Below are 57,436 nucleotides of genomic sequence, written 5' to 3' on the forward strand. Positions count from 1 at the left end.
GGCCTCGTCCGTAAACGCGGCGGTCCGCACCCCACTGGTTTGGCTGGTGAGCGACTCAAACCCCGCGGCGGCGGCGCTCGCGTGGGGCGAGGGAGCGACCAGAAAAGCAACGTACACCACGCTACCTAGCTCGCGGTGCACCCGGGGAAAATACTCCTCCTGCAGCCAGGTCTGCAGGCAGGAAGGGTTGGCGGTGAAGTGCTCGCGGCCGTCCAGCAACCAGTGATTGCACTGGTTTTCCTGGGCGGTGAGCAGCAGCAGCTCGCAGCTTTCGGTGATTTCAGCCGGGCTCAGCGGGCGACGGCGGGCGGCCCGCAGCAGGGGCGGGTCGGACTCAAGCGCAAGTTCGTAGTACTCCAGCATGGGCAGCAGTTATCAGATCAACCAGACCACGAGGAAACAAGTTAACTATTCTTGTGCCAATTTTTTGGAAACACTTAGCGTTAGGCGCCAAGCGCTAAGGAGTTGCGCTTGCTAATCGGCCGGTGGCGCATACCTGAAAGCGAAATTTATCCGCTCGCCAGGGGGCACGAAGCTAGCGCTGCGCATACAGCCAAAACGAAAGTTGGGAGTCACTCGCAGGTTGGTACCCGGCCCTAATTTTAGTGGCTTGGCCGCAGCCCGTGAAATCGCAGCTACCGGGGCAGCAAGCCTGGTCTGCGGCCAACTCAGTTATCGAGGTTTGACTTCCCGGATTCCAGAGTTGCTTGGCTGTTTTCCCGGGGAATAACCGGGGTAAGCACTCCCTCGCGGAAAACGTACAAGCAAAGCAACAGCAAAACGAACAGGCAAAGTAGCGGCATGGCGTCGGCAGTTGGTGGACGGCAAAGATGGACAATTCAAGCCTAAAGCTACGGGCTGCTCACGGGCGTGTTAGGTCACCCTTGAATTGATTATATTTTCATTACCTTCAGAACGGGTCCACCAGCCCGCAGGAAATTGTTAGCTGCGGGGTTCAGCCCGACGGCTTGCAGGCCCCGGGTGCCCGGCTTAAATCCGGTTAAGCACCGCTGAACACCAGCCCCTCAGCGCACGTATTCCCGGTGCCCACCGTGCGGCAGTATTCCACCCGCTTCCCCGTGCTTGCTTATGTCAGCGCCAACCTACCAAGCTTTCGATCCGGGTATCCAGCACCCCTTCAGCCTTCCGCCCTCCACCTTACCCGCCGACGAACAGCAGCGCTGGCTGGCCCGCCTGCAGCAGGCCGAATCCTGGGTTGGCTTTCAACCCGGGGGTGTGCCCACCGGCACGGCGGATACCCTACTGTTGCTGGAGCGTTACGTGCGCGGGGAGCTGACGGCCCAGCAGGTTGCCGCCGTGCAGCAGCACCGCCGGCCGCGGGCCTGAGCTGCTGCAGCCGGATGCAAACGAGCTTTAAAACGCCAAAGCCCCGTCGACCAAGGGTGGACGGGGCATCAGGTGGAGTAGGTGGTGGAGTCAGCTCCGGATGGATGGCGCCAGCCGGGCGGGAGCGGGAGTGCTTCCCTTTCTGCGGAAAGCTGGTCTATGTACGGCCGCCGCTGAGCTTAGGTTACATTTACCAACTCCGGTGCTTAGTACTTGGCCCAGTACACCCGCCCCCGCACCAGACGAAAGCGTTTGCGGCAGCCGGGCACCGAGGGCTGCACTGTCGGCCGGCCCCAGCGATCCCAGCGCAGCCGGAACGAGGCGTAGCGCCGCGCGTGCAGCGGCAGGTGCAGCACCTGCCCGCAGCCGCAGGGGCAGCGCAGCACGGCTTCTTCCTGCTGTCCCTGCGGGCCCAGACGCAGCAGCAAGGCGTTTTCCGGCACGGCGTCCGGACTAAGGGGATTCGCGGCGGCGGGCAGCAGCTGGTAGCGGAACAAGCCCAGCTGCTGCAGCTTGCGGCCGAGAATGCGGGCAAGTGCTTCCATTAAATTAAGGCTGAGGTTAGCGGTTGGGCCGGGGTATTCGGAACAGTATGGGCAACTTACTTCCCCTTTTGGCTTAAGGTTATGCTCCAGCCGGCGCATACCAACCGAGGCCCGCGGAACCAGGGCCAGGCCTACGCGTACCAGGGCTAAATCATTCTTTATGCAACCGCGTCCTCTGCCCGCCCTTCAGCAGCTGCAACAGCTGCACGACCAGCTGCTTGGCCTGTCCGCGTACCTTGCTGCCGACCAGCAGGTGATGCTGCGCCTGTGCCGCGAGGCCCCGGCGGAGCTCACCCGCCTGGCTGGATTAGGCTTAACGGAGGGTTGGCGAAGGCAGGTGCGCGCCAGCCAGGAGCTGCTGGAGCTGGCCTGCCGGGAAGCCGCGCAGCCGCAACCGCAGTGGCAGCTGGTGCTGTCGGCGCTCAAGGGAGCTCTCTACCCCTGGGCCCACCTCCCTCCGCCCAGGCGGGAACCCTTCAACCCCGTGGGACCTCACTTTTAGGTGCGCAGGGGAAAAGCAGCCCGGCACGTTTGTGGAGCGGCAGTTCCAAGCTACCTGTCAAGGTAGACCCACCCGTTGGGCCCGCATTGCCCGGGCTCACCTCGAATCGCTGGCGCTCGCTGCCGACGCCCCGGCAAACCACTCCGGAACGTGGCTCCCCCGGGATGCGGGCAACCCGTATTCGGGTCGACCTGCGCTTGCTGGCTTATAGGATGCAGCCTGGGTTACGGGCTCAGGCTTAATGACTAGGGAATCCCCGGCTTCATGTAAGCCTGGGTGCCGCGCACCAAGGCACCGGTATTTTTTGAAGTTGATGGTATTATCCGGTGGCAATAAAGCTACCTTTGGGCGGGAATTCCCTTTCCCAGCCCATAATATTTTGGTGTGAAAGACCCGGCTGGCCCTGCCTACCGGGTCTTTTTCGTTTCACCGCGCTTACCCTGCTGCTCCAAGCCGACAGCAGGATTCAGGCGTTGGTTAAGCCTAAAGCAAGCTTTCCAAGGAGCCGGGCCTTAACCTGGTCATGCGGCAGTTAGAGAAAAGGCCCAGCGGCATTATGCCCCTGGGCCCGTTTCATGCTAGTATGGTTAACTAGCTCCACCAGCCAGGGCGAATTTGCCGCTCCGCCCTTAGCAGCAGCAATATTAGTAGAATCCTATCAACCTTCACCCTTAAGCGAAAGGTTTGCCTTGGTAATGGTTCAACATTGTCAAAATCATATTGATAAGGCATACCCTAGACTAAAGTTTAAGTAAGTCAAGCTAGCTTGCACATTCCTTCACAGCTGCCCCGCTGATCGTGCCGGACCTTTCGGCTCTTTCTTGCAAAATACCAACCTATTCCACACATCCGCCTCCTTTAGGCTCAGGCACTTAAGCAGATACTTTAGTTATATTAACTACATCTTAAATTATAATTTTGATAACATTATAATATACTTACATAATAACCTATTATCATTTTAAAAAGACTGGATCAATGAACTTGACCCCTGTACTCGTTACCCAGCCCACAAGCCCAGGCGCGGGCATCGATCGGATCGGTAAAAAAGCGAATCTGCAGGCACAAATTCGGACCCAGGGAAGTAAGGCCGGCCATCACGCGTTCCTGAGAGGCGGGACTGACTGCTTCCAAGAGGGCCAGGCGCTTTAACCCTAACTGAATAAGCGACGGCATGAACTGCTCCCCGACGTACCGCACATCGGCAGCACTCAGGGGCCCGAGCAACCGATCATCGGCTACCCAGCCGGCAAAGCGATACTGCTGGGCCAGCGCCAACGCCTCTGCAACCATGGTTTGGAACAAGGTCCCGGAGACGGCGCCATACCACTGCGCTTCCAAAGCCTTATCACCAGCCGCGTGTAGGTAAAGCTTAAGGGCCGGATAGGAGCGGAGCAGTTGCATCGGGGAATGGGTAATCGCAGTAGGCTGGAAAATCCGGACAGGCTAAGCTGGCGAGTAAACCAAATCAGCACCTCAGCCCGGAAATTTATTAATTCCAAATGATCTACTCGAGTCAGAAATGGCAACTTTCTTGGGCTTATAAGTTGCACTTTCCCCGCAACTGCTCTACCCGGCATACTTAACCGCTGCCCGGAATAGTGCTACGATGCGGCTTTACGGGCAGAAAAGAGCACTGGCATGAGGAACGGCCTGCGGTGGTTGACCAATTCTGAAAACTAAGAATTGCATTAACAATCAGGAAAAGCCATCGACAGGGGCAGCCACTGCAGGCTTGCCCACCGCGAAAATACTATCGCCGGGTTGGGTTTGTTTACCCAAAGGCCCGGGCTGCGTAAAGAAGAACAAAGCTGCTGCGCTGCCGCGGGGGTACGACGCAGCACTTCAGTCGGAACTGGGTTTCGGTGCGGCTACCACGGTCCACTAGGCCAGGCTGTTTGCCACCTTACACTTTAACCCCGCCGTTATGCTTTTTACCGGTTATACCTGGAGCCAGTTTGTATTTGGCACCCTCGTGCTGCTCGTCTTGTATTACGCCTACGTGGGCTGGCGCTACTACCGCCCTGAGCTGCGCGCCTGGCTAAGCCGCCGGACCGCCGTGCCTCGCTCCGCAGCGCAGGCTTCGGAGCCGCTCGTGCCACCCAGCCTGGTGTTCGCCCCCGCAGACTCGCCGGCGCCAGCCTTCTCGCCCGGCACTGCGGCAAGCCACGTTTTTTCCGCGCAAGCTGCTGACAACGAAGCAGAAGCCCGACAAAGCGCCGCTGCAAAGACCGCGGAGGCTACCACTGAGGAGAATAGTAGGATCATATCAAATTTTGATTCATTGCATCAAAATGTGATTGATCCCGTTCAAGGCAATCAGACCGACTTACCCCACACCGCCGGTGCGCCGCTTACCCCCGCTAAGCTGCCGCCGCCCGGATCCGACCCTGAAGCCCTGCCCGCGGAGCAGGAGCTGCCGGTGGCGCCCTCCGCACTTGCCCACCCGGCCGAAGCCGACTCGCTGATCGGCGCTGATGATTTAGTTGAGGCCCTGGACTGCCTGGCTGCCGGCCGGGCCCCGGAATCCTTGCACCCCGCCCTGGAGGGTACCGCCCTGGCCGCCCGGTTTGCTGCCAACAAGCGCCGGCGCAGCGCGGAGATTGATGCCCTGTTCGGGGAAGAGGAATAAGCCGGCTCCGGGCCTGTTTATCCCCCAACATCCACCGTCTATGCGCTTACTTTCTTTCCTTGCCCGCCTGGCGGGCCTGGCCCTGCTGTGGCTGCTGCCCGCCGCGCTGCGGGCCCAGGGCAGCGGCGAAGCCGGCATTGAAGCCGCCACCGAGCAGGTGACCCGCTACTTTGAGCCCGGCACCAACCTCATGTACGCTGTGGGCGCCGTACTGGGCCTGATCGGAGCCGTGAAGGTGTACTCCAAGTGGAACTCCGGCGACCAGGATACCCAGAAGGTAGCCGCCTCCTGGTTTGGCTCCTGCATCTTCCTCGTCGTGGTGGCCACCATCCTGCGGGCCTTTTTCCTGTAGGCCGTGCCCTTGCCCATCAACAAGGGCATCGGCAAACCCGTGGAGTTCAAGGGCCTGGTCGGCGTGTACCTGGCTTACCTGGCCGCCGGCCTCGGTGCCGTGTTCCTGCTCGCCCTGACATTGCTGGTGGCGGGCGTGAACTCCTACCTCGTGGTCTTGCTGGCCCTGAGCCTGGGCGGGCTGGTGTTCGCCCGGGTGTTTGCCCTTAACCGCCGCTACGGCGAGTTTGGAGCCTTGAAAGCGCGGGCGCGCCGCCGGCAGCCCCGCCGCATCGTCAGCCGCCGCCCGCGGCTGTTTCTCACCTTAACGTCCGAGCGCACATGAGCCCACCTCTCGTGCTGCCGTCGGCCACGCTCGAGCAGCTGCAGCCCATCTACCGCGTTGAGCGGGGCTGCTTGATCAGCAAGAACGCCGACCTGACCGTAGCCTTCCGCCTCGAGCTACCGGAGCTGTTTACCCTCTCACCGGCCGAGTACCAGTCCCTGCACGCCGCGGTCGTCAAGGCCCTGCGGGTGCTGCCCACCCCGGCGGTGGTCCACAAGCAGGACTGGTTTGTGGAGGAGCGCTACTGCCCCGACTTTAATTCCCCGCGGCTGGAAAGCTCCCTGCTCGGCCGCGCCTACGAGCGCCACTTCTGCGAGCGGCCCTTTCTGCGGCACGTGTGCTACCTGTTCATTTCCCGCACGGCCACCGAGCGGGCCCACTACCGCAGCCCGGCCTCCCTGCTGGGCCGTCGGCACCTGGTGCCGCGCACCCAGCTCGACGCGCAGCAGCAAAGCGCTTTCTTCGACGCGGTCGGGCAGTTCAAGCGACTGGTCGAAGACGGCAGCCCCCTGCGCTTGCAGCAGCTCAGTGAGGACGAGCTCGTGGGCACCGAAACGCAGGCAGGGCTGCTGGAGCAGTACCTCGCCCTGGAGCTCAGCTCCACGGCCCCGCTCGTAGACCTCGACTTTTCCCGGGGCCTGCAGGTGGGCCATAAGCACTGCCAGCTGTTCTCCCTGACGGCGGTAGATGACCTGCCCGCCGAAGTGGACCCAGCCGTGCGCTACGAGCGCCTGTCCACCGACCGCTCTCCGTTGGCCGTCGGCCTGGCCGCCCCGCTGGGCTTGCTGCTCAGCTGCAACCACCTTTACAATCAGTACATCTTCCTCGACGATCCGGCTCAAGCCTTGCGGCGCTTTGAAAAGCGCAAGGACAACCTGAATGCCCTCGCCCTGTATTCCCGCCAGAACGCCATTAACCGGCAGTGGTACGAGCAGTACCTGAACGAGGCGCACGCGGAGCAGAAGCAGCCCGTGCGCGCCCACTTCAACGTGCTGGCTTGGACCGAGCGGGAAAGCGAGCTGCCGGAGCTGCGCAACCAAGTAAGTGCGGCCATCGCCCGGCTTGGCGCCCGTCCCCGGGAAAACACCGTGGATGCGCCCGTTATCTACTGGGCAGGCATTCCGGGCAACGCCGGGGATTTTCCGGCCGAGGACACCTTTCCCACCTTCGCGGCCCAGGCCGCCTGCTTCTGGAACGTGGAAACGAACTACCGCGACGCCGCCTCGCCCTTCGGGCTGAAGCTTTCGGACCGGCTTACCGGCCGCCCGGTGCTGGTAGACCTCTCGGACGAGCCGATGCGGCGGGGCGTGATCACCAACCGCAACAAGTTTATCCTGGGCCCCTCGGGCAGTGGGAAGTCGTTTTTCACCAACGCCATGGTACGCCAGTATTACGAACAGGGCACCCACGTGCTGCTGGTGGACACGGGCAATTCCTACCAGGGTCTATGCGCCTTGCTGGGCGGGGTGTACCTAACCTACGAGGAGCACGACCCCATTGCCTTCAACCCTTTCCTGGTGAGCGGGGGCGGGGCGCCCGACGCGGAGAAAAAGGAAAGCCTGAAGGTGCTGCTGCAGACGCTCTGGAAAAAGGACGACGAGCATGCCACCCGGGCCGAGTACGTAAGCCTGACCAACGCCGTGGAGCTGTACTACGAGCAGCTGGGGCGGGAGCCGGAGCGGCGGCCTTGCTTTAATACCTTTTACGAGTTCGTGCAGGGTCCCTACGCCGCCGTGCTGCGAAAGCAGGGGGTGCGGGAAAAGGACTTTGACCTGCACAACTTCCTCTACGTGCTCAAGCCCTACTACCGCGGCGGCGCCTACGAGTACCTGCTTAACGCCGAGCGGGAGCTCGACCTCGTGGCCGAGCCTTTTATCGTCTTTGAGCTGGACAACATCAAGGATAACCCCATCCTGTTTCCGGTCGTGACGCTCATCATCATGGAAACCTTTATTGCCAAGATGCGGCGGCTGAAGGGCACCCGGAAGATGATTCTGATCGAGGAAGCGTGGAAGGCCATCGCTACCGCCGGGATGGCCGAGTACATCCGTTACCTGTTCAAAACGGTGCGCAAGTTTTTCGGGGAAGCCGTCATCGTGACCCAGGAAGTGGACGACATCGTTGGTAACGCCATCGTGAAGAACACCATCATCAACAACTCGGACTGCAAGATCCTGCTCGACCAGCGCAAGTACGCCCACCGCTTCGAGGAGATTCAGCAACTGCTCTCGCTTTCCGATAAGGAAAAAGCCCAGGCGCTGTCCATCAACCTGGACTTACAGCCCGGCCGTTACTACAAGGAAGTGTTTATCTCCCTGGGCGGGACGGCTTCCAAAGTGTACGCTACGGAAGTCTCCCCCGAGGAGTACGTGACCTACACCACGGAGGAAAAAGAAAAGCTGCGTCTGCAAACGCTGGCGCAGGAACGAGCCGGTGATCTAGCCGGCGCCATTAAAGTTTACGCCCAGGAGCTGCGCGAGCAGCGTGCGTGATGCTGACCACCTCAACCAAACCACTCAACCATGACCAGACCTCTTGTCCTGCTGCTGACTTGCTTGCTTGGCGCCTCCTGCGGTGAGCAAGTAACAACCCAAACTCAGGCGGTAATTAGCACTGCTCAACCCCGCTTGATTGTGGAAGTTAAAGCCAGACTTGATACCCTACCAAAGCAGAACAGGCACCGATATCAGGAGCTGCTTCAAGCGATGGAAAACTGGTACGGCAGTGATTTGAAGATGGACCAGAAGCAAAAGGCAGAACCAATTTTTCTAGGCCACCTGGAAGTAATCGACCAACGTGAAAACAAACTTAATAAACTACTGATATCAAGCAAATTAGACGATAACGAAAAGCAGTTAATAACAAAGCTGTACGATCAGTGCACAATTGAAAGTCTTGCCAATGTGCGTTCTCTCTCCATGCTTGCTAAACATGATGAAAGGATTCTTAAGGGCGAAATTGATCGACTAAGCGCTATTCAAACTAACAAGGTTAGGATAGCTCAAGCCATCATAAAGGAAGGAGCTGAAAAGGATCAGAGAAAGGTAAACAGAGAGCTTAAAAAAAGATTGATGGCAACTTATTAGACGCTTAGTGATGCTCTTAAGATCCCTGATCTTCTTTATATCTATCTGGTTAATAGCTAGCAATAAAGCTGTTGCGCAAGCCATTGTTTCAGCACCAGTCTTGGAGGGCCAAAGCTTCATGCAAACCGGCTTGCAGGCAACCATGAAGGGTCTGGAAGCGAAGGCCAATGTGTTGATTGATAAGGGCGTGGTGGAGCAGACCTTAACCAAGACTTACAGCCAGCAGAACATGCTGCTGCACAAGGAATGGTACGAGGGCCTACTCAGGATCAGTCAGGCAGTGCGCAGCTACCGGCGGGTACAGCACATCTTCGAGCGGCAGGCGGCCATGATCAAGATCTACTCGGACTACATCACACGGTTTACCACCGACAAACACCTGAGTCCCCAGCAGCGCGCGGCTATCGTCAGGGCTTACGCCGGTTTGCTCGAAGAGGGCGCAGGCATGCTGGCTGAACTCAAGGTGGTGGTCAATCCCGTCGGGGCGAAGATGACCGATGCCGAGCGCCTGGAGTTGATCGACGCCTTGGATGAGCGGGTAACCCACCACTACGATCTGCTGGTGTACTTCACCCGACGCAGCCTGGCCCTCTCTCGGCAGCAGGCCGTGCGGGCCGCGGACCGGCGCATGGTGGAAAAGCTCTACGGCCTGGCTGAATAACCCATGAAATACCTGCGGTTAACCTTATTGGGCCTGGCACTGCTGCTCGGCCCCGGGAATGCTGCGGCCCAGCTGATCGTTTCGGCCCCCATTGCCGAGCGCAGCTCCCGCAGGCAGATCAGTCACCAGACGACCATGAGCAAGCTTAAAAGCCGCGCCCGGCAACTCCTGGACCGCGGAGTAAAGGAACAGGCGCTCACCACCAAGCTGGTTGACCAAAACCTGAACCTGCACCGGGAGTGGTACGCTAGCCTGCGGGAAGTAAGTGCCACGGTCCGGCAGTACGAGCGGGTGCGCCGCATCTTTGAAAACCAGGGGCGCATCATTGAGCTCTACGCCCGCAACGTTTCGCGGCTGCACCAGCAACCCGGACTTAGACCGGAGCAGATCCAGGCCACGCAGCGCGCCTACGCCGGGCTAATCGAAGAAAGCGTTGGCATTCTCGATGACCTGCAGGTAGTACTGCAGCCTGGGCACGCGCAAATGACCGACGCGCAACGCCTTAAATACATCAACCGGATTGACGAGCGCATGCAGCACCACCTCGCCCTGGTCATCTACTTCACCCGCCGCAACACAGCCCTGGCAGCTGAACAGGCCCGGCAGGCCGCCGAGCGGCGAAAGATCCACGAACTCTACGGCGCAAGCCCCTAAGCTCATTGCCTATGCTATTGCTTATTCTGCTGCAGGTTACTTCCACCTTTAAGTCGCTGCAGGACCTGCTGGACACGCTCTACCGGGAGATGTACCCGCTGTGCAAGGATTTTATTAACGTAGGTCGGGCGCTGGGTGGGCTGGGTGCCCTAGCCTACGTAAGCGTATCGATCTGGCGCTCGCTGGCAAACGCCGAGCCCATTGACTTTTTCCCCCTGCTGAGACCTTTTGCGATTGGCTTAGCTATCGCACTGTTCCCACTGCTTCTGGATACGCTAAATGGAGTGATGAGCCCTCTTTCAGGAGCAACCAAGGGATTGGTTCAGGCTCAAAATGAAGTGATCATTGATTTACAAGATCGAAAGCAGAAGGTACTCGCTTCCAAAGCCGAAAATCAACCTTTTGAAAATGATGTCGCCTTTGAGCGAGAATTGGAAAAGAAGCCATACTGGGACTTAGAATCTAAGACCGGTCTCTATATGGATCGAATGGCCTACAACGTCCAGAAGAACTTTCGGGAGTGGCTGAAGGAGGCGCTGGAACTGGCTTACAACGCAGCCGCGCTGGTCATCAATACCATTCGCACCTTCTTTCTGATCGTGCTGAGCATTATCGGCCCGATCTCCTTTGGCTTTGCCATCTGGCCGGGCTTTGAAGGCACGCTGAGCGGCTGGTTTGCGCGCTACGTCAACGTCTTCCTGTGGCTGCCCGTCGCCAACATCTACGGGGCCATCATCGCCCGCATCCAGGTGCTGATGCTGCAACAGGACCTGGACAACATCGCCGCCGGCGCGGACGCGAGCACGGCCGATTACGGCTACATGATCTTTCTGCTGATCGCCATCGCCGGCTACTTCACCGTACCCACGGTAGCGGGCTGGATTATCCAAGCCACCGGCATGCAAACGGCCATTGCCCGCCTGCAGGGCGCCTGGAGCGTGACGAACACCGCCGCGGCGGGGGCGGGCGCCCTAACGGGCCGGGTCACGGGCAGCGCCCAGGCCCTGGGCAGTACGCTGCTGCCCAACCTCAACCGGCAGACCTCCGCCGGCTACCGCAACTCCACTAATTCTTAATCTGCCTCCGCCATGCTGCGCAGCCTAAAAAACGTGGACACCGCCTTTCAGCAGGTGAAAACCCTGGCCCTGGTGTTCGGGGTACTCTGCCTGCTGCTGACGGGCTTTACCCTATTCGCCTGCCTGCGGGCGGTCAGCGCCGCCCAGAACCGGGTGTACCTGCTGGCCGACGGGCAGCTGCTCACGGCCGCGGCCCGGGACGTGCGCGACAACCGCCCGGTGGAAGCCCGCGAGCACGTGCGCCGCTTTCACGAGCTGTTCTTTACCCTCGACCCGGACGAGAAAGCCATTGAGGACAACGTGGGGCGGGCCCTGTACCTGGCCGACGCGAGCGCGCGGCGCATGTACGACAACCTGCGCGAGAAGGGCTACTACAACGACCTGATCGCGGCCAACATCAGCCAGAAGCTGCGGGTGGACTCGGTGGTGGTCGACCGCGACGCCCGCACGGCCCGCTGCTACGCCACCCAGCAGATTATCCGCACTTCCTCCGTGACTACCCGCAACCTGGTGTCGGAGTGCACCCTGCGGCCGGTTACCCGCTCGGAAAACAACCCCCACGGCTTTCTGATGGAGCGCTGGCGCGTGCTGCACAACCAGGACCTGCGCACCGAACCCCGCTAAGCTGATTTTCCGATGAGCACCGTAACCCATACCGCCTCTTTTCTGCACGAGCGCCGGCTGGCGGTGGTCTTACCCGGCTTCGTGGTGCCCTGCGCCGCCCTGGTCTTCTGGCTGCTGGGCGGCGGGCGGCCGGCATCAGCCCCGGTAGATCAGTCGGGTCTGGGTGGGCTTAACACCGAGCTGCCCGGCGCCGCCGTCAGCCGGGGCCGCAACCTGGGCAGCAAGCTCAACGCCCGGCTTTCTGCCGACTCCGCCCGCGGCTCCGAGCTCGCCTTCACGCCCCGCCGCCAGCTGGCCGGGCCCGGCCTCAACTACGGCCTGCAGCCCGGAGAAGCGGCACCCGACAGCAGCCGGCCGGATGCCCGAGCCACGGCCGCCGCACGCCAGCTCATGGCCCTGCAGCGGCAGACTTACGCCGAGCCTGCACCCGCTTCAACTTTCCACCCCATCGATAGGGGAGGGGAGGAGCGGCCGCAGCGCAGCGCCGAGCAGGACGAGTTGGATCGCTCCCTGGCCGAGCTGGAGCTGCTGAAGGCGGAGTACGAGCGGCGTTTGCGCTCAAGCCCCGCTGCCAGTGCCCCACCGGCCGCCCGAAGGCGGTTAAAGCCCACAGTGCTGCAGCCGCCCAGTCCCAACGTTGTTTCCTCCCTGGCTGGCAGCCCAAGCCGGGCAAGCCGGTCGGGCTTCCACACCCTGAGCGACGCCGTTCCCGACGAAACCGCCAACGCTTTGCCGGCGGTGGTGCACACCGACCAGGCCGTCGTCAGCGGGGGCACGGTCAAGCTCCGGCTAAGCGAGGAGGCCCGGGTTAATGGGCAGCTACTGCCCCGCCACACCCTGGTGCACGGGCAGTGCCGCCTGACCGGGGAGCGCCTGCGCATTGAAGTGCGGGGCGTGCAGGTAAACAACCGCCTGCTGCCGGTGAGCCTGCGGGCCTACGACCTGGACGGCACCGAAGGCCTGTTCGTGCCTGGGGTGCCCACCGGCGACGCCTTGCGCCAGAGCGTGCAGCCCGGCCTGAACGCCGCGGAGGCGTTAGCCCTTACTTCCCACGCCGGCGCCGCCGCGGCGGGCGTAGCCCTGCAAACCGGCAAAAGCCTGCTCGGGCGCCGGGCCCGGCAGGTGCGCATTACCCTCAAAGCCAACCACCAGATTCTGCTTAAGCCATGACCTACCGTCCGCTACTTTCCCTGCTGCTGTTGCTTGCTGCCCTGGCCCGTCCTGCTTTAAGTCAGCAGCCCGTGCTGAGTTTTGAGTCCCGGCAGGCCGTCGCCGCCTACCGCCTGGGGGTGGGGCAGCAGAAAACCACCCACCTGGTGTTTCCTTACGCCGTCACCTACGTGGATCTGGGCAGCCGCGACATCATCGCCGCCCGGGCGGAAAGCGCCACCAACATCGTAAAAGTGAAAGCCAACCGGGCCGGCTTTCCCGAAACCAACATGACGGTGCTGGCCGCCGACGGTAAGCTGTATTCCTTTCTGGTGCACTACGAGCGCAATCCCCGGCTGCTAACCCTGGATCTCGGAGCCGGCGCCGGGCCGGGTGCCCCGCGGGTGCAGCTGCGCAACCAACCGGCCACCCAGCCCCAGCTGGAGCGGGCCGCCCGTCTTGCCCTGGCCAGAGCGCCGCGGGGCCGGGGTCGCACCCGGCAGGACATCCAGCTGCGGGCCGGGGAGCTGTACACCGACGGGCAGTCCTTTTTCCTGCCCCTGCACGCCCGCAACAACTCGCGCGTTCCCTTCGACGTGGACTTTGTGCGCCTGTACCTGCAGGACCGCCGCCGGGTACGCCGGACGGCCGAGCAGCAGCGCTCCCTGCAGCCCTACTACGTTTACAACGCTAGCCAGATCCAGCTGCCCGGGGGTGGGAAGCTAAGCCAGGTGCATGTGCTGCGCAAGTTTACTTTTCCGCCCAGCCAGCAGTTAATGGTGGAGCTCTTCGAAAAAGGGGGCGGCCGCCACGTGACCCTGCCGCTGTCGCACCGGCGCGTGCTTCGTGCCCGGCCGGTGCCCGCTGAAACCCCGGAGCTGGCCAGCACGGCCGAGGGCCGCTTATAAAACCTTTCCTTTCAGATGAGCCCCTAGGAGCTTCGGGTTGACGCCCGCTTATAAAACCTTTCCTTTGGAGTGTTAGGGTAAGCTGTGCTCCAACCGTGCTGCAGCTTATAAAACCTTTCCTTTAGCGGGTAAGGCAGCGGCCCCGGCGCGTCCGGCTCGTGGCTTATAAAACCTTTCCTTTAAAGCATAATAGTCGTCTGCGCGCTGCAAAGGGCTTATGATTTCTTTCCTTTGGCTGCGGCACGCGCGGGCAGCATGCTCATGTTCCCAACCAGCGGCCTTTCCGGCCAGCCGCCAGCGGGCTTATAAAACCTTTCCTTTCAGTTATCCAGCTGTCGCTGGCACCTCCTGTCGGGCTTGTGCTAGTTGCCGGGCGCTTAGATGGTCGGCCCACGCTTATAAAACCTTTCCTTTTGCCCATATGCCGTTAAGGCGCTTACACAGGCTTATAAAACCTTTCCTTTGGAGGTGCTGGTCTTAAGGCCCAGATGAAAGCTAATGGGGCACTGGTGAGGAGCAGAGGAGCAAATGGCTGCTAATAGGCGCTGTCTTAGGTAACATTGGAGGATGACCACGCTTCGCCTTGGTAGGATCATTAGGTTAAAGGAAAGGGATTATAAGTCAATTATTAAATATATTGAAACATATATTGAAAAAGTGCAATCCCTTAGGTTGGCTGCGCATTTTTGCTGTGTTTTTGTTTTTTTCTTGTTGATCGGCCCTGCTTTGGCTATCCCCCCACCTTAATATACCCTTTTGCTGGAGCTTGACACAATTTGTGAAGTATTTGTATTGTTTGTCTTATTTGCAGGGCTTGTAAGTTATTGATAAATAAGGAGCTGCGGGCGTTTTGGGAAAGCTTTTATAAGCGAAAAGAAAGGGATTATAAGCCCTGCGGAAAGGTTTCATAAGCGAAAGGGAAGGGATCATAAGCGCTTGGGAAAGGTTTCATAAGCGAAAGGAAAGAATATAGGGAAAAACTTTCCTTAGCTCTTTCCGTTTGCTTAGCTTAGCTCGTCTTTTCCCCTCTACTATGAAGCAAAGCGACTCGGCCGCCATTGAGATCCGGCAGCACAACGCCATCACCACGGCCCGTTACGAGATGACGGCCTGCGAGATGGACGTGGTCTTCTATCTGCTTTCCCTGCTGAAAAAAGAAGACCGCACGGGGACGCTTTACAAGGTGCGGGTAAAGGATCTGGAAAGCCTGACCGGCCGGCAGTGGAACTACCAGCAGTTTCTCGAGGCGACATCCTCGCTGCGCACCCGCGAGTACGTGATCGAGGACAAAAAGCGCCTGTTGCAGGTAGGCTTGCTGGCTTCGGCCGAATACCTCAAGGGTGAAGGGGTAATTGAGCTGGAAATTTCGGAAAAGATCCGGCCTTACCTCATCGACCTGAAAAACAACTTTACTTCCTACCGCCTGCAGGCGGCCTTCTCCCTGTCGAGCAAGTACGCCAAGCGCATCTACCAGATTGCCTCGCAGTGGAAGGACGTGGGTGAGAGCAAGACCTTTACTATCTCGGACTTCAAGGTGATGCTGCACCTCAAGGACCCCAAGGGCATCGAGTCGGAGCAGTACACCAAGGTGTCCATGTTCCAGAAGTTCGTGCTCGATGTCGCGGTTAAGCAGATCAACCAGCACACCGACCTGCAGATTCAGTACGAGCTTATCAAGAAGGGCCGCTCGTTTGAAAGCATCCGCTTTTTCATCAAGCAGCAGACCCCGCACCAGCTGCCCCTGCAGTTTGAGCGCCCCGCCGAGGACGGCAAGGTAGAGCTGGCCCGCCAGCACCTCAAAACCCTGGGCATCGTCGATCCCCAGCTGGTTGACCGCATTCTGGGCGAGGACCGGCTGGTCGGCGAAGTCAACGCTTTTGCCTACAAGCTGAAAACCCAGAAGATCAAGGCCGAGAAAAACCCCGCCGGCCTGCTGCTCAAGGTGCTGGGCTTGCGCTAAGCCGCCCTCACCCTAGCGCAGCGGCGCCAGAAAGGCATCTACCCTGGCCGCAAAGTCCGGGTGGGTGTGCACCCCGTGGTGGTCCCGGCCCTCGTAACGAAAGTATTCCACCTCCGTTTCCCGGCCCAGCGAACGCAACGCCTCGTGCAGCCGCTCGCCTTCCGCCGGCGGCACGATGTAATCCCGGCTGCCGAGGTGAAGCTGCACCCGGGGCAACCGCGCGGCAAAGTATAACGGGGAGCTGGCCAGCAGGCGGTGGCGGGCCTGGGCCAGCGTGATGCGCCCCTCCCGGAGCTCCTGCAGAAACTGCAGCTGGTAGGTAGGATCGTTCACGTGAGACCTGGTCAAACCCAGCAGGTCGGTGGGGCCTACCACGTCGATGGCCCGCCGTACCCGGGCGTCGCGCTCCGCCAGCAGCAAAGCCACCGTGCCGCCCCGGCTGCCCCCGCGCAGGGCAATGCGCCCGGTGTCGGCACCCGGTACGGTGGCAAGCACGACGTTCAGCAGGGCCTGCGCATCGTCGGCTGCGCCATCAAACGCTTCGCCGAGCGGGCCCTCCGATACGGGCCGGTCGTAGCTGCGGCCGTCGACGATCACCCGCAGGCCTTGCCCCCGAAAGGCTATCCAAGCCTGGATAAAAGGCGAAGGTGCCGCCGTGGCGCTGCCGGCTGGCCGTAGCTCGATTGCCTGGGACTCGGCTGTAAACCCGCCAAAGTGCAGCTGCACCGGGTGAGGCCCCAACCCGCCCGGCACGAATACGGCCGCCTGGGTGCGGTAAGCTCCGGTTAGAAACGAGATAAAGCGCAGCTCCGCCCCCGCGGAAAGCGGTATGGTCTGCTCCAGCTGGTAACCCTTGGGGGCTAGATTACGGGCTGCCCAGTCGGTTTGCACCGCGGCCAGCTCAGCGGGGGTAGGTGGGGCAAACAAAGCGTTCTTGTCGATGCCCTCCAGGTAGTCGTCTTTTTTACAAGCCACCGCGGCCAGCAGCAGGGCGGCGGAAAGGTAAAGGCGCAGTTGTTTCATTAATCGAGGGAGCCTCGGGTTAAGCCAGGGGTTGCAAAGAACTGTCCCGCGCCCGGGCCAGGTAAACCGAAGCCGGATCACGCTTAACCCGTTAAAATCTTAGCTTGCCGCGCCGCGAGCTTACGAGTTCTCTACCCGCTCGCGAATCTGCGCCAGCCAGATCAAGGCCGAGTCCGGGGTAGCAAACCACTCGGTGCGCACCCCGGGCCGCAGCACATCCAGGGGCTGCACGTAGCCTTGGGCATCGAGGTCCACCTCCTGTCCCGGAGGCAGCAGCATGGCGATGGCCACGATGCCGGGCAGCGTTTCCTCTACCCGTGGAAAGTAATCTTCCCGCATCCAGGTGTGCAAGGCATCCGAATAGCCCTGCAGGGGCAGCTCGCCCGCCAGCAGCCAGTACCGGCAGCCGTGCTGCTGCGCCTGAACCAGCACCAGCTCCACGCTGGCGGTAATCTCCTCTTCCGTGAGCAGGCGCCGGGTCGTGCCCCGCAGCAGGGGCGGGTTTGCGGTGTACTCGACCGTGTAGAAGTCCAGCAGGGTGTAAGCCGATTCCATAATTGGCAAAAGTAAACTCATTCTTGGCCAGGTGCCGATTCTCGGAGCGCGGCCGTAATAAATCGAGACTGATCTTTGGTGAGTTATTGCTGATAATCAATGCGTAGCTGCGGAAATCTTTTCATCTTATAGCTCTAACATGCTGCTAGGGTTATGGTCACGACAACGCAGGTTAAGCTGGAGCTGGAGCAGGAGCTGCGCCTGCGTTCGCGCGGCAGTATGCCAATGCCGGTATTGGACGCTCTGCTCGACCAGCTCCATCCCGCGGTGGAGGCCGTTGCGGGCTACGGACCCCGCGGGCTTAAGCCCGCCGCCGCGCCCTGGCCGGAGCCTGCCCTGGCCTTCGAGGCAACCTGGCCGGATACCCGCACGCTCACCGTGGCATTGCGGCAGTGCCCCCGCCAGGGATCCCAGGCCCAGGTAACTCTATACCAATCGGGCAAGCTGGCCATGGCCCTGGGCTGCCAGCCCGAACAGCTGGCTTCCACGGTGACCCTGTGCCTGAGCAGGCAGTAAGCTTACCCGTTTAGACCGGCCTTTTTAATTAGTTCATGCTCACTACGTGACCCGGCGGGCATTGCCCGCCGGGTCAGTGGCTTGGGGGAGCTTAGGTTGCCTAGCCGGAAAATACGGGTCCGACGGGCGCGACGTCGAAGCGCATTTGCCCCTTGGGCGGCACAATGTCTTAGCCGGGGTTAGCTGCGGGCCGCTTACGGCTGCGGCGGACGGGAACCGGGGTGGGAGGCGTGGCGGGGCCTTCAGCCGCGGAAGCGACCTCCTCCGGAACCAGGGACTGCTCAGCCCGGCTTTTTTCCTGCCGGGCCCGCAGCTTGGCTGCCTTGTCGGCCAGTTCGGCGGCGCTTTGCTGCAGGCGATCGGCCGAGCGATCGTCGGCGGGCGCATCCTCGCCCAGGTAGGTGTTAACTACGCCCAGCAGCTCCTCGGTCAGCCGCTGCCGCGCGGCCTGGGGCCCGGCCTTGGCTTCGCGCCGGGCCAGCTTGGCTTGCTGCAGCTGAATCTGTTCAGCTAATCGGCGAATGGCCTTGGCCACGCCCCGGGGCACGTCCCCGCCGGCGGGGGTTATGGGTTGGATTAGCGGCGACAGGCAACTGAGCAGGTCAGCCAAGAGCTCTTTCTTTTTAGTTGACATAGGTGTGGGGGGTAGCTTGGGCGGTGCGGCATAGCCGACCGCAGGGCAAGATTACGCAATCGCCAAGCCCTTCCGGTTAAGCCAGGATTAAGGGAACCCGGCAATCACCAGACTGCTTAGCAAAATTATTCCGGTTACTAAACCCAACTGTATGACAATCAGGCATATGAATTTATAAGTTGCGCTGTTTTATTAATGGTTTGGTAATGCTGGCGACACGCTCAAGCAACACTGTCCGGGGAATTTTGCGGCATAGTTTCTTGATCATGGTACAGCAATTTTCCCGGGCCACCTTGGCCGCCCTGCTGGTGTCGGGCAGCAGCGTAGCCGCCGTCGCCCAAACCGGAACCATCAAAGGCACCATCCGGGACGAGGCAACTCAGGAGCCGGTTATCGGAGCCAGCATCGGCGTCGCCGGAACCACCATCGGCACCGCTACGGACCTGGATGGTAACTTCACGCTGACCAAGATTCCAGCCGGAACCCACTCGCTGGTAGTGTCCTACATCTCCTACGAAAAGAAAACCCTGCCGGGACTGGTCGTTGAACCGGGCAGGGTGGTGGTGGTCAACACCGGCCTGAAAAGCGCTTCTTCCCAGATCGCGGAAGTTGTCGTCACCGGCCAGCGCCAGACGTACACGGACATCGCCGTAATCAGCGAGGTGCGCAATGCCCAGCTCGTAGCCTCCGGGGTATCCTCCGAGCAGATCGTCAAGTCCCAGGACCGGGACGCCGCCCAGATCGCTCGTCGCGTGCCCGGCGTGTCCATCCAGGACAACCGCTTCGTGCTGGTGCGTGGCCTGACCCAGCGCTACAACGCCGTTATGCTCAACGACGTGCTCACTCCCAGCTCGGAAGTGGACACCCGTGCCTTTGCCTTCGACATGGTGCCCAGCAACGTGATCGACCGCATGCTCATCTTCAAGTCCGGCTCGGCCGAGCTCCCCGGCGACTTTGCCGGCGGGGTAATCAAGCTGTACACCAAGCGGGCCCCGGCGGAGAACTTTGCCAACTTCAGCCTGGCGGGCGGCTACCGCGCCGGCACGAGCCTGCAGACCGTGCAGCAGTACCAGGGGGGCAAGTATGACTGGCTGGGCGTAGACTCGGGCAAGCGCACCATTCCCGATAACTGGCCCGACCGCCTAAGCGACGAGTACTCCGCCCCGCTGCGCGCCGCCTTCGGGCGGCAGCTGCCCAACCGCTGGCAGGTGCGCTCCCGCACCGCCGCCCCGGATTTGCGCTTAAGCTTTAACCTGGGCCGCCGTTTTGACCTCGGTCCCCTCGAGGCCGGTACGCTGACCAGCCTGAACTACGGCAACTACCACGTGGCCAACACGGCGCGGCTTAAGTTTTTCGAAAACGGCCAGGACCGCAACCAGCTGGCTTCCTACTACGATGACCACGTCTACAACAACGAAGTGCGGCTGGGGCTGGTGCAGAACTTCTGGCTGCGTCTGAACCCGCGCCACACCTTCGAGTTCAAGAACCTGTTCAACCAGCTGGGCGCGGCCGAAACGGTAGTGCGGGAAGGCCAGGACATCACCCAGACCAGCAACGACGTGCGCGCTTACTCCCAGCGCTTTGAAAGCCGGAGCATCTACTCCGGCCAGCTGCTGGGCACCCACGAGCTGGGCAACGACAAAACCTCGGTTAACTGGGCGGCGGGCTTTGCCTACACCCACCGCACCGAGCCAGACTGGCGCCGGGTGCGCTACATCCGCCCCATCGGCGGCATCAACGGCGACGGCAGCCCGGCCCCCTACGGCGTTTCCACCCCGGCCGACCCCAGCCTGACCGAATCAGGGCGCTACTTCTCCAAGCTCAACGAGCGGGTCAGCACCCTGGCCGTGAACCTGGTGCACGCATTCACCGGCGACAGCACCCGGGAGGAAGGCGGCATCAAGCTGAAAGCCGGCCTCTACGCCGAGCGCAAGGACCGCGACTTCAACGCCCGCTTTTTCGGCTACACCAGCGTCGGCAACACCAGCGTCATCCGCACGCTGCCGGTCGGGGAGGTGTTCGCCCCGGAAAACCTGACCGGGCAGCCGGGCTTCTTTACCCTGGAGGAAGGAACCGACCCAAACGACTCCTACTCGGCTCTTAACAACCAGCTCGCCGGCTACGCGAGCCTGACGGTACCGGTGGGCAAGTTTACCGGCACGGCCGGCCTGCGCGCCGAGCTCAACGACCAGCAGGTAAGCAGCGCCCTGCGGGGTGGGGGCCTCACCAACGGCGGCCGCCGCGTGCTCTCGCCGCTGCCCTCGCTGAACGTGGCCTACAACCTCAGCGACCGCGCCCTGGTGCGGGCGGCCTACGCGGCGACCATCAACCGCCCGGAGTTCCGCGAGCTGGCGCCCTTCCGCTTCTACGACTTCAACCTCAACGCCGACATTCAAGGCAACTACGACCTGAGAACGGCCCGGGTCCAGAACCTGGATCTGCGCTGGGAGCTCTACCCCAGCACCGGGGAATCTGTTTCAATCGGGGCCTTCTACAAGCGCTTCCGCAACCCGATTGAAAACTACCTGCTCACCACCGCTACCGGCGCAAACTCCCTGAGCTACGCTTTCGTGAACACGCAGTCCGCCCAGAACTACGGGGTGGAGGTAGAAGTGCGCAAGTCGCTGAGCACGCTGACCAGCCTGCCCTGGCTGCAGCGCTTCTCGCTCGTGGGCAACGCCTCCTACATCTTCAGCCGCATCGATTTGGGCGAAGTGGTTAACGTACCGGACGCGAGCGGCCGGGTGACCCCGCAAAACGTAAGCGACACGCAGACCCGGCGCCGTCCTCTGCAAAACCAGTCGCCCTACCTGATCAACCTCGGCGCCTACTACGCCAACGAGGAGCGCGGCACCCAGGTCTCGCTGCTTTACAACGTAGCCGGCCCGCGCATCTACGCCGTGGGCACGGTGGTCAACCCCACCGTTTTCGAAGCCTCGCGCAACGTGCTGGACCTGGTCGCTACCAAGCGCCTGGCCAAGCACTGGGAGCTGCGCGCCGCCTGGCAGGACATCTTCAACCAGCCCGTGCGCCTGGCCCAGGACAGCAACCGCGACGGCAAGTTCACCAGTGGGGACCAGACCGTGCGCACTTTCCGCCGGGGCTCCAACACCACCCTGGGCTTGACCTTCAGCTGGTAAGCGCCCCGGCTTTCCCCCGTCATCCATCTACCCTTTTCGCTTATGCAACGTTTCCCTAAGCTGCTGCTGCTGGCTATGCTGGCGGCAGCAACCGGCACCTCATTGACCAGCTGCGAGGACAACAACGACAACGCCCCGGGCGTCGAGCAGCCCAGCGGCCCGACCGACTCAGCGGGCCGGGTAATCCTAAGCGGAGAGATCACCGCCAGCCGAACCCTGAAGGCAAGCGAAAAGTACCTGCTGCAGGGCTTCGTGTACGTCCGCAGCGGCGCCACCCTGACCATTGAGCCCGGCACGAAGATCTTCGGCGACCAGGCCAGCAAGGGCACGCTCATCATCGACAAGGGGGCCAGGATCCAAGCGGTGGGCACCGCCGCCAACCCCATCGTGTTCACCTCGGCCAAAGCCCCGGGCACGCGCAACTACGGCGACTGGGGCGGGGTGGTGCTGATCGGCTCCGCGCCAATCAACCAATCCCTGAGCACCCAGCCCGAGGGCGGCATCGGCGGCACTTTCGGCGGCACCAACCCGACCGATAATTCCGGCACGCTCAAGTACGTGCGCATCGAGTTCGCCGGCATTCCCCTCTCGTCCGGCGCCAACAGCGAAATCAACGGCCTGACCCTCTACGGAGTGGGCTCGGGCACGCAGATTGACTACGTGCAGGTGTCTTACTCCGGTGACGACTCCTTTGAGTGGTTTGGCGGCACGGCCAACGCCAAGCACCTGGTGGCCTTCCGCGGCTTCGACGATGACTTCGACACCGACTTTGGCTTCACGGGCAAGGTGCAGTACGCCCTGTCCCTGCGCGACCCGCAGTACGCCGACCAATCGGGTTCGAACGGCTTTGAGTCGGACAACTTCAACCCCGGCACCCCGGCCACCGGCGACAACGCCGGCCTGCCCCTGACGGCGCCGGTGTTCAGCAACGTAAGCGTGTTTGTAACCGGCGGTACGCCGCCGGCCAGCCAGCAGTCCGGCAGCGGGGTCTACCAATCGGCCCTGCACCTGCGCCGCAACACGGCCATCAGCATCTTCAACGCCGTATTCGTCGGCTACCCCGAGGGCCTGCGCCTCGACGGCACCCCAACCTGGGCCAACCTGCGCGGCGGGGAGCTGGACCTGCGCGGCGTCACCCTGGCTAACGTGACCCGGCCGCTGCGCGCGGCCAACAATACTACCGGTGATGCCTTCACCGACAGCGACGTGGAAAACTGGTTTAACGGTGCCGGCAAAAACAACGCCGTGGTCAGCGCCGCCAACCTCGGTACCCTGGGCCTGAATGCCGCTCAGTTCACCCTGAACGCGCCGGGTTTGCTGCTGCAGGGCAGCTCCCCGCTGCTCACCGGGGCGGTGTTCACGGGCAAGGCCAGCGACGCCTTCTTTGACAAGGTTAGCTACCGCGGTGCCTTCGGCGCCAGCGACAACTGGGCCCAGGGCTGGACCAACTTCGATCCGCAGAATACCGTCTACTAACCCGCGCCATCGGCCGCAAAGAAAAAACCGGGGCTGCTGTTCAGCCCCGGTTTTTTTGGCCCGTCTGCTTACGTTTCACCTTTATGCTGCGACTGCTGGTGTTGGTGGCCGCCGATCAGCCCCCGGCCTACCTGGCAACCTATTTCCGTTGGCTTACTGCTCCCGCGGGCGGGCGGGCGGTTGTGCTGCCGCTGCCAACCGATCTGGAGCCGCTAAGTAACCCGCTGCGCGCTTCCGCGGCTTTGAAAGAGGCTTTTGCCGGGGAGCCGGCCGGGACGGCGCAGGTGGCAGACTGGCCGGCGGGACTGCCGTTCATGACCGCGCTGCAGTACTTGCTTGAGCAGCACCGGGCCAGTGCAATCGTGCTGGGCAGCCCCTTCACCGGCCAGACGATGGCGGCGAAAGTAGAGCTTACGCCGACGCTGAGCATACTGGTGCGCCCGCCTTGTCCCGTCCTGGTCATGCCGCTCGGAAAGAGCTTTGCCGGGCAGCCGTCGCGAGCCGTGCTGGCCGTTAGCAACGGCCGGGCACTGGTGCACCCATGGATTGGGGCCACCGCCCGGGATCTGCTGCGGGGCTGGAGCCCCGGCATTCGCCTGCTGCAGCTCAGTACCCTGCGTTGCCGCGCGGCCGTCGGCGAGCCCGCCTGCGTGTGGAAAACCGTGCTGCCGGAAAAGTCGGGCTTGCCCCCCCTGGAGGCGCAGGCCGCCCAGCCCGGCAAGCGGGTGGAGGGCCTGCTTGCCACGGCGGAGCACCAGCAGGCCGGCCTGCTGGTGCTGCTGCTCCGCGCGCGGGACCAGACGCACCTGCCGCTTACCCGGCGCGATACCATCCACGTTGCCCTCCAGGCCCCGGTACCAACCCTGCTGCTGCCCACGCTGCCATAAAACGGTCCATTCCTCGCTGCCCAGTGAAATGACGACTAAGCACGGTCAAAAGTAACGCACGTATAATGTCGCATTAAAGCCCAGCACCCAGCTGCGCCGGAATTTTGCCGGTAGTGAAGTGAATGCCCGTAGGTGCTTGCGCGACGCTTTTGCCCGGACCTTTCTGCCTTACCTCCGCAGCGCAGACGCGCCGCGGCAGCTTTCCGAAAGTGCGCAGCGTCAGATACTGTGTTCGAAAGCAAATAAAAAACCTAGCCCTTCGGCTAGGTTAGTGTAAAGTGAGTGACGGCTAATGGGTGAAGAATAGCTGGTACTGGCCGCCTCGATTCGGTCCGTTTTTTTCAGTGTTCGAGTTAAATATTTGGTCCGAACTTTTACCCAGCCTCCCCCTTCCACCCTGAATTAGTCAGCATGCGCGAGTCCGGTCGATAGCTCACTAAAAGCCGTGGCGTCGGCGATGAGTTGCCGTCCTTTGGCGGTAATGCCCTCGACCGCATCTGTGCCGGCGACCCAGCGCTTGGGCGGTTGCTCCATATCCACGACCGTGACGAACACCGCCGCCAGCTTCTTCCGGTCGCCCGGCTCGTTCCCGTTGAACGCCTTTACGCTGGCAGTACTTTGTTCGGTGGCTTCCGCGTAGTCCTCGATGGCAATATCGGGGAAGACCGTGCGGCCGCGGTCTTTCGGGGGCTTGGTACGGAAGGCCCCCGGCTCGACAATGGTGGTAGTGATACCAAAGGGCGCTACTTCAGGTGCCAAGGATTCCATCCACCCTTCCAGCGCAAACTTCGAGGCCGAGAAGATGGAAACGAAGGGCGCGCCCACGATGCCCAGCAGGGCACTGACGGTGACGACATGCCCGCTACGCTGCGCCCGCATCACCGGCAGGACTGCCCGGGTGATGTTAAGCGTCCCGAAGAAGTTGACTTCCATCTGGGCTCGCACCTGCTCCGGGGACAGCGTCTCGAAAAAGCCGGTGTAGAACCGGCCGGCGTTGTTAATCAGCACGTCGATGCGCCCAAAACGGTCCAGGGCCTGGCCAACGGCGGCATCGACTGCCGCCAGGTCGGTAACGTCTAGAGGAAGCGGGAGCAACCGCTCGTGCTCCCCGACCTCATCCGTCACCGCGGCGGCGTCACGGGCAGTGGCCACGACGTAGTGCCCCGCTTCCAGCGCGGCCGTGACCAAGTCGCTGCCGATGCCGCGCCCTGCGCCGGTGACAAACCAGACCTTCTGACCCGGCAGGGCCTCTTTTTCCTGTGTGCTCATGATGTTGTCCTTTTTTTATCTACGTGTTACGTTCAACGTCCGCTCTGGTGCTGCTGGGCGTTCTGCAGGACCGAGCGCTCGATGGCCACGATGGCTTTGTGCGTCCGTTCAACCTCGGGTAGCCGAAAAATCTCCGTGAAAACCCGCTCGCGCTCCTGGGCCATCACGTCTGGGTTGGCCAGGGCCAGCGCTTTCACCAGCTCCGGAGCCGTGAGTTCGGTGCAATAGGCGGGCGTGCCGGGCTGCTGTCGCCAGGAGTCGGCCAGGCTGCCGGCGTCCACCGCGTCAAAACCAATGTCGTTGCTCAGCGTCGTGAGCACCTGCTTGGCCCGCTGGTCGTCGCCGGCCAGGGCTAGGGCCAGGCGGCCGGGCGTGCCAGGGGGCGTGCCGCCGGTGGCAATCGTCTCGGCCAGCAGGTTATTGAGGAACTTGGTAACGGGGCGGCCCAATTGCTCCGCCACCCACAGGCCCTCCACCTGGCCCTGCTCCAGCGCCTCGATGCGGCCGTCGCGGAAGGGGATGTAGTTGCCGGTGTCCGCCACAATGACGTCGGCGGGCAAGGACCGGAACAGGTCTTGCAGGTCTTGGGGCAGGGCCGCCAGCACGTTGAAGTTCAAGCTGGAAACCAACACATCGACGCCTTGTCCGACTTCTTGTAGGGTGGCGGGGGCAGCGCCCAGCGCCTGCGCCATGCGGGCCAATTCCTCCGGCGGGCGAGTATTGGTCACTTTTACCTGGTGGCCGGCGGCAACTAAGTGCTTGGCTAGGGGAGCACCGACGAAACCGATGCCAATGATGCCGATTTTCATGGGAGTAAGAAGTAAGTGAAACAGTTAGTGAGTGGGTGCAACGGCTGCCGTCGTGGTCACGAATGAGGCTTTAGCCCTTGTAGAAAGCTTTCCAGTTCTTGCAGCTTGATAGGATTGATGACCAGGTATACACAGCGCCCTTCCTTGCGCGACTCGACCAGGCCCGACTCGACCAGGGCTTTGACGTGCTGCGACATGGAGGGCTGGCTGATGGGCACCAGCTCGAAGAGCTGAGCGCAGCCTACTTGCTGGCTGCTCTGGGCGATGCCTTGCAGCAGGTGCAGGCGGTTGGGGTCGCTCAGGGACTTGGCGAGCTTAACTAAGGACGTGGTATTCACAAGAAAGGGGTGGGAAGATAGCGAGAGGGGTACGCAGCGGCAGCGGGGCCACGCCCTGGGCGTTAGCTGTGAAAAACGACCGAGTTGGTCAGCGGGTCGCGGCGCGACTCGCGGTAGTAGTGCAAGGCAGTAGGGTCGACGTAGCCAAACGAGATGCCGAACAGGAGCTTCAGTTCGGCCGGTACGTGCAGTACTTCCCGGATGGTAGCGGCGAAGTAGCCCAGCGCCGTTTGCGGCACGCCCCCTAGCCCGTGGTCGGTCAGCGACAGCAAAAACGTTTGGCCATACATGCCGACGTCGCCTGCCACGCGCACATTATCCCCGACCGAGGGCATGAACAAAAACGCCGCCTGGGGTGCCCCGAAAAACGTGTAGTTCAGCTCAGCGGCGGCCCGGCGCCCGGCCTCGTCTTCGCGCGCCACGCCCAGGCTGCCATAATAGTGCTTGCCCTCCTCCTGCGCCCGCTCCTGAAAACGGCCGCGAAAATCGCTCATAGCAAAGGAAAAATCGGGCGTGTGGTGGCCGGCAGCATTGGCCGCTAGAATGGCGGCTGACAGCTCCTGTAGTTTAGCGCCCGTCACGATGTGCGTCACCCAGGGCTGGGTGTTGGAGTTGGAGGGAGCCTGCTGGGCATCGTCCAGCACCGCGTTGATGACATCAGCCGGTACCGGCTTGGGCAAAAACTTTCGGTACGAGGTGCGCAGGCGCACGACCTCCTGAAAGGAGTGGCCGGCGCGTTCGGACGGGCGGGCGTTTTCGGCTAGCATGGGAGTTTCCATAAAGTAGGTTCAATGAGTTCCGGTAAGAAAAGGAGAACTGGCGGGTGGCTGGTTCAACCTACTGCCAGCCGCCCCCCACGGCCCGGTACAGCTCCACGTTGGCTTCGAGCTGGGTGCGCTTGAGCGAGGCCAACTCCAGCTCGCTTTGCAGGGCGTTGCTTTGGGCCGTGATGACTTCGAGGTAGCTCGCCAGGCCGCTGCCGAACAGCAGGTTGGCGTTCTTGGTGGCCTCACGCAGCGTCCACACGCGGTCGGTGGCCAGGACCTGTTGGGTCTGGGTGCGCTCGACCTGCCCGAGGGCATCCGACACCTCGCTCACGGCCACCAGCACCTGCTGCCGGAACTGGATGACGGTCCGCTCCCGCTCAATCTGGGCCTGCTGGTACTGGGTGCGCAAGGCCCCACGCTGAAACAGCGGCTGCGTGAGTCCCCCGAAGGCGGTACCGAACAGGGAAGCCGGCAAACTAAACCAGTTGCTGGCCTGAAAAGCGTTTAGGCCGCCTTGGGCCGTGATGGTCAGCGCGGGGTAGAGCTGGGCCTTGGTGTAGCCCACCGTGGCATTGGCGCGGTCCAAGGCCAGCTCGGCGCTGCGCACATCGGGCCGCCGGGCCAGGAGCGCGGCTGGCACCCCGGCCGCGGCCACCACGGGCACCTGCAGAGCCAGCAGGTTGCCGGTGCGGCGGATGTCGCCAGGCAGGCGCCCGGCCAGGATGCTCAGGGCGTCTTCCTGCACCGTGATGGCCTGCTCCAGTTGCGGCACAAGCCCGGCCGCCGTCAGGCGCTGCGCTTCCACCTGCTGCACGGCCAGAACCGTGACCTGACCCGCCGTGAATTGAAGCCGAGTGAAGCGCAAGGTGCTGTCAGTGAGGGCCACGTTGCGCCGGGCTACTTCCAATTGGGTATCCAGCATCAGCAGGTTGTAGTAGCCCTGGGCCACTTGCGCCACCACCTGGGTTTGCACGGCCTTGCGGGCTTCCTGACTTTGCAGGTAGGCCGCCAGGGCTTCCTGCTTGCGGCTGCGGATTTTGCCCCAGATGTCGGCTTCCCAGCTTAGGGCCGCCGCCAAGTTGTAGTCCTCGATGTGCTTGGCCCCGAGAAACTGGGTGAGGGAAATGCCGTTCAAGCTGTTGCCCGAAGGCCGGTTGGTGGTCACGCCCGCTTGTAGCGTGGCGGCCGGCAGGTAGGCCAGGCGAGCCTGCCGGAGGGTGGCCTGGGCCGAGGCGATGTTCTGGATGGCCAGCTGCAAGTCGTTGTTGCGCACAGTGGCGCTGTCGAGTAACTGCTGCAAGGCCGGCTCGGTGAAGAAGCTCCGCCACGGCAGGCTCCCTACTGAGGTCGTATCCGCGTTTGGGGCGGTGCGGTACGTGGCCGGCAAGGGCAACGTGGGCAACGGCACGTCTTTCGAGACCTTACACGAGGCGGCCAGGACCAGCAGAGAAACGAGCCCCAGCGCCAGGCGGCGCCAGGGGGTAGTAGAAATAGTAGTCATGGGGTTAACTAGCTGTGGCGTGGGCCAGCACCCGGGCCGGCTCGGCCGGGGCGGGGTGGGGCATGCCACTGAGGCGCTCGTTCAAACGTTGGAAAATCACGAATAGCAGCGGGATGAAAAACAAACCCAGCAGCACGCCCGTGAGCATGCCACCGGCGGCCCCGATGCTGATGGAGTGGTTGCCTTGCGCTGAAGGGCCCTGCGCGCCCATCATGGGTAGCATACCGGCTATAAAGGCCAGCGAGGTCATCAGGATGGGGCGTAGGCGCGAGGCCGAGGCATTCAGGGCGGCCCGCACTAGCGGCTCGCCCGCGTGGCGACGCTGCAGGGCAAACTCCACGATAAGGATGGCGTTCTTGGCCAGCAGGCCGATGAGCATAATCAGAGCCACCTGCACGTAGATGTTGTTGGTGATACCGGCAAAGCCGATGGCGGCAAACACGCCTACCATGCCCGCCGGCAGCGAGAGCAGCACGGCAAACGGCAGAATGTAGCTTTCATACTGGGCCGCCAGCAGGAAGTACACGAACACCAGGCACATCAGAAAGACGACGGTCGACTGACTGCCCGACGAAGTTTCCTCGCGGGTCAGACCCGAAAACTCGTAGGTGTAGCCCGAGGGCAGGTGCCGCGCGGCCACTGCCTCCACCGCCCGAATGGCGTCGCCGGAGCTGTAGCCCGGCTTAGGCACGGCATTGATGGTCAGGGAATTGAAAAGATTGAAGCGCGAGGCCGTTTCCGGCCCGAACACCCGCTTAAGGCGCACCAGTGTGCGTAGGGGCACCATCTCGCCCCGGTCGTTTTTCACGAAGGCCCCGTTGAGCGCCGTCAGGTCGGCCCGGTTGCCCTGTTCGGCCTGCACAATCACGCGGTAATACTTGCCGAAGCGATTGAAGTCCGAGGCCTGGGCGCTGCCGAAGTAGGCCTGCATGGTTTGCAGTACGGCTTTCACGCTCACGCCCAACTGGGCCGCTTTCACCTCGTCTACCTCGGCTTCCAACTGCGGGAAGTCGGCCCGGAAGGAGGTGAAGGCGACGCCAATGGCGGGCTGCTTCATCAGCTCGCCGATAAACTCTTGCCCCACCTGCCCAAGTTTAGGCAGCGGGCCGCCATTCCGGTCTTGCAACACCATTTCCAGGCCTTCCACGTTGCCGAAGCCCGGCACGGTGGGCGTGGTAAACACGAAGGTATCGGCTCCTTTAATCGCCGCCGCCTTTTCGCGCATGGTCGCCATAATGGCGTTGATGTCCTGCACTGCTCCGCGCTCCTGGATGGGCTTGAGGATGACGAACAGGGTAATAGCCGACGAGCTGCTTGATGAGGTCAGAATGTTGAAGCCCGAGAGCAGATTGATTTTGTCGACGGCCGGCATAGCCAGCAGTTGCTGCTCAATCTGCTGGGCAATCTGGTTGGAGCGGTCCAGGGACGAGCCCGCCGGCAGCGCCATCGAGATGGCCACAAAGCCCTGGTCTTCGGAGGGGATAAAGGCCGAGGGCGTGCGCTTGGCCAGCCAGCCGGTGAGCACAACTACCAGCACCAGGCTACTCAGGCCCACCCACTTGTGGCGCACCAGAAACTTGATGCTGCCTACGTAGCGGTCGGTGAGCCGCTCGAAGCTGCGGTTGAAGCCGGCAAAAAAGCGGATCTTGAACGTGCTGGGCGTGGGGTGCTCCCCGTCGTGCTCGTGCGGGCTATGCTTGAGAAACAGGGCCGCCAGAGCCGGGCTCAGCGTCAGCGCGTTCACGGCCGAGATGAGAATGGCAATGGCCATCGTAAAGGCAAACTGCCGGTAGAATACCCCGGTCGAACCTTCCAGAAAGCCCACCGGCAGGAACACGGCAGCCATGACCAGGGTAATCGAAATAATGGCCCCGGTAATCTCGCTCATGGCGCTGGTGGTGGCTGATTTCACCGAGTGGCCGCCCTCTTCGAGCTTGCTGTGCACGGCCTCGACCACCACAATGGCATCATCGACCACGATGCCAATGGCCAGCACCAGGGCAAAGAGGGTGAGCAGGTTAATGGAAAAGCCCACCAACTGCATGAAGAAGAACGTGCCCACGATGGCCACCGGCACGGCAATGGCCGGAATCAGGGTGGAGCGGAAATCCTGCAGGAACAGGTACACCACCAGAAACACCAGGATGAAGGCCTCGATGAGGGTGTGTTCCACTTGCTCGATGGAGGCGTCCAGCGCCGTTTTGGTGCTGTACATCGTTTGCTGCTTGATACCCTTGGGCAGGTTTTTTTCCAGCTTCTGCATGGTCTTCGCCACGGCAATCTGCAGCTCGTTGGCATTGGAGCCCGCTGACTGGAACACCCCGATATTAATGCCCGGCTTACCCGAAACCCGGACGTGGCTGTTATAAGTAGTCGAGCCCAGCTCGACCCGGGCCACGTCCTTGAGGCGCAGCATCGAGCCGTCAGCATTGGCCCGGAGTATCACGTTTTCGTAGTCCAGGGGCTGGGTGCGCTTGCCTTTGAACTTGATGACGTATTCGAACGCTTCCTGGCTGCTTTCGCCCAGGCGACCGGGGGCGGCCTCCAGATTCTTGTCCTGAATGGCAGCCATCACTTCGCCTGGGGTGAGGTTGTAGCTGGCCAACTGGGCTGGCTTGAGCCAGATGCGCATGGAATAGGCGCGGTTGCCGCCGAACAGCGCCGTCGACCCGACGCCCGGAATGCGCTTGAGCTCGGGCACCAGGTTGATTTGGGCGTAGTTGTCCAGAAACGTCTGGTCGTACTGCTTGGGGTCCTCGGAGTAGAGGTTGAGCAGCACGACAAAGCTGGTCTGCTGCTTGGCTACCGTCACGCCCTGCTGCACCACTTCGGCCGGCAGCTGGCTGGTAGCCTGCGCCACGCGGTTCTGCACGTTCACGGCCGCCTGGTCGGGGTCGGTGCCCTGCTGGAAGTTGACGGCGATGACCAGCGAGCCGTCGTTGCTGGCCGTCGAGCTCATGTACATCATGTGCTCGACGCCGTTGATGGACTCTTCCAGCGACGGGGCCACCGAGCGTAGCAGCGTTTCCGCGTTGGCGCCGGGATAAATCGCCGTCACCTGCACCACGGGGGGGGCAATGTCGGGAAACTGCTGGAGCGGTAGCTTCCACAACGCTAGCGCACCCATGATCACCAGCAGAATGGAGATGACGGTCGAGAGGACGGGCCGCTCAATAAATACCTTAAGCATACAAAGAGGAGATTAATTCTGAGCGGCTGAAGCGGTGGACTTGCTCGGCGCGACGGCCACGCTCGGCTGGGTCGGCTGGATGACCTGGCCTTCCTGCAAGTGGTCCACGCCTTGCAGCACGATGCGCTCGCCCTCTTGCAAGCCCTCGCTCACCAGGTAGTTGGCGCCGCTCTTGCCCTGAATGGTGAGGGCCCGGCGGCTGACTTTGTTGCTGTCGCCGAGCGCGTACACGAACACTTTATCCTGCAGCTCGACGGTGGCCGCGACCGGTACCGTAAGCACGCCCGGGTGCGTCATGGCCAGCCGGATGGTGCCCGTGTTGCCCGAGCGCAGCAGACCGTCGGCGTTGGGAAAAGTGGCCCGCAACGTTACGGCGCCCGTCGTGCGGTCAAACTGCCCGGCCACCACGTCCACCTTGCCCTGGGTGGGGTAGGTGCTCTGGTCGGAGAGCACCAGCGTTACCGGGGGCAGGTTGCGAAGCTTTTCGGGTATCGTGCGGCCCGCGTACTGGCGGCGAAAGGTGCTGAAGTCATCCTCCCCCAGGGCGAAATACGTGTGCACCTCGTGCACGTCAGAAAGCTGGGTCAGGGCCTGAGCATCGGTTGGACCGACTAGGCTGCCCTGCTTGGTTTGCAGCCGCCCCAGGTAGCCGCTGACCGGAGCCGTAATGGTAGTGTAACCCAGGTTGATGCGAGCGCTGCGGACCGCCGCCTTGGCGCGCTGCAGATTCGCCTGGGCCACCGTGAGGGCTGCCTGAGCCGTTTGCAGCTGCACCGGCGAGACGACCTTATGTTGCACCAGCGGGGCGTAGCGGTCCACTTCGACCTGGGCGCTGGTCACGGCGCCGGCCGCGGCTTGCTGGGCCGCCAGGGCATTGTTGAGCTGCTCGCGGTAGGGTGCGTCGTTGATTTTAAACAGGGGCTGGCCTTTGCGCACCGCCGCGCCCTCCTCGACTAAGATGCGCTCGAGCACCCCCGTTACCTGCGGCCGGATCTCCACATTCACTACGCCTTCAATCGAGGCCGGGTACTCCTGGTAGGTGGTCTGGGTGCCGGTGCGCACCGGAGCTACCGGCAGGGCTGGCGGAGACAGGGGTTGTTGCGAGGCTTGCGGCTCGGCGCAACCTGCCAGCAGCAGGGTGCCGGCCAACAAAGAAAATACTTTCATGAGAGGGGAGCCCGGCTGACGATAGCGGGCGTGATTGCAGGTGAAAAAGGAAGCGATGAAAGTCCGCAATACATTAACTAATAATTAAGAGATTATGTATAAAGGCAAAAAAAAGCGCCCCGGGGGACAGATAATTAAGAGGCGGCAAAGGTATCAACCATAAATTGATAAGCAAGTGATTATGTATAGAAATTCTAAAAAACCCGTCAACGGGGCCAACGGGTTTTGAACGAAAGGCTGCTTAGGAAGAAGGAGAAGCTGGCCGGAGCAGGTGCAGGAAGTCTTCCAATTCCTGGAGCTTTTCCAAGTTGATGGACATGCACATGTTCCGCCCTTCCTTGTGCGACTCAATCAGACCGGCGTCACCCAGGGCCTTCAGGTGCTGGGACATGGAGGGCTGGCTGATGGGTACGTGCTGAAACAAATCGGCGCACACCGTAATCTGCCCCTTGGCAATCTCCTGTAACAACCGGAGCCGGGTCGGATCGCTCAGCGATTTGGCTAACTTGACGAGGGACTTGGTATCCATAGGAGGCAAAAGTACGCATTTTTCAAAACTCATGCGCATGAGTTTATGTGTACTAACCCACCGTCAAGGGAAAGAGTTCGGCAACGGGTGCCGCCGGACACGGTCCGTTGGAGCGAAGCGACACCGGCAGCCTGCCCGCATGGTTACTTGGGGGCTGTTGCTGAAGGTGGCTTCGCGAAGTGCTTCCGTACTGCGTTGGCACGCCCCGGTATTCCGCGATGAAAACCTTCTGGCGATATGAAACAGCCGCCGCGGTGGACACGCGATAGGGGAGCGTTGGGCACACGTGTGCAGACTAGCCTGCATACCACAGAGCAGCCACCTTACGTAATAGGATAGCTTACTTACTCAGTTCACCCGCCGGACATAGGTTGCATCGTAGAGCTGGTCTCGCTTCCACAACGCGTAGCAGAGCAACAGCAGTTTGCGCATTACGGCAATTACGCCCGGTTTTCCGTTCGGCTGCCGTGCCCGCAGCCGTGCGTAAAAGACGCGAAGTTGTGGATTGCAGCGCAGCCCGCTGATGGCCGGCAGGTACAGCGCCGTGCGCAGGCGCACGTTCCCTCGGCGCGAAATAGTGGTGGCCCGGGCGCTGGTGCCGCTCTGGCGTTGCACCACGTCAAGGCCCGCGTACGAGGCCAGTTGCCGCTCGTTCTCCGTCAAGGAAAACCCGGCCGTTTCGGCCACCAGCACCACGGCCGTGGTCAGGCCGATGCCGGGAATACTGGTGAGCAACGCCAACTTGCGCCGTAGTTCGGGTTCAACGTCCAACAAAGCGGCAATGTCTGCGTCGACGTTGCAGAGCTGTTGCTGGATGAGCTGTTGCTGCGCTGCCAGCCGCGCCAGCGTACGCTCCTCGGGCTGGTAGCTGTGCTGGTAGGCATGAAGCCGGGTTTTCAGCCGTGCCCCCTGCTGGGTGGCACCTGCCGCTCGCGCTCCAATACTCGCAACCGGCGCAGGGCGGGCGTCGGCGGTGCCCACGCGGGCAGTGCCCGCTCCAGGCCCAAGCGGCACAACAGGCGGGCATCCAGTTGGTCGGTCTTGCTTTTCTGCTCCGTGCTTTGGGCAAAATGCTTGACTTTGTTGGGCAGCAGCACGCTCAACTGTTGCTGCTGGTCAGCCAGGAAGTAGGCCAATTCTTCGTAGTAGACGCCCGTGGCCTCGACCACGAACCACAGCGGCGCCGTAGCCGTGCACTGGGCCGTGACCCAGCGCAGTAAGGCCGCGAAGCCCGGCAAGTCATTGGCAAAGGTGGCCGGTTTACTAGAGCGTACACGCTGGTGGGCATCGAGCGAACCGAAGCAGGCGACAAAGCTGTCTTTGGCGATGTCGATGCCGACCACATACTTCAGAAGGGTAGTAATGGACATGCAGAGAGGAAAAAGAGGTGGAACCATATGTACCGCCCCTGCTGCTGCCACAACTCTCCTCGTCCAGATGCGGGATGCCGCAGGCCAGTAGCTGGCTCCCTCTATACTGTTCAGTCTTCAGGCAACAACGGGAAGCAGGGCACAGGCTCTAACGCACAAGGTCGAAGCTGGCGCCCCGCCTTTAGGGATGGATGGTGTCCCTGCTTCCTTGGGTTGGCTACGCGGTAAAATAACCAGTGCAATCATACGAGGGACGGGCCGGCAACCATCGCCGTTCCTAAACGAGCACCGCCCGGCACACTGCGCCGGGGGTGCTCGTTTTGCTGGAAGCCAGCTTAGGGCAGGGGGTAGCGCAAGCCGCACTGGGCGCCCCAGCGGCGGCATTGGTTGTTGGCGAAGATTTAATTGCCCCGGCTAAGGGGTGCACAGGGTCACCGCGTCGGCTGATGAGCACGGGCTGTATGGACCGCTGCCGATGCCAGAAGGCAAAGCGAGCAGCAACTTTTAAGCGCTCCTGTCCTGCAACGAACAAGCCAGTCTCAGGCGGCCTGACGAACCTTGATGGCCGGGATTTTCGCCGCTTTACGCGGCAAGAGGGGCAGGGCAGCAACTTCGGCTGGGGAAGTAACCCGCAGCTTTGGCGGGTTAACGAAGGCTTCCCGGCGGTAGCCAGAGCGCCCGGGACGTTAAGCAAATGCGCTCATCATACAAATAAGTGCACTTCGGGCTTTTTGCCGGGACGAAGCACGGTGGCCAGCTGACGCAGGCAGCGGGAAAGCAGGTTTTTCATCGCGGAATGAGGTTCAGGGAGCTTGCAAGGGCAAAGTTCGCCTGCTGCCAAGACCGTAAAGTCACCCCCACGTCACGCTTGTATTAAATCCAGGCGCCGGCTGAGCATTTCACCAAGACGCCTTCGGTTAAGCGGATTGCTGCCTGTTGGGCATCTAGGTAACGCATCGTTCCGCCAGCTTACTGCTTACCGGTTGTCCAGGGTGCCGATCTTGATGAAAAAGGTCCCCGGCTGCTGCAGCCGGGGACCTGAGAACACCTGCAAAAATGCAGCTTAGCGCACAATCAGCTTGCTGGTCGCACCGGTATCGGTGCGGAGCAGGTACAGGCCAGCGGGCAGGCCCGCTAGCTCGATTTCCGCCGCGCGCTGCAGGTGGCGTACCGGGCGGCCCAAGGCATTGCACAAGGTGCCCGTTACCGGGCGGCTCAGGCGCACGCGGCCGCCCTGCGCCGGATTGGGGTAGATGTACAATGGCTCGGGCTGCTGACCTCGCGGGCGGTTAGCCAGCACGCGGCCATTCAGCTGCACCCCATACACGGATACCGTGCTGCTGACTTCGTTGGCGAGCACTACCAGCGGCTGCCCGGTGGGGCTGTTCGTGGCCGGGATAAACACAATGCCCTCCGGGCCCTGATCGCCGCTGCCGCTGCTAGCGGAGCGGTTGTTCACGTACTGCACCAGGCGCGGCTGCGCCGGATCATTCAGGTCGAAAACGGCTACGCCGCCCATGCGCTCCAGCGACACGAAAGCGTACACGGTATCGCGCAGAACGGCCGTGGTAACGCCTTCCGGCTCCGGTCCTTTGTCGTCGGAGCGGTTTTTGCGCACGGGCGCCCCGGTGGAATTGCTGGCGTTGAAGATGCCGCCGAAGGTAGGATCGGTGGCCGTAAGGCGCTCGAGCAGGTCGCCGCTGTCGTGCACCACGGTGCCCGACGCAGCGTCCACTACGCTAAAGGAGCGTCCGCCGAAAGCGTAGATCTCGTCAAAGTCCCCGTCGCCGTCGGTGTCGCCCAGCTTGTTGGTGACATTAAGGCGGCCGAGCACGTGGGTGTCCTTGAGCAGCGCCGCGTTCGGAAAGGCCGTGGGGTCGAGCACGTAGCCCGTGCTGCCCAGGCGCACCGCCTCGGTGAGGGCGGTGTACTCGCGGGCGTCCCCTTCGTTGGCGGTAATCAGGTAGGTAGCGCTGCTGCCGGGCAGCTGAAACGCGGCCAGCGCATCAGGCTGGCGCATGCCCCGGATTGGCCAGTTGGCCAGCAGGATGTCCGGGGCCTGGTCCGACGCGTCCAAGGCAAACCCCGCCTGGCGGTGGTCCTGGTAGCCCAGGCTGCGCAGGGAGGTAAACTGCTTGGTTTGCAGGTCCAGGGCAGCGATGGCGTTGTTTTCCTGCAGCGTAACGTAAGCCGTCCGGGAGTCGGGGCTGACGGCAATGTATTCGGGCTCGAGGTCCTGCGCCACGGAGGATGGGGAGGCCGCGGTTCCGCCGTACAGGCGGATGCCCGCCGCGCGCAGGCTCGCGGCCTGGGCGTTGTAGCTGCCAAAGCCCAAGGTGCTCACGCTGGCCTGCGTTACGCCGGCCAGGCCGCCGGCGAAATCGATGATGGACACGGAGCCCTCGGGGTCCGAGCTGTAATCCTGACTGGGTTCGCCTTCGTTGGCAGTGAGCAGGTAGCGGCCGTCGGGGGAGAAGGCAATCATGTCGGGCATGGCCCCCACGCTCACCTGCTTCTGAAATACTCCGTTGGCGTCGAAGAACACCACCGCGCCATTGCTTTGAGGCGCCACGTTTTCCACCGCGCAGGCGACAACGCCGTTGCGCACCGCCACCGAGTTAATGCCGCCGTAGGACGTGAGGTTGATGGAAGTTACCGGGGTGATGGCGGCCGGGTTGGCCAGGCTCAGGATATCCAGCTTGCCGCCCACGGAGTTGGCGACGTACAGCCGCTGGGTGCTGGGGTCGTGCGCCACAATCTCGGCCGAGTTGCTGCCCGCGGTTCCGTTCTGGTAGCTGCCGAGGAAGTTCAGGCGCAGGCTGCGGTTCTGCGCGGGAGCTTGCGCATCGTTGTCCTTGATGTACACCAGCACGTCGCTGGCATTGCTGGCCACGGTGCCGTTGGAGGAATTCTGCAGGCGCAGCGTAAAATACTCCGTTGCTTCGGCCGCCGCATCATCCGCGAGGGGAATGGTTAGCGTTTGAGAGGCGCTGCTTCCGGCCGGAAAGGTGAGTGTCTGCGCGGCCGCGTACGTGAAGTCGGTGCCGGCGGTAGCCGTGCTCAGGGCCGGGACAAGCACGGCCTCCACGGTGGTGGCCGCAGCGTTGCCGTTCTGCAGGCTGACGGTCACGCTCGCGCTGCTCGTGCCTTCCTGGACGATAACCGTAGCGGACGCTACCCGCAGGGTTTGCGCAAGGCTTGGGGAAGCGAGGGCGGTAAAGCCGCCCACCGCCGTAGACAACAAGTAAAAGTTTAAACGCATCAGCAGGGGTTAATAGATGATGCGCCAAAGCTAGAGTTGGCAGAAGACCCCAGTTTTATCCCTTGATTACCCTATTATGTCCTGGGTCAGGCGGTGCTAGTGGCTGTGAGCAGGAAAATGCCGTTCCGCTGCCGTCAGCTCAGCTTCGCTCCGCAGCAGCTGCTGGTACCAGCGGCCGGAGTCCTTGACGGTGCGCTGCTGGGTGGGGTAGTCCACGTGCACCAGCCCAAAGCGGGGGCGGTAGCCTTCGGCCCACTCAAAGTTGTCGGTAAACGACCAGGCAAAGTACCCGTCCACGGGCAGGCCTTCGCGGCGGGCGCGCAGTACTTGGCCCAGGCAGGCCTGCAGGTAAGCCTGACGCGCCGGATCAGTTACCCGCCCGTTTGCGGGCGGGGGATCCGGAAACGCGGCGCCGTTCTCGGTAACGACCAGCCGGGGCGCGTTGGGATAGGAAGCAAACTGCCGCAGCATGTAATACAGGCTTTCCGGGAAAACCTCCCAGCCCATGGTGGTGAAGGGCACGCCGCGGCGCTCGGCCTTGATCAGGGTGGCCCAGAGCAAGGGCACCCAGGGGGAGAACCGCACCACCTCTCGGGTGTAGTTCTGCACGCCCAGAAAATCAAAGGCGAAGGGCAGGCGGGCCTCGTCGCCGGCCAGTCCGTAGCGCTCAAGCCAGCGCAGCACCGGCAGGTCCGCCATTGGGTAACCCAGCCCAAGGGCCGGCTCGACGAATAGGCGGTTAAGCAGGGCGTCGGCCCGGCGGGTGGCGGCGACATCGCGGGGATGGTCCGCCCGGGCGGGCGTGAGGTAGGAGCAGGAAAAGGTGGTGCCGATCTGCGCCCCCGCGGGCAGGGCGGCGCGCAGGGCCCGGCCGCCCTCGGCCTGAGCCAGCGCCGCGTGGTGAGTAGCGGCCAGAAAAGCCCCCAGCGAGCGCCGCCCCGGGGCGTGCACGCCGAGCAGGTGGCCCGCGCCGGTAAACACCATGGGCTCGTTGAGCACCATCCAGTAGGGTACCCGATCACCGAGGCGCCGGGCCAGCAAATCCGCGTACTCGCTAAGCCAGCCCACAACGGCCCGGTTGGTCCAGCCGCCCCGGCGCTCCAGCGCCAGGGGCAGATCCCAGTGGTACAGGGTAAGCCAGGGGGTAATTCCCCGCGCCAGGCAGCCGTCCACGAGCTGCTCGTAATAGTCCAGCCCGGCCTGGTTTACCCGGCCGGTGCCGGCGGGTAGCACCCGGGACCAGGCCGCGGAAAAACGGAGGTGGGGCACACCCAAGGCGGCGAGCAAATCTAGGTCGGCGGGCCAGCGCCGGTAGAACTCACAGGCCGCGCCCCCGTGCTCCCCGCCCCGGATTCGGCCGCGCCGGGTGACGAAGGCATCCCAGATGCTGGGCCCCTTGCCTTCGCAATCTCCGAAGCCCTCGATCTGGTAGGCCGCGCTGGCGACGCCCCAGCGGAAGTCAGCGCCGAAATCCGCCCGGCAGAAAGAAGCGGGGCTCGTGGTCGGGTAAAAGGCAGGCGGCAGGGCTAGGTCGGAAGTGGGCACGCAGCAATTCGCTTAAACGGAAGCATCATAAGCTGGGGGCGGTCCCGCGGCTAGCTGGTGCCGGATTGGGCGCACCCCGGACGGCAGCTGTTCGAGCAAAAGCTGATCGAGCAGGCCTGCGGTCTGGTCGGGATAGTTCACGGCCAGCGGCCGTCCGTGCTGCAGCCAGGCATCGAGCGCGGGCAGGTGCTTATCCTTGAGGCTGGCCACGACGGGTACGCCCAGCCCGGCGAGAGCCGCCGCGTTGCACTGCTGCTCGAACTGGTTTTTCATGGGCACAACCAGCAGCTTCTTGCCCAGAAACAAGGCCTCTGCGGGCGTCTCAAACCCCGCCCCGCAGAGCACGCCGGCGCTGCTGGCCAAACTCAGTAGAAAGTCGTCGCCGCTAATCGGCCGCACGTGCACGTTGCCAAAGCGGGCCGGCCGGCTGCTGTGCTTGCTGAACACCTCCCAGCGCAGCGTACGGGAAAGAAAGCGTAGACGGCTTACCAGCGCTTCTTCGGCGTAGGCGGGCAGGTAAACCGTGTAGTGCCCCTGGTTTACGGGCGTCAGCTCGCGCACCTGCCGGCGGATTACCGGGGTGCTGATGCCCGGGGCGTAGGACTGGAAGTGAAAGCCGTAGTGGGCGGTAGCCGGGGCGTAGTGGCGCAGCACCGCCCGGCCCAGGTAGTCTTCCCGTTGGGGTGCGGGCGCGGCGGGGTGCAGCACCGCGCACTGGTGGCTGAGCGCCACGCAGGGCAAGCCCCGGAGCCGGCAGGCCCAGGCTGACACGGGCTCAAAGTCGCTGATCACCAAATCGTAGTCGCGGACGGGCAGCCGCTCAATCTCCCGCAGCAGGCGGGTGGAGTTCAGCTGCAGGTAGGTGCGGGCCAGGTCCACGCCCCCTTTTTTACCGAAGATGAAGCCCAGGCCCTGACGACGGTAGCGCACGGGGAAGGGCAGGGGCAGATCGGCCGGGGGGCCGCTGACCAGCACGTCCACCCGGTCGGCGCGCTGTTGCAGCAGGGGCACTATGTCTCGGGCCCGGCTCAGGTGCCCGTTGCCGGTGCCCTGAATGGCGTAAAGTATGCGCGGCACTGCGGGAAAGTTAAGGGGCAAGAGGGCCCGGCCGGGGAATTCGCAGCTCGGCGAGCAGGTCTTCCATCAGCGCCGCGGCGGAGGCGTCGCTGACGTCGGGCTGGGCGGTTGGCGCATACGCCCGCATGCGCGGGTCCTCGGCGTAGCGGTACAAGCTCCACCCGCGGGCGCGGGTGTACTCCAGGGCGGTAAGGTTTTCCACCCAATCGCCGGAATTAAGGTAAGTGACCCGGCGGCCGTTGACCGTGCGGCTGCGCACGGCCGGGCAGTGAATGTGGCCCACGGCCACGTAGCGGTAGCCGGAGTCGGCGGCAATGGTAGTGGCGGTCTGCTCGAAGTCGCTGACCAGGGAAACGGCGCTTTTCACCCGGTCCTTGACGGCCTTGGACAGCTGCACGCGGGGGCGGCCCAGGCGCAGCAGCCCCCAGTTCACGAGGCGGTTAAGCAGGATGAGCAGGTCGTAGCCGTGCGCCCCCAGGCGGGCCAGCCAGCGGGAGTGCCGCATGGTAAGGTCGAACACATCCCCGTGGAAAAGCCAGGTGGAGCCGTGCGGTAAATCCAGCACCAGCTTGTTTTCAATGCTGACCGAGCCGAGGCGGGTGCCGGCAAACTTGCGCAGCAGCTCGTCGTGGTTGCCGGTCAGGTAGTGAATCCGGGTGCCCTTAGCAGCTAGGCGGGCGAGGTAGCGCACCACCCGCATATGGGCGGCGGGCCAGTAGCTTTTGCTGAACTGCCAGATATCGATGATGTCGCCGTTGAGCACCAGCACCTGGGGCTTGATGCTCTTGAGGTAGCGCAGCAGCTCAGTGGCGTGGCAGCCATAGGTGCCCAGGTGCACGTCGGAGACCACGGCCACGTCCACCCGGCGCTTTTTGCGGATTTTAGCCATGGCTGGGGCGGGGGTAAGCGGGGGTGGAGCTTAGGCGCGGGCGCGCGGCGTGCAGGGGCTGCTGCCAGGCGGACAGCCGGCCGAGCAGAAAGGCCAGCAGCACCAGGGCTTCGAGGGCGGTGAAGGTGGCGCGGCGCCGGCAAGAGGCAAGCAGCAGCCGCAGGCAGGTAAGCTGTTTCATCCGGAACAAGTAGGCTTATCCGAAATTCCGAACCCAGTGTTACTTGCTGATGATGCGCGGGTTATCCTTTCTTCACGCTTGGCAGCCTAAAAAAAGCAAGCCCCACGGATCAGCGTCCGCGGGGCTTGCTTGGGGGTGATCCGGCTAGCGGGTCAGCAGCAGGCGGGTGTGCTGGGTTTGCCCCCCGGCCTGTACGCTTACCCCGTAGGCGCCCGCGGGCAAGGCCGTGGGTAGCGGCAGCGGCAGCTCGGCCTCTGCCGTAGCGGGCGTCAGCGACCGGGTCCAAACTACCTGACCCAAGACGTTGCGCACCTGCACGGTAAGGGACTGGCCCTGGTAGCCCCGCAGCTGCAGCGTGGCCTGGGCGCCGTTGGTGGGGTTGGGGAATACCCGCAGCGTCCGGGTTACCACACCCAGGGGGCTTACCGTGCGCACCGGACTCAGCTCGGCTTTGCCATCCTGGTCAAGCTGGCGCAGGCGGTAGTACGTCAGGCCCGCCAGGGGCTGCGGGTCAACCCACTCATAATGGCGAAGTATGGTGCTCTGGCCGGCGGCGGCCACCCGGCCGGCTTCGGTGAAGCTGCGGCCATCGGTGGAGCGCTCAACGGCAAAGCTCTGGCTGTTGCGCTCCTGGGCGGTAATCCAACCCAACACGGCGCGGTTACCCCCGCCGAGCGCGGCCTCAAAGCGGGTCAGTACCACCGGCAGCGGACTGCCCGTCGGGCGGGCCAGGGCGTAGGCCGAAGCCACGCGGATGCCGTCAGCCGTAAGCACCTGCGCCGAGCCCTGGCGCAGGGCTACCGCGCCGATGCTGGCCGGAGCGGAAGAGGCATCTTCCACTTTGCTTAAGTCCGCCGTGGCCGGCTCCACCAGCCCCGGGTTTACGTACAGCCGGGTTTCGGTGCCGCTCGGGCCGAACACGTACTTAAGCACCAGCAGGTAAGTGGTATTGGCGTCGTACTCGGTGCTTGTCCAGGCCGAGGCCGTGCTCGTGCTGCCGGACACCCCGAACTGCACTTTGCCGGCCGTCGCCGCCGCGCGCACGAACAGGCGGGCGCGGAAGGTGTTGTCCAGCGGATCCGGTGCCAGGTGGAAGAAGTAGTCGCCACCGGCGGTGGCTGAGCTTACATTAACCAGCAGGGAGGCGTACATCGCGGTGCCCGGCGGCTGCGGGGCAAAGGTGCGGTGCACGTCCTGGCCGTTGGCCGTCAGGGCAGCGCCCCGGCCGGCGCGTGGGCCGTAGCCGCCGTAGGAGAGGCCCTGGCTGCTGACCTGGATGGCGGCCGTGGTGCCGCCGCTGTGTGCCGTCCAACCGTGGGCCGTAAGCAACTCCCCGGCGGGGTAATCAAAGTCCTCCGCTAACAGCAGCTGGGTGGGCTGGGGAGGAGTGGACAGGGTCAGTGTCCCCGGGGCGGCTTGCCGGTAGTTTTCGGCCCCGGTAGTGTTGTCGTCGTTGTAGTCATAGACGGCGAAGGTATATTCCGTCTCGGGCAGTAAGCCCGTGACCGTCAGCGTCGAGGCGCTCCCCGCCAGCACCACGTAATTGCCGGTAGGAATCTGATCACCCTGGCCGAAGCGCAGGTTGGCGGAGTAGGTGATCGCGTCAACCGGGGCTCCGGTTTCGGCCGGCCCCTGGGTTACCGTCAGCAGCTTCTTCGCCCCGGTACCCCCGCTGATGCTCAGCGTCACCGTGGTGGGGTTAACGGTCGTAGCGGTAAGAATAGCCGACTCGGTTGGCTCGGCGGCCAGGGCGGCCGGCAAGGAGGTAAAGCTGTGCTCTTCCCCGTAGACGGTGCCTACCTCGTTCGTGGCGTAGGCGCGCACGTAATAGCGGGTATTGGGCAGCAGGCCGCTCAGCGTGCTGGCAAAGGCACCCAGACCGCTGCCGTCCTGGGTGAAGTCGTCGTTGATGGTTGGTGCGGGCGTAAGGGAGTATACGACTCCGCGGGCAGTTACAAGGGTATTTCCGTCTTCCAGCACCGTTCCGCCGGTTGTGGCCCCGTTCGGGGTGATGTTCGAAACCGGGGCGCTGCTTACAGCAGCCGGGTAGACGGGCGCTGCGCCGCTGCCGGAAACGTTGACGGGGGGCTGGGCGGGTTTATCAGCGGTATTGATGGTCAGCTGGGCCGAGTAGCCCTGAACCATTGTAGGGACAAAGCGCACGTCAATGGTGCTGTTCACGGCGCCTCCGTTGGGCGCGAGGACGATGGCGCAGCAGGCGAAGGCATTCGTGCCGGTGCGGATCTCAAAGCCCGGGGCGGGGGTAATGGTGATCTCCGACGTGAGATTGCTGCCGGTAACCGAGACGGGCGAGGAGGCCGAAGCGGAACCGATAAACACGCGACCGAAGTCGGGCACGGTCAGCGGCGTGATGTCCAGGGTGGCCACCGGGGCAGTGATGGTAACCTTTACCGGGGAGCTGGTGCCAATTACACTACCGCAGGAGCTGGTTGCCCGCGCGACGAGGTAATAGGTGCCGGCCCCGGGAAAGTCCGTGCCCCGCGGGGTGTAGGCGGCGGAATTCGCGCCGCTCACCGCGGAGCTGAACAAACCGTTTTCGCTCGGGCCGAAATACCAGGCAAACGAGGAAGCCGCCCCGGCGGTGGCCGTTAACGCGACACCGGTGCCGGTAGTCGTAAGCGTCTGCTCAGCGGTTGAGTTAAGGCTTACCGAGTTGGTAGCCGGCGGGGTGTTAAGGACCAGCAAGGATGAGCTTTGCGTGGCGGCCGTTGCCGAGCCCGGGTGCACAACCCGGACCCGGTAGTTGCTGCCGGCCGGGGTTTCCGCCGGAATGACCGCGGCGAGGGGGGAGGCACTGCCCGCACCGATCAGATTCAGGCTTAGGTCGCTGGGGAAGCCGCCCTGCCCGTCGGAGAGCTGGACGGCAAATGAGTTGCTTAGTTCCGCCGGCGCCGAGTAGGGAACGGAAATGGTAGCGCCGGTTCCGGGCGAAAGGCACAAGGGGCTACCGGCTACCGCGCCGGTGGTAAAGGAAGACGCGCCGAAGGGCTTGATGTCAAACTGGTCGATGTTCAGGCGGGCAGTTCCGCCGCTGAGCTTCCGCACCTGAAAGCGCACGTTGCCGCTTTGGTTGACGGTAAAAGTCGCGGTTTCCAGCGTGCCCAAGGAGGTCGTTATGGAGCTGCCTACGCGGGTGAAGCTGGCGCCGTTATCCGTCGACATCACCAATTCCCAGCTCGAGGGGGCATCCAGCGTGGCTACGTTGGTGGAAGAATAGGAAGTGTAGACGGCATGAGACACGCTAACCGTGCTGGCACCCGTGCTCACGTCAAAGTTCATGGCAAGGATGCCCGTATTACGAATCCGCACGGATTTGGTGCCCACTTTGGCATCGCTGGTGCTGGTACCGATCAGCGCGTCGTTCAGGTTCCAGGACCCCGAGCCCAGGGTGACGTTACCGGCCGCATAGCCCGTTTTGCTGCCCGCTTCAAAGCCCTCGGGGAAGTTTGGCGTTTGGGCCCGCACCAGGCTAATGCATACGAGGCAAACAAGCAGGCTCAGGGTGAGCTTAAGCGCAAGCAAGTAACCTGCCCGCGGAGAAGATTGATTCGTGATCATTGCGTCGGGCCGTTATCAACTTTGGATTCCACGAGTTGCTGCACGCTCACGGGCAGAGCCGAAAGCAAATCCAGGCCGGTGGCGGCCTCGATCGCATCCACGGAAGTGCGGTACTGCCCCCAGTTAGTGGTCATGCCGTTCTGGTTGGGCGTGTCAATGGCAATGATGCGGGTACCGGCGTTTACCCGCGATACGTCGCCGGTGCCCGTGGGCAGGACCACGATAACCTTCCAGACGCGGGCGGGAACAGTAACTCGCCCGTTGTCGATGGTCGTAGCCGAGACCGGGCGGTCAGGCTGGCCGGTGCTGCGGATCACGCCCTCGCCGCCAACGCCATACTGACCCATGATGACGTAAAGCTCATTGCCCGCGTCAACCAGGGTGCGCGAGTAGTTTTCCAGTGCCGCCCAGGTTTGCTGGTTGTTGGAGGGCGACTGCGGAATCATGTTGGTCATCAGGAAAGTAGCCGAGTTGTCCGCCACCGAGCTGGTGCGGTCGGCGGAAGGGCAGTTGTGTCCGCGGTCAAAGCCCGAGCCGGAGTAGCTGGTGGTGCTCACCTGGTACCAGCCGGCGGGCAGGGCCGGGTCGGCGCGGAAGTCGTCCTGGCGCCTGGTTGATCCCAGCCACTTCGGGGCCAGGTACCAGGAAACCCAGTTGGGCGTGCCCTTATCGCGGTGGTAAGAGAGCGCAAACTGGAGTTTCTGCATCAGGTAGTTGGTCGGCTGACTGACGTCGGCGACCGCGCCCGAGGGGTTGCCCATGGTCAGGTGGTCGTCGTCCCCCGCCACCGGCAGTACCGGCGCGGCGTTGTAGGGCGCTACCGTAAACTCGTCGAGGTTGAGGCGGTAAGCGCTGCCCGATACCTTGCGCAGCTCAAAGCGTACCGGACCCGGTACGTTCACGGCAAAACTTGCCTGGGCCGGCGTGGCCGAGGAGCTGATCACGGTGCCGCCGGCCTTGATCCAGGTGTTGCAGTTGCATGCCTGGGACTGGTAATAAAGCTCGAAGCCGCTGCTGGCATCCTGCCCGTAGGCCGCGTGCTGCACGGTCACGGTGCTGGCCCCGGCAGACAGGTAGAAGTCCATGGTCAACTTCCCGCGGTTCTGCAGGCGGGCGGCCTGCGCGCCGCTTTTGTGGTCTTCGCTGCTGGTGCCAATCAGGGCATCCTCAAAAGTCCAGCTGCCGGTGCTTAGGGTAACGGCTCCCGATTGGTAGTCGGCTTTGGTGCCGGACTCAAAGGATTCCACCGCGTTTTGGGCCTGGGCTGCTCCGCCAGCCAAGCCAAACCAGGCCAGCACCAGCAGTCGCCGCGCCGAAAAGTAAAGGTGTTGCATGTGGTTGGGTAAGGAGAGAAATATGCTCGCGCAAATCTCCTTACCGCCACTCCATGAACTGACCTGTTTAGTGTTATGCTTGTGTTACCAAAGTACTATCGAGCGTATATAGTTATATTATTACTCGTTTATATACTTGGATAAATTTTACAAGAGTGAAATAGCCCCTGCCGTATCTGCTCACGTAAAGCAGGCAGCTCGGGTCAGCGGCTAAACCTGCCCTATGCTTTTATGGTTGTTAGTGCTTCGAGGCAAATTTCCTGTTCGCCACGACGGCCGAATCTACTTATAGCTTACGTTAATCTATCCCCAATGATGAACCGGTGGCTAATTCAGGTGGATAACTGGCTGGCACTGTATCCGTGGTGGGCGCAGCCTCTGGTAGTCACCATGGTGAGTCTGCTGGCTTGGCTGCTGTTGGGCGGCTGGATTGTGTTGCACCCTTAGGCTTAACTCCCTCGCTTCGGCAGAGTTGGATACCAAACGGGAGGCCGTATACCGACGAAAGACAATGGCGCCGGAAAAATTATATCTTGAGCCGCCGCTATCCTTAACTATTCGCTTGTCTTTATGCCTAAGTCTAACCCCCAAGCCATTAGTACTGCCGGCTCTTACGACTTAAACGCGGAGCTTAGCTCGGAGTGCGTACAGTTAGTGCAGGCAGTTATGCCGGTTTCTCAACAAGCTGGGGTGCTGCTGCGCCGGCATAACCTGCCCGAGAAAGTATTGCCCGGGCAATGGGTGCCCCTGAGTGCCTGGCTAAACCTGCTGGAGGAGCTATCGGGAAGCGGCGGCGAGCAAACGGTTTACTCGGTGGGCTTGCGGGTGTTGGAGCAAAAATGCTGGCCCACCAGCGCGATTAGTCTGGCGGAAGCCGTCAAGCAGCTGAATCGCACCTACGGCGAACGGGTACGGGGTGGCTACGGCTACTACCGTACCGAATCCCAGTCTCCCCACCGCCTGCTGGTGGAGTGCCTGACTCCTTTTCCGGCCGCCTTCGATCTGGGGGTAATTACCGGGCTGGCCCGGCGCTACAAGCCGGCCGAGGCCCTGCGGGTGCGGGTGGAAACGCAGGCTTCGCTGGTTGTTTCGCCAACCGCCGTTAAGCGCTTGCTGGTCAGCTGGTAAGCTAAAGAAGTGCGGGCCAAAATCTGCGTGCTCGGCTGTAACTTCCCTGGATTATACGCCGTTAAAAACCTGAGCGCCCGCAGTTGTAGGCGCTTGTTTTCTTTATAAACCCCGTTAGTCTCATGCCACAACGTACTTTGCCCAAGTTCCGGCCTTTCCCGTCGGACTTGCCAATGGAGGAGTTAGCGGCACGGCAGCGGCGGCAATCCCACGCCGAGTGGGGCCTGGCCGTAGCTGCGCTTGGGGGCGCGCTGCCAACCATCCACGTACTGGAGGAGCTGCAGCGTTACATCGACGGTGATCTTAGCCTGGCCGAGCTGGCCCGGTTGCCCAACGCTTACCCCGCGGATAAACCCGTGGCCGAGGCGGTGGTTCGCCGCCATCAGCTTGCCGAGTTTCAGGTGCCCGACGCAAACGCTGCCTAGCCCGCAACCCCAGCCCAATAGGCCGGGGTTTTTTTTACTTGCCGGCTTGCTTTAGCCCCCGGGTCAGCTAAGGTGAGTACCCCACCTGCCCTCGGCTACTTCGCCCCGTAGCCCGAATTTAAATTAACCTTCTTTTCGACCGCCTGCGGCCCCTTTAGCCGAGCAGCCGCGCTCGGACAATGCCCCAGGCGCGGCCACTTAACGCGCCGCCCGCATCCCCGTTGACTTGGCGCCAACGGCCCAATCCGCACAAAGCGTTGCCGAACCGCTGAGCGTTCTAGCCGCGGCAAATACGCCCCCCGATGTTTTATCCGGCAGCGCTCCGGGCCCGGTAACGGCCTTCCAAAGCCCCAGCGATAGGAACGCTACCGCAAATACCTGTCCGACCCGCAGGCCCGCAGAAAGAGGGCAGTCGCGCCTAGGACTGCTTTTCCAGCTTCATGCCGCACTTGGGGCAGGTGCCAGGCTTGGCACTGGGACTGTCGGCGCAGGCCATGGGACAGTGGTAAGCCAAGGTGTTGGCACCCACTTTTAGCACCTCCAGCTTTTCGTAGCGCGCGCTCAGGGAGCGGCCATTGGTTTTCAAGTACACGACCGCCGTGCGCATACTGGTACCCGCCGGTAGCGCGGCCGCGAACCCGCCCCCGCCCGTAGCCGTCAGGGGTAGCTGCAGGGATTTGCCCGTTCGGGTATGCAGGACAACCGACCCGCTGGTGCGCTCGCTCAGCACGGGTTCCATGTCCCGGTTCAGCAGAAATACCTGCACCTGCGTAGGCTGCACGAGCAGCTCCACGTGGTAGGCGTGGTTGGTTCCGGCTGTGCGCACGATGCCGCCGTGGGGCGAGCGGTGGGCGTGGGTTTCCCCGGGCGCGCGGTGCCCCTGCGGGGCCCGGCCGGGTTGGGGCACTTGTTGGGCGCCCGAATCCGGCGAAAGGACGAGCAAGCATCCGGAGAGCAGGAGCAGGGTAAGCGGTTTCATAAAGGAAAAGTGAAATGTCAACATTCAACGGTAAGCGTAGCGGCGCTCACGCGTTGGCCCGTTGCCAATAGCACATTCCGGACCAATTGCCTGAAGCTCAGCAGCTAGGTTAACAGTAAGTCCCAGTCTGTAACTTCCAGGAATAAAAAAAGCCGCAGCCCGAAAGCTGCGGCATTCAACCGGCGTGGCGTTTCACTTCAACCAATCTCCTTGCCCCGCCGGTTGGGAGTGCAGTCCGCTTGCACCACCAGGGGGACTGCGGGGCAAAGATACCTGGGCTTGGTGGTTTATCCGGCGGGTAGGAATAAAACCGGTTAACCTTCTGCAGGATAGGCCCGAAAATTTCCTTTAAGGTATCCTTTGCCGGCCTGCAGGGTACGCTTAAATGGTATTCAGCCGGCTAAGCAGGGCAATGCGGTGGCTAGGTCCAATGGGTACTTTGACGGGTTGCGGGCCGGCGAGGCTAAGGAAGTCGCCGGCTATGGTGTGGATGCAGCTTTGCCGCACAATGTATTTGCGGTGAACCTGCACGAACTCGCGGGCCGGCAACCGCGCCAGTAAGCTCTTAAGCGTGGCGTAGACCGTGTAGCGCTGGCTGTTGGCGTGAATGTGCACGTAGTCGCCTAAGGCCTCGAGGTACACGACATCGGCGGTATTAACGCGCACAAACCGGCCGTCCTGCTTGAGGAACAGCTCCTGGTCGCCCCCGCTTATACCCGCTTCGCCGCCTTCGTTGATCTGATGCAGAAGCTCTTCGAGCTGCTTCTGCTCCTGCTCAAGCTGAACTTTGGCCCGCCGCAGCTCCAGGTTGAGGACGGCCTCGTGGGCTAGGGCTCGCAGCCCGTCGCGCTGCGCCTCGCTGAGCCGGTGGGGCTTGAAGTCAAAAGCGCAGATGGAACCAATGGTGTGGCCTTCGGCCGTGACCAGCGGGGCGCTGGCGTAAAACCGCACGTGGGGCTGCTCGGCTACGAAGGGGTTGTCCCGGAAGCGGGCGTCCGTGGTGGTATCTTCCACTTCAATCAGATCCGACGCCAGGAGCAGGTGCTGGCAGAAGGTCATTTCCATGGGCAGGCTGCCGGGCAGCTCGTAGCCGTGCGTGGCCTTGAAGAACTGCTGCTGCTCATCAAGCAGGGTTACCAGGGTAACCGGGGCTTGGCAGACGTAAGCCGCCAGCCGGGCCAGGTTATCGAATGCTTCTTCCGGATCCGTATCAAGCACGGAATAAGCACGCAGGGCCGTCAGCCGTCCCTGGTCACTTATGGCCCGTAGCAGTTGCGCCGTGTAGGCAGCGGGCAGCTGCTGGAAGGGGTTGGATGAAGTAATAGGCTGAGTTGGTTGCGGCATAGGGGGGTAGGGCCACTGAATTTATGGCGACCGCGGTATCGGCGGCAGGCGATCAGGTAGAAAAATCCAAACGAAGATGCCTGTGCCCGTCATCCTTCGGCAGTCTGAAGTTACACCGATGCCGCCTCTTTTTGTTTTAACGGCGCTACCATAACCCTTGATGCTGCTTAAAGAAGTACGACGTCTCCTTCCCCAATTAACGCGCAGGAGCTCCGTAAACCAGTTTGTGATGGTGCAAGCCAACCCGCAGCTTTGTGCTCCAAACCTACTTACCAAACAATGCGGATTGCCCGGGCGCGGCAGAAGTCGTGCACGTTGCAGTCTACTTCGTGCCAGGGGCCGATAATCCTGTCTTCCTGCGGCAAGGTGCCCTGAAGAATTAGCTGGTGCTGACTGGGTACGCCTTGAATAAAAATTGCTTGTTCCAGCAGATAAACGCGCTGCAATGGGTTCGCTTCGCTTGGAAGCGGAACGGTAAACGTCTTATGATGCATTACTGATTGTTCACCCAAATAGGAGTACAAAGGTAAGCGCGGTCCGCGGTACGGTCCAATTTTTAAAGTTCAAGCGGAACTGTGCAGCGTCGGTGTAGGCCAGGCGAAAGCTGCGATGGTAATGATATAGAAGTATGCTTAAACTCTGCCGGACAGCCTCGTTCTTGCCGGCAAATCCTGCGGTTATGAAGGGCCGTTTTCAATTGGCCTTTAAGCCACGGCCCGGATGGTTGATTGCTCCCGGCGCTCACGCAGCCAGGCCTGCGCCTCGGCCGGCCCAGTGAATGCCGCCACTTCAAAATAGGATTGCAGGCAGGCGAGCAGGTTGATGCCGGACTGGGCTGCGCGTTCTTCCGGGCTCAGCACGTGGGCAAAGTGGGTAAGCCCGGCCGCCGCCGCCCGCGGGGCCCAGTCGCGGGCGCAGTACTCTACGGCATGGTTCCAGGTGCCGGTAACCAGGGAATTGTCGTTGAGCAGGAAGGGACAGTGGTGACGGGCCAGCAGGTCCAGGGAAGTTTCGGCGGCGTAGATAATGCCGCTGTGGGTTTGGTAGCCCGTCCACGCGTTGCGGACTACGTGCTCGGTGGCCAGGTAGCATCCCGCAAAGTAGACCTCTCCGTACGAGTTGCGAAGGATCTGTTCCATGATGGTAATGGGTAGTAGGTTAGCAAATCAATGGCTGCCCAACGCAAGCCACTAGCGTGCGGTCCGGAACAGCGGGAGCGATAACGTGTGCCGCCCAGCGGCCGAGGTTAGATCGGGAGCGGGAAGCTGAATAACCGGGAGAGGTGCCAACCCGGGACGAGGATATGCGGAGCGGTAACGAGTAAGCTGCCGTGCCCCAGGGTGGAGCGGCGGCCAAACAACCTGCGTGTGGTTTACAGAAAAGTAAGCTCCACCGCCGGGAATAGCAGCTAATTTAGCTCAGGGCTGACAATAGCTGGCCGAATGCCCGCTTTTTCTCGCTGAACGGAATCGCGTCCCAGCACCAGGCCCAGGCAGTCCATCTTAAAGCAGCTACTCCTGGCTGACAGCCCAACGTTGCCCAAGGATTTTAGCAGCCCAGTTATTTGGTACCGATCGTCACCGGGCGCAGTTTAGCCTCGCGGGGATGTACCAAGCTCAGGCGCAGGCTTACAAACCAAGGCTTTATTTGGGGTTCGTTGCCGAAGCCCGGGATTCCAGCAGCGCCGGCAGGATAAACCGGGGCATAAGCTCGTTTGGGGGCGTGTCCCGGGTTGAGTTGTAGTTGCCTCCGGTAAATACCGCGACCGCATCCAGGCCAGGAATGATGAACACCTTTTGCCCGCCGTTCCCGGTGGCCAGGTAGGTGTCCACTGCTTTACCCGCAAGCTGAAAGCGTTGGTGCCACCATAAATAGCCGTACGCCTTGCTGCCGAGCCGGCTGTACTGCGCCAGGGACTTTTCCACCCACTGGGCGGGCAGCACCTGTTGGTTTGCCCAACGCCCACCCTGCAGGTAGAGCACCCCAAACTTAAGCAGGTCCCGCGGGGCCAGGTAAAGCTGGGCTACGGTCGGGTTGGAGTTGTCGAGCCGGTAGTTCCACTTGTAGCTGTCTATGCCGAGGGGGCGGAACAGCTGCGCCTCCGCAAAAGCCGGCAGGGGCTGCCGGGTGGCGTTTTCCACCGCCTTGCCGAGCACAGCCACCGCGCCCGAGCAGTAGGAGCCCTGCTGGCCGGGACTGCTGGTTAACGGCAGGTCCAGGATAAACTTAACCCAGTCTGCCTGCGGATACATCTTTTCCTCGTTGCCGGCCGAGCGCGCATCGTCATCATTGCAGTCCAGGCCCGTGCGCATGGTCAGAAAATCCCTGAACGTCCACGCCTGCTTGCGTATATCCGGATGCGCGTACGTTGGATACCGGAAAAAGGGCAGTACGCGGGCGGTGTCGCTTGGAATGTGCCCCTGCTGAATGGCCGCGCCCACTAAAGCTGAGACAAAGCTTTTGGATGCCGAGCGTAGCTGCTGCAGGGTTTGCCGGTCGTAGCCGTAGAAGTACTCTTCGAGTACCAGCCGGCCCCGGTACCAGAGCAGCACGCTGTGCACACCGGGGTACTGCTCGTCGATAATGCCCTGCACCATGCGCTGCAGGGGGGCGGGTGGAAGATTTACCGATGCCAGGGTGCCGGTGGGCAGGCCGTCCCCAACTGCGGCGGGAGTCTGGTAGCGGTAGCGTACCGGGCGCCCGTCGGCCTGCCTGCGGGCGTAAAGGGCCGCTACCGGAAGGGCGGTTGTTTTGCGCAGGCGGCGGTAAAACGTCGAGCCTTCCACAAAGCCGGTCAGCTCGCCCGCCTCGTCGCGCCGGAACGGAATGGTATCTCCCAACGCATTCAGGAAAACGTCCCGACGAATCCAGCGCAAAGGATACTTGGCTTCGTCGATGATGGCCAGGAGCTGGTTGTTCTTGGGCAGTAGCTGCAAGGTGCCGTACTCAGGCCGGTATTCGTAGGTCCCCGTGTATTCCGCCAGCGGTGGGACCGGGGCGGAGTTGGTTTGGGCCCGGGCAACTCCAGTAATGGCCGATAAACCCAGCAGCAGCAAAGTAATTTTCATGGTGTATCGGCCGCTGGTGAAGGAAATGGTTGAGACGCGCGGTTAAACGGCTGGTGCTTGCTCTTCAACTTAGGGGACTGCCAGCATTCCCCCAGCAACCAAATTTGGGGGCTAACTCAAGCAGCTGATCGGCTTACGGCAAGGCATATAAGGTAGGACTTTGTTTTCAGCTGAGCGGTAAACGTGATTGCCTTCCCGAAGAGCATTGCTTATCGTCGCTGAGCCTGTACTTCCCGGCGCGTAAAATATTTGATAGCATTAATGCTTATAGTTGTGTTTCTCCGCATTTTAAGGTTCGGTTTGCCGCCCGGCATACGCGGCTTGCCCGACCCGCTATGAAGCTCTGCTACCTGCTGCTATTGCCCTTTTCCGTTGCCGCGCAATCCAGCTTCCCGGCTGAAACCGCCCGCTGGCGCGAACAGGCCCAGGCCGTAACCATCATTCGCGACGAGTGGGGCGTGCCGCACATCTACGGCCGCACGGATGCCGACGCCGTGTTTGGTTTACTCTACGCCCAGGGCGAGGACAACTACTGGCAGGTGGAGGAGAGCGTCATCAAAAAGCTGGGCCGCATGGCCGAGCTTTACGGAGAAAAGGAGTTGGGCAGCGACGCTAACATGGCCCTGCGGCAAACGGCCGAGCAGGCCCGCCGGGCCTACCAGCGCGGTTCTGCCCCCTTCCGAAAGCTCTGCGAAGCCGCGGCCGCCGGGCTAAACTATTACCTGCTCACCCACCCCCAGGTACCCCGCCGGCTGCTGACCCGCTACGAACCCTGGCACGTGCTGCTTTATGCCGGACCTGACGGCACCACCCACGGCATCACCGCGGGCGAGCGGCGCCGCCTCGGCCTGGGCGGCAGCGGCGGCCCGGGGGAAGGCGCCGAGGGCTGGGCCCAGCAGCAGGAAAGCGGCTCCAATGCCGTCGCGTTGGCCCCCGCCAAATCAGCTTCGGGCCACAGCCTGCTGCTCATCAACCCGCACGTAGGGTTCTTCGGCGACAACCAACGCTACGAAGCGCACCTGGTCAGCGAGCAGGGACTGAACGCATCGGGCTTTGCCATGCTGGGGCAGTTCTGGATCTGGTCCGGCTTTACCGCTACCACGGCCTGGGCCCACACCAACACCGCCGCGGACGGGGACGACGTTTACCTTGAAAACTTTGATCACCCCCGCGACTCTACCCTTTACCGCTACGGGCGCGGCTACCGGACCGCGGTAACCTGGACGGATACCCTGGCTTACCGCACGCCCACGGGCCTGCAGCGGCGGGCCTTCCGCTTTCGCCGCACCCACCATGGACCCGTAATAGCCCAGCGCGGCCGCACCCTGTTAACCATCCGGCACGCAACCCCGGACTTCGGGGGAGTCGCCTGGCAGGCCTGGCGGATGAGCAAAGCGGCCACGCTGGGTGAGTTTCAGGCGGCCTTGCGGATGCGGCAGCTGCCTACGAACACCATGTACGCCGATGCCCGGGGCAACATTGCCTATTGGCACGGCAACGCCGTGCCCCGGCGCGACCCCCGTTTCAACTGGATGAATCCCGTGGATGGCAGCACGTCCGCTACTGAATGGCGCGGCCGTCACCGCCTGCGTCAACTCGTGCACCTGCTTAACCCGGCCTCCAACTGGCTGCAGAACTGCAACTCCACCCCGTACCAAGCGGCCGGCGCGGCCAGCCCCGCGGCGGCCCGTTACCCCGCTTACCTGGCCTACGATCCGCAGACTTTCCGCGCACTCGAAGCCCTGCGTCAGCTGGAAGCCACGGGGCCGCTAACGGCCGACGGCCTGCGGCAGCTGGCCTTTAGCCCCCGCCTGTCGATGTACGCGGCCTGGCTGCCCCAGGTACTGGCCGCCTACGAGCGCGAAGCTACCCGGCAGCCGGCCTTGCGCGGCGAGCTGCAAGCCGTGGCGGATACCCTGCGCCGGTGGAACTACTGTTCCGCCGTGGGCAGCCGCGCTACCACCCTGGCCTATGCCTGGGGGCGGCAGTACAGCAGCCACATAAACCAGCGCTTTGCATCCAGCGTGCCTTACTTCGCCCCAGCCATTGCGCCCTACCTCCACGGAACCAGCCTGCCGGTGCCGGACAGCGTGGCCTTGGCCTTGCTGCGGGCCGGAACGAAGGACCTGACCCAGCGCTACGGCACACCTTGGGTGGCCTGGGGGGACGTAAACCGGCTGCAGCGCATTCATAGCAGCGGGTCGCAGGAAAAGTTTGCCGACGACAAACCTAGCCTGCCAGTAGGCGCCTTTACCGGCGGGGCCGGCTCCCTTTTTGCTTTTGCTACCCGGCCCGAAGTAGGGCAGCAGCGTCAGTACGGGGTTGGCGGCAACACCTACGTAGCCGTAGTGGAGCTTGGGCCCCGGGTGCGGGCGCAGTCCGTAGTAAACTTCGGCCAGAGCGCGGACCCAAACTCCCCGCATTATTTCGATCAGGCCCTGCTCTACGCCGGCTACCAGCTCAAGCAGGCCTGGTTTTACCGGGAGGATGTGCTCGCCCTCGCCAAGCGCACCTACCACCCCGGCGAGTAAGCCGCGGCTCCGCTCGCTTAGCCAGAGCACCTGAAACGTAACCGCGGGGCTCATCGGACTTGATCGACCATAGAAGTAGGTAGCTGCAGGCAAAACACCATCAAACACCTATCCATGGTGACAAATAAGGAGAACACTATTCAAGCCATTACAGCTAAATAATCCTATCGCAACTTCAATTGAATAAGCCAGAGAGCAAGCAGTTTCCAACTTTCAAGGCTTTTATGAGTTCTTCGCCAACTGAGAGTGGTGACCAACAATTCAACGGTTGGATAAATGGCGAGGGGAACAAAAAGATAATATTACGGATGTGTTACGGATGATGACAATGCCTTAATTTTGCACCGTGCTGCAACCAAAAGACTTGTTGCTGAAGCGCGGGCTCCTGCTCGGCAAGGAACCGCGGGTAGACCAGAAGGTCTTCGCCACCATCGGTTTTCCCGATTTTGCCTCCAGCATTTCCATCGTTTTTTCTGGGTGTTGCCCCGCCACCGTTTCGGATTTCGAAACGGTTTTTTTATGTCCATGGAGTTGGACGACTGCCGTCCCGCAGCCAATGCATGGCACTAGTGCTGAGCCTAACTCTCTTCCGGCCAACAACACCTTCGTCCTTGATCGTGGCTGCGGCCACCAGTGCCCCAGCCCGCACCTGCAGCTCATTGTTTCATCGTGGGCAGCGCCAGATAGGATCTCACCTTGTGCGTTTTAGCTAGACCTAACTTTTCCTTAACTCCGGAATGGCACGTAAAGACCTGCTCGACATTGCATCCCTTCACCGCGAGGAAATCGAGTTCCTGCTCGACCAATCCACGTCTTTTAAGGAAGTCTTCACCCAATCGGTGAAAAAGGTCCCCGCCCTCGAGGGCAAGTCGGTGCTCATGCTCTTCTACGAGCCCAGCACCCGAACGCACACCTCCTTCGAAGTCGCGGCCAAGCGCCTTTCCGCTGAGGTGACGAATTTCGATGTCGCCCAATCCTCCATCACCAAGGGAGAGTCAGTCCGCGAAACGATTGAGACATTACAGGCCATGCGCACCGATTACATCGTCGTGCGCCACGGTCGGTCGGGCCTGCCCGGCATGATTGCCCGCCAAACCAAGGCT

General features: G+C 62.2%; 51 protein-coding genes (2 of these 51 only partly in view). 23 read left to right on the plus strand and 28 right to left on the minus strand.

Annotated features, from left to right (window positions below; all coding sequences use genetic code 11):
- Nucleotides 1-363: the 5' portion of a hypothetical protein gene (locus ASU33_RS04095; protein WP_059068491.1), read on the minus strand. 108 nt of this gene lie to the left of the window's left edge; only the first 363 of its 471 coding nucleotides appear in the window; it begins with the start codon at nt 361-363; its stop codon lies beyond the left edge, outside the window.
- A 726-nt stretch (nt 364-1,089) separates the two neighbouring features.
- Between ASU33_RS04095 and ASU33_RS04100 the strand changes: the two genes are divergently transcribed.
- Nucleotides 1,090-1,347 carry a hypothetical protein gene (locus ASU33_RS04100; RefSeq protein WP_059068493.1) on the plus strand — a complete coding sequence of 86 codons (258 nt, stop codon included), beginning with the start codon at nt 1,090-1,092 and terminating at the stop codon, nt 1,345-1,347.
- A 206-nt stretch (nt 1,348-1,553) separates the two neighbouring features.
- On the opposite strand, the gene ASU33_RS04105 is transcribed toward ASU33_RS04100, so the two are convergent.
- Nucleotides 1,554-1,892, minus strand: a complete 339-nt coding sequence (locus ASU33_RS04105) for a ubiquitination-like system serine protease family protein (RefSeq protein ID WP_059068495.1) — start codon at nt 1,890-1,892, stop codon at nt 1,554-1,556.
- A 160-nt stretch (nt 1,893-2,052) separates the two neighbouring features.
- Between ASU33_RS04105 and ASU33_RS04110 the strand changes: the two genes are divergently transcribed.
- On the plus strand, nt 2,053-2,394 hold the full coding sequence (locus ASU33_RS04110) for a hypothetical protein (RefSeq protein WP_059068497.1): 342 nt from the start codon (nt 2,053-2,055) through the stop codon (nt 2,392-2,394).
- 975 nt (nt 2,395-3,369) lie between these two features.
- Here the strand turns inward: ASU33_RS04110 and ASU33_RS04115 are convergent.
- Nucleotides 3,370-3,798 carry a hypothetical protein gene (locus ASU33_RS04115; RefSeq protein ID WP_059068499.1) on the minus strand — a complete coding sequence of 143 codons (429 nt, stop codon included), beginning with the start codon at nt 3,796-3,798 and terminating at the stop codon, nt 3,370-3,372.
- A gap of 892 nt (nt 3,799-4,690) precedes the next feature.
- Between ASU33_RS04115 and ASU33_RS21155 the strand changes: the two genes are divergently transcribed.
- From ASU33_RS21155 to ASU33_RS04175, 12 genes are all read left to right on the plus strand, one after another.
- Entirely contained in the window at nt 4,691-5,026 is a 336-nt protein-coding gene (locus ASU33_RS21155; protein WP_149867038.1) for a hypothetical protein, read from the plus strand.
- Between the two features lie 40 nt (nt 5,027-5,066).
- A complete protein-coding gene (locus ASU33_RS04125) occupies nt 5,067-5,378 on the plus strand; it encodes a DUF4134 domain-containing protein (RefSeq protein WP_059068502.1) in 312 nt (103 codons plus the stop codon).
- Nucleotides 5,379-5,387: 9 nt separating this feature from the next.
- Nucleotides 5,388-5,702 (plus strand): DUF4133 domain-containing protein, encoded by a 315-nt coding sequence (locus ASU33_RS04130; protein ID WP_286130407.1) that lies wholly within the window; start codon nt 5,388-5,390, stop codon nt 5,700-5,702.
- The gene (locus ASU33_RS04135; protein ID WP_059068506.1) at nt 5,699-8,194 is read left to right on the plus strand and encodes a TraG family conjugative transposon ATPase; all 2,496 of its coding nucleotides are present in this window, start codon (nt 5,699-5,701) and stop codon (nt 8,192-8,194) included. The genes ASU33_RS04130 and ASU33_RS04135 overlap by 4 nt, the downstream gene beginning before the upstream one ends.
- Before the next feature lie 30 nt (nt 8,195-8,224).
- Entirely contained in the window at nt 8,225-8,788 is a 564-nt protein-coding gene (locus ASU33_RS04140; RefSeq protein WP_059068508.1) for a hypothetical protein, read from the plus strand.
- Between the two features lie 142 nt (nt 8,789-8,930).
- Nucleotides 8,931-9,449: a hypothetical protein gene (locus ASU33_RS04145; protein ID WP_160328128.1), complete on the plus strand. Its 519-nt coding sequence runs from the start codon at nt 8,931-8,933 to the stop codon at nt 9,447-9,449.
- 3 nt (nt 9,450-9,452) lie between these two features.
- Nucleotides 9,453-10,103 carry a hypothetical protein gene (locus ASU33_RS04150; protein WP_059068512.1) on the plus strand — a complete coding sequence of 217 codons (651 nt, stop codon included), beginning with the start codon at nt 9,453-9,455 and terminating at the stop codon, nt 10,101-10,103.
- Nucleotides 10,104-10,114: 11 nt separating this feature from the next.
- Nucleotides 10,115-11,179 carry a conjugative transposon protein TraJ gene (gene traJ, locus ASU33_RS04155; protein ID WP_059068515.1) on the plus strand — a complete coding sequence of 355 codons (1,065 nt, stop codon included), beginning with the start codon at nt 10,115-10,117 and terminating at the stop codon, nt 11,177-11,179.
- Between the two features lie 12 nt (nt 11,180-11,191).
- Nucleotides 11,192-11,803, plus strand: a complete 612-nt coding sequence (traK, locus tag ASU33_RS04160) for a conjugative transposon protein TraK (protein ID WP_059068517.1) — start codon at nt 11,192-11,194, stop codon at nt 11,801-11,803.
- A gap of 12 nt (nt 11,804-11,815) precedes the next feature.
- Complete coding sequence (gene traM / locus ASU33_RS04165) at nt 11,816-12,973, plus strand: conjugative transposon protein TraM (RefSeq protein ID WP_059068519.1); 1,158 nt, start codon at nt 11,816-11,818, stop codon at nt 12,971-12,973.
- On the plus strand, nt 12,970-13,860 hold the full coding sequence (traN, locus tag ASU33_RS04170) for a conjugative transposon protein TraN (protein WP_059068521.1): 891 nt from the start codon (nt 12,970-12,972) through the stop codon (nt 13,858-13,860). The genes traM and traN overlap by 4 nt, the downstream gene beginning before the upstream one ends.
- 1,033 nt (nt 13,861-14,893) lie before the next feature.
- Nucleotides 14,894-15,820: a replication initiation protein gene (locus ASU33_RS04175; RefSeq protein ID WP_059068523.1), complete on the plus strand. Its 927-nt coding sequence runs from the start codon at nt 14,894-14,896 to the stop codon at nt 15,818-15,820.
- Nucleotides 15,821-15,832: 12 nt separating this feature from the next.
- Here ASU33_RS04175 and ASU33_RS04180 read toward each other — a convergent pair whose 3' ends face one another.
- Nucleotides 15,833-16,843, minus strand: a complete 1,011-nt coding sequence (locus ASU33_RS04180; protein ID WP_059068525.1) for an alpha/beta hydrolase family protein — start codon at nt 16,841-16,843, stop codon at nt 15,833-15,835.
- Nucleotides 16,844-16,963: 120 nt separating this feature from the next.
- A complete protein-coding gene (locus tag ASU33_RS04185) occupies nt 16,964-17,419 on the minus strand; it encodes a hypothetical protein (RefSeq protein WP_149867040.1) in 456 nt (151 codons plus the stop codon).
- 132 nt (nt 17,420-17,551) lie between these two features.
- On the opposite strand from ASU33_RS04185, the gene ASU33_RS04190 reads away from it, so the two are divergent.
- Nucleotides 17,552-17,914 (plus strand): hypothetical protein, encoded by a 363-nt coding sequence (locus ASU33_RS04190; RefSeq protein WP_059068529.1) that lies wholly within the window; start codon nt 17,552-17,554, stop codon nt 17,912-17,914.
- Nucleotides 17,915-18,083: 169 nt separating this feature from the next.
- Here the strand turns inward: ASU33_RS04190 and ASU33_RS04195 are convergent, their stop codons facing one another.
- Nucleotides 18,084-18,548 carry a hypothetical protein gene (locus tag ASU33_RS04195; RefSeq protein ID WP_059068530.1) on the minus strand — a complete coding sequence of 155 codons (465 nt, stop codon included), beginning with the start codon at nt 18,546-18,548 and terminating at the stop codon, nt 18,084-18,086.
- Nucleotides 18,549-18,814: 266 nt separating this feature from the next.
- On the opposite strand from ASU33_RS04195, the gene ASU33_RS04200 reads away from it, so the two are divergent.
- The 3 genes from ASU33_RS04200 to ASU33_RS04210 all read left to right on the plus strand — a co-directional run bounded on the left by ASU33_RS04200 (nt 18,815) and on the right by ASU33_RS04210 (nt 24,051).
- Nucleotides 18,815-21,688: a TonB-dependent receptor gene (locus ASU33_RS04200; RefSeq protein ID WP_059068531.1), complete on the plus strand. Its 2,874-nt coding sequence runs from the start codon at nt 18,815-18,817 to the stop codon at nt 21,686-21,688.
- Between the two features lie 42 nt (nt 21,689-21,730).
- Nucleotides 21,731-23,164, plus strand: a complete 1,434-nt coding sequence (locus ASU33_RS04205; RefSeq protein WP_059068533.1) for a beta-helix domain-containing protein — start codon at nt 21,731-21,733, stop codon at nt 23,162-23,164.
- A gap of 83 nt (nt 23,165-23,247) precedes the next feature.
- Complete coding sequence (locus ASU33_RS04210; RefSeq protein WP_059068536.1) at nt 23,248-24,051, plus strand: hypothetical protein; 804 nt, start codon at nt 23,248-23,250, stop codon at nt 24,049-24,051.
- A gap of 402 nt (nt 24,052-24,453) precedes the next feature.
- Here ASU33_RS04210 and ASU33_RS04215 read toward each other — a convergent pair whose 3' ends face one another.
- The 17 genes from ASU33_RS04215 to ASU33_RS21755 all read right to left on the minus strand — a co-directional run bounded on the left by ASU33_RS04215 (nt 24,454) and on the right by ASU33_RS21755 (nt 46,858).
- The gene (locus tag ASU33_RS04215; RefSeq protein WP_059068538.1) at nt 24,454-25,320 is read right to left on the minus strand and encodes an SDR family oxidoreductase; all 867 of its coding nucleotides are present in this window, start codon (nt 25,318-25,320) and stop codon (nt 24,454-24,456) included.
- Nucleotides 25,321-25,352: 32 nt separating this feature from the next.
- On the minus strand, nt 25,353-26,129 hold the full coding sequence (locus tag ASU33_RS04220) for an NADPH-dependent F420 reductase (protein WP_059068541.1): 777 nt from the start codon (nt 26,127-26,129) through the stop codon (nt 25,353-25,355).
- 56 nt (nt 26,130-26,185) lie between these two features.
- Entirely contained in the window at nt 26,186-26,467 is a 282-nt protein-coding gene (locus tag ASU33_RS04225; RefSeq protein ID WP_059068543.1) for an ArsR/SmtB family transcription factor, read from the minus strand.
- Nucleotides 26,468-26,529: 62 nt separating this feature from the next.
- Nucleotides 26,530-27,246, minus strand: a complete 717-nt coding sequence (locus ASU33_RS04230) for a nitroreductase (protein WP_059068546.1) — start codon at nt 27,244-27,246, stop codon at nt 26,530-26,532.
- 58 nt (nt 27,247-27,304) lie between these two features.
- Nucleotides 27,305-28,735, minus strand: coding sequence for an efflux transporter outer membrane subunit (locus ASU33_RS04235; RefSeq protein WP_078062869.1), 1,431 nt, complete (start codon nt 28,733-28,735; stop codon nt 27,305-27,307).
- Between the two features lie 4 nt (nt 28,736-28,739).
- Complete coding sequence (locus ASU33_RS04240) at nt 28,740-31,925, minus strand: efflux RND transporter permease subunit (protein WP_059068547.1); 3,186 nt, start codon at nt 31,923-31,925, stop codon at nt 28,740-28,742.
- Between the two features lie 12 nt (nt 31,926-31,937).
- Nucleotides 31,938-33,092 carry an efflux RND transporter periplasmic adaptor subunit gene (locus tag ASU33_RS04245; protein WP_059068549.1) on the minus strand — a complete coding sequence of 385 codons (1,155 nt, stop codon included), beginning with the start codon at nt 33,090-33,092 and terminating at the stop codon, nt 31,938-31,940.
- A gap of 241 nt (nt 33,093-33,333) precedes the next feature.
- Nucleotides 33,334-33,621: an ArsR/SmtB family transcription factor gene (locus tag ASU33_RS04250; protein WP_059068552.1), complete on the minus strand. Its 288-nt coding sequence runs from the start codon at nt 33,619-33,621 to the stop codon at nt 33,334-33,336.
- A gap of 348 nt (nt 33,622-33,969) precedes the next feature.
- On the minus strand, nt 33,970-34,602 hold the full coding sequence (locus ASU33_RS04255; protein WP_059068554.1) for an IS110 family transposase: 633 nt from the start codon (nt 34,600-34,602) through the stop codon (nt 33,970-33,972).
- Nucleotides 34,518-34,991, minus strand: coding sequence for an IS110 family transposase (locus ASU33_RS04260; RefSeq protein ID WP_059068557.1), 474 nt, complete (start codon nt 34,989-34,991; stop codon nt 34,518-34,520). Before ASU33_RS04260 ends, ASU33_RS04255 begins: the two co-directional genes overlap by 85 nt.
- Nucleotides 34,992-36,054: 1,063 nt before the next feature.
- Entirely contained in the window at nt 36,055-38,253 is a 2,199-nt protein-coding gene (locus tag ASU33_RS04265) for a choice-of-anchor I family protein (protein WP_059068558.1), read from the minus strand.
- Nucleotides 38,254-38,349: 96 nt separating this feature from the next.
- The gene (locus ASU33_RS04270; RefSeq protein ID WP_286130408.1) at nt 38,350-39,798 is read right to left on the minus strand and encodes a GH1 family beta-glucosidase; all 1,449 of its coding nucleotides are present in this window, start codon (nt 39,796-39,798) and stop codon (nt 38,350-38,352) included.
- A 12-nt stretch (nt 39,799-39,810) separates the two neighbouring features.
- A complete protein-coding gene (locus ASU33_RS04275) occupies nt 39,811-40,875 on the minus strand; it encodes a glycosyltransferase family protein (protein WP_078062886.1) in 1,065 nt (354 codons plus the stop codon).
- A 10-nt stretch (nt 40,876-40,885) separates the two neighbouring features.
- On the minus strand, nt 40,886-41,764 hold the full coding sequence (locus tag ASU33_RS04280) for a UDP-2,3-diacylglucosamine diphosphatase (protein WP_059068560.1): 879 nt from the start codon (nt 41,762-41,764) through the stop codon (nt 40,886-40,888).
- Nucleotides 41,757-41,945: a hypothetical protein gene (locus tag ASU33_RS04285; RefSeq protein ID WP_059068562.1), complete on the minus strand. Its 189-nt coding sequence runs from the start codon at nt 41,943-41,945 to the stop codon at nt 41,757-41,759. The genes ASU33_RS04280 and ASU33_RS04285 overlap by 8 nt, the downstream gene beginning before the upstream one ends.
- A gap of 144 nt (nt 41,946-42,089) precedes the next feature.
- Nucleotides 42,090-45,524: a T9SS type A sorting domain-containing protein gene (locus ASU33_RS04290; protein ID WP_149867041.1), complete on the minus strand. Its 3,435-nt coding sequence runs from the start codon at nt 45,522-45,524 to the stop codon at nt 42,090-42,092.
- Nucleotides 45,521-46,858: a DNA/RNA non-specific endonuclease gene (locus tag ASU33_RS21755; protein WP_059068566.1), complete on the minus strand. Its 1,338-nt coding sequence runs from the start codon at nt 46,856-46,858 to the stop codon at nt 45,521-45,523. The genes ASU33_RS04290 and ASU33_RS21755 overlap by 4 nt, the downstream gene beginning before the upstream one ends.
- A gap of 315 nt (nt 46,859-47,173) precedes the next feature.
- Here ASU33_RS21755 and ASU33_RS21760 point away from each other — a divergent pair, with 315 nt between their 5' ends.
- From ASU33_RS21760 to ASU33_RS04305, 3 genes are all read left to right on the plus strand, one after another.
- Entirely contained in the window at nt 47,174-47,305 is a 132-nt protein-coding gene (locus ASU33_RS21760; RefSeq protein WP_286130409.1) for a hypothetical protein, read from the plus strand.
- Nucleotides 47,306-47,428: 123 nt separating this feature from the next.
- The gene (locus ASU33_RS04300) at nt 47,429-47,986 is read left to right on the plus strand and encodes a hypothetical protein (protein ID WP_059068568.1); all 558 of its coding nucleotides are present in this window, start codon (nt 47,429-47,431) and stop codon (nt 47,984-47,986) included.
- A gap of 122 nt (nt 47,987-48,108) precedes the next feature.
- Nucleotides 48,109-48,411, plus strand: a complete 303-nt coding sequence (locus tag ASU33_RS04305) for a hypothetical protein (RefSeq protein ID WP_149867042.1) — start codon at nt 48,109-48,111, stop codon at nt 48,409-48,411.
- Nucleotides 48,412-48,829: 418 nt separating this feature from the next.
- Here the strand turns inward: ASU33_RS04305 and ASU33_RS04310 are convergent, their stop codons facing one another.
- From ASU33_RS04310 to ASU33_RS04325, 5 genes are all read right to left on the minus strand, one after another.
- On the minus strand, nt 48,830-49,390 hold the full coding sequence (locus tag ASU33_RS04310; protein WP_059068572.1) for a heavy metal-binding domain-containing protein: 561 nt from the start codon (nt 49,388-49,390) through the stop codon (nt 48,830-48,832).
- Between the two features lie 381 nt (nt 49,391-49,771).
- On the minus strand, nt 49,772-50,734 hold the full coding sequence (locus tag ASU33_RS04315) for a GAF domain-containing DNA-binding protein (protein WP_059068573.1): 963 nt from the start codon (nt 50,732-50,734) through the stop codon (nt 49,772-49,774).
- A 269-nt stretch (nt 50,735-51,003) separates the two neighbouring features.
- A complete protein-coding gene (locus ASU33_RS21165) occupies nt 51,004-51,258 on the minus strand; it encodes a hypothetical protein (protein WP_149867043.1) in 255 nt (84 codons plus the stop codon).
- 180 nt (nt 51,259-51,438) lie between these two features.
- Nucleotides 51,439-51,873, minus strand: coding sequence for a hypothetical protein (locus ASU33_RS04320; protein ID WP_059068575.1), 435 nt, complete (start codon nt 51,871-51,873; stop codon nt 51,439-51,441).
- A 504-nt stretch (nt 51,874-52,377) separates the two neighbouring features.
- Nucleotides 52,378-53,802, minus strand: a complete 1,425-nt coding sequence (locus tag ASU33_RS04325) for a serine hydrolase domain-containing protein (protein ID WP_059068576.1) — start codon at nt 53,800-53,802, stop codon at nt 52,378-52,380.
- Between the two features lie 335 nt (nt 53,803-54,137).
- Between ASU33_RS04325 and ASU33_RS04330 the strand changes: the two genes are divergently transcribed.
- Nucleotides 54,138-56,333 carry a penicillin acylase family protein gene (locus tag ASU33_RS04330; RefSeq protein WP_059068579.1) on the plus strand — a complete coding sequence of 732 codons (2,196 nt, stop codon included), beginning with the start codon at nt 54,138-54,140 and terminating at the stop codon, nt 56,331-56,333.
- A 737-nt stretch (nt 56,334-57,070) separates the two neighbouring features.
- Nucleotides 57,071-57,436 carry the 5' end (the start) of an aspartate carbamoyltransferase catalytic subunit gene (locus tag ASU33_RS04335; protein ID WP_059068581.1) on the plus strand. 615 nt of this gene lie beyond the right edge of the window, so only the first 366 of its 981 coding nucleotides appear in the window; its start codon is at nt 57,071-57,073; the stop codon falls past the right edge of the window.

Source organism: Solirubrum puertoriconensis, from assembly GCF_001483135.1.
GTDB classification, from domain to species: domain Bacteria; phylum Bacteroidota; class Bacteroidia; order Cytophagales; family Hymenobacteraceae; genus Solirubrum; species Solirubrum puertoriconensis.

Coding starts and splice junctions, on each gene's coding strand:
- ASU33_RS04300 (WP_059068568.1), top strand. CDS start 47,429: ATGCCTAAGTCTAACCCCCAAGCCATTAGTACTGCCGGCTCTTACGAC.
- traJ (WP_059068515.1), top strand. CDS start 10,115: ATGCTATTGCTTATTCTGCTGCAGGTTACTTCCACCTTTAAGTCGCTG.
- traN (WP_059068521.1), top strand. CDS start 12,970: ATGACCTACCGTCCGCTACTTTCCCTGCTGCTGTTGCTTGCTGCCCTG.
- ASU33_RS04235 (WP_078062869.1), bottom strand. CDS start 28,735: ATGACTACTATTTCTACTACCCCCTGGCGCCGCCTGGCGCTGGGGCTC.
- ASU33_RS04150 (WP_059068512.1), top strand. CDS start 9,453: ATGAAATACCTGCGGTTAACCTTATTGGGCCTGGCACTGCTGCTCGGC.
- ASU33_RS04230 (WP_059068546.1), bottom strand. CDS start 27,246: ATGGAAACTCCCATGCTAGCCGAAAACGCCCGCCCGTCCGAACGCGCC.
- ASU33_RS04265 (WP_059068558.1), bottom strand. CDS start 38,253: ATGCGTTTAAACTTTTACTTGTTGTCTACGGCGGTGGGCGGCTTTACC.
- ASU33_RS04315 (WP_059068573.1), bottom strand. CDS start 50,734: ATGCCGCAACCAACTCAGCCTATTACTTCATCCAACCCCTTCCAGCAG.
- ASU33_RS04325 (WP_059068576.1), bottom strand. CDS start 53,802: ATGAAAATTACTTTGCTGCTGCTGGGTTTATCGGCCATTACTGGAGTT.
- ASU33_RS04215 (WP_059068538.1), bottom strand. CDS start 25,320: ATGAGCACACAGGAAAAAGAGGCCCTGCCGGGTCAGAAGGTCTGGTTT.
- ASU33_RS04105 (WP_059068495.1), bottom strand. CDS start 1,892: ATGGAAGCACTTGCCCGCATTCTCGGCCGCAAGCTGCAGCAGCTGGGC.
- ASU33_RS04175 (WP_059068523.1), top strand. CDS start 14,894: ATGAAGCAAAGCGACTCGGCCGCCATTGAGATCCGGCAGCACAACGCC.
- traK (WP_059068517.1), top strand. CDS start 11,192: ATGCTGCGCAGCCTAAAAAACGTGGACACCGCCTTTCAGCAGGTGAAA.
- ASU33_RS04250 (WP_059068552.1), bottom strand. CDS start 33,621: ATGGATACCAAGTCCCTCGTCAAGTTAGCCAAATCGCTGAGCGATCCG.
- ASU33_RS04115 (WP_059068499.1), bottom strand. CDS start 3,798: ATGCAACTGCTCCGCTCCTATCCGGCCCTTAAGCTTTACCTACACGCG.
- ASU33_RS04290 (WP_149867041.1), bottom strand. CDS start 45,524: ATGATCACGAATCAATCTTCTCCGCGGGCAGGTTACTTGCTTGCGCTT.
- ASU33_RS04245 (WP_059068549.1), bottom strand. CDS start 33,092: ATGAAAGTATTTTCTTTGTTGGCCGGCACCCTGCTGCTGGCAGGTTGC.
- ASU33_RS04320 (WP_059068575.1), bottom strand. CDS start 51,873: ATGGAACAGATCCTTCGCAACTCGTACGGAGAGGTCTACTTTGCGGGA.
- ASU33_RS04180 (WP_059068525.1), bottom strand. CDS start 16,843: ATGAAACAACTGCGCCTTTACCTTTCCGCCGCCCTGCTGCTGGCCGCG.
- ASU33_RS04220 (WP_059068541.1), bottom strand. CDS start 26,129: ATGAAAATCGGCATCATTGGCATCGGTTTCGTCGGTGCTCCCCTAGCC.
- ASU33_RS04240 (WP_059068547.1), bottom strand. CDS start 31,925: ATGCTTAAGGTATTTATTGAGCGGCCCGTCCTCTCGACCGTCATCTCC.
- ASU33_RS04100 (WP_059068493.1), top strand. CDS start 1,090: ATGTCAGCGCCAACCTACCAAGCTTTCGATCCGGGTATCCAGCACCCC.
- ASU33_RS04145 (WP_160328128.1), top strand. CDS start 8,931: ATGAAGGGTCTGGAAGCGAAGGCCAATGTGTTGATTGATAAGGGCGTG.
- ASU33_RS04190 (WP_059068529.1), top strand. CDS start 17,552: ATGGTCACGACAACGCAGGTTAAGCTGGAGCTGGAGCAGGAGCTGCGC.
- ASU33_RS04195 (WP_059068530.1), bottom strand. CDS start 18,548: ATGTCAACTAAAAAGAAAGAGCTCTTGGCTGACCTGCTCAGTTGCCTG.
- ASU33_RS04310 (WP_059068572.1), bottom strand. CDS start 49,390: ATGAAACCGCTTACCCTGCTCCTGCTCTCCGGATGCTTGCTCGTCCTT.
- ASU33_RS04285 (WP_059068562.1), bottom strand. CDS start 41,945: ATGAAACAGCTTACCTGCCTGCGGCTGCTGCTTGCCTCTTGCCGGCGC.
- ASU33_RS04200 (WP_059068531.1), top strand. CDS start 18,815: ATGGTACAGCAATTTTCCCGGGCCACCTTGGCCGCCCTGCTGGTGTCG.
- ASU33_RS04185 (WP_149867040.1), bottom strand. CDS start 17,419: ATGAGTTTACTTTTGCCAATTATGGAATCGGCTTACACCCTGCTGGAC.
- ASU33_RS04330 (WP_059068579.1), top strand. CDS start 54,138: ATGAAGCTCTGCTACCTGCTGCTATTGCCCTTTTCCGTTGCCGCGCAA.
- ASU33_RS04135 (WP_059068506.1), top strand. CDS start 5,699: ATGAGCCCACCTCTCGTGCTGCCGTCGGCCACGCTCGAGCAGCTGCAG.
- ASU33_RS21760 (WP_286130409.1), top strand. CDS start 47,174: ATGAACCGGTGGCTAATTCAGGTGGATAACTGGCTGGCACTGTATCCG.
- ASU33_RS21755 (WP_059068566.1), bottom strand. CDS start 46,858: ATGCAACACCTTTACTTTTCGGCGCGGCGACTGCTGGTGCTGGCCTGG.
- ASU33_RS04205 (WP_059068533.1), top strand. CDS start 21,731: ATGCAACGTTTCCCTAAGCTGCTGCTGCTGGCTATGCTGGCGGCAGCA.
- ASU33_RS04280 (WP_059068560.1), bottom strand. CDS start 41,764: ATGGCTAAAATCCGCAAAAAGCGCCGGGTGGACGTGGCCGTGGTCTCC.
- traM (WP_059068519.1), top strand. CDS start 11,816: ATGAGCACCGTAACCCATACCGCCTCTTTTCTGCACGAGCGCCGGCTG.
- ASU33_RS04210 (WP_059068536.1), top strand. CDS start 23,248: ATGCTGCGACTGCTGGTGTTGGTGGCCGCCGATCAGCCCCCGGCCTAC.
- ASU33_RS04305 (WP_149867042.1), top strand. CDS start 48,109: ATGCCACAACGTACTTTGCCCAAGTTCCGGCCTTTCCCGTCGGACTTG.
- ASU33_RS04110 (WP_059068497.1), top strand. CDS start 2,053: ATGCAACCGCGTCCTCTGCCCGCCCTTCAGCAGCTGCAACAGCTGCAC.
- ASU33_RS04140 (WP_059068508.1), top strand. CDS start 8,225: ATGACCAGACCTCTTGTCCTGCTGCTGACTTGCTTGCTTGGCGCCTCC.
- ASU33_RS04260 (WP_059068557.1), bottom strand. CDS start 34,991: ATGTCCATTACTACCCTTCTGAAGTATGTGGTCGGCATCGACATCGCC.
- ASU33_RS04125 (WP_059068502.1), top strand. CDS start 5,067: ATGCGCTTACTTTCTTTCCTTGCCCGCCTGGCGGGCCTGGCCCTGCTG.